Below are 57671 nucleotides of genomic sequence, written 5' to 3' on the forward strand. Positions count from 1 at the left end.
GCTCTGGCACTGATGACGGTCATGCCAGACGTTCATTTGAACCGCCTGCTCCTGACGTTCAGCAGAAACTCGGAATTTCTCCGCCAGCACGGCTATTCACTGCGCTATGCGAGGTGCAACTCCTGAGTACAATACATATTGGCGGAACATACGACCAGATTGCCCAGGCAGAGTGGGACACGTCCCAAGGCAGACATCCCGAACGACCGTTTGTCCTAGCAGCGCAGCCCAGTCTGTTTGATGATAGTCGCGCCCCGAAGGGGCAGCACACGTTCTGGGCCTACTGCCATGTGCCTCATGGTTCAACCCAGAATATGCAGCACCAAATTGAGGCGCAGATCGAACGCTTTGCACCCGGATTTCGGGACGTCATCCTCGCTCGCCGCGTAACGACATCCCAGGACCTCATGAGTTTCAATCCAAATTTTGTGGGCGGAGATGTAAACGGCGGGCGCAACAATTTACTTCAATTGTTGCGCCGTCCCGTGTTGTCCACAACTCCGTACCGGCTCCCCCTGAGAGGGTACTATCAGTGCTCTGCCGCGACACCACCAGGGGGAGGAATTCACGGCATGGGTGGGTATCATGCCGCACAGACAGCTCTACGCGACCATTTTTCCCAACTCTAACAGGATTTTGTCATTCGCCTGCGGGCTCATGGGGGCGCCTCCCTGGTCGTGTCAGGCTCGGCACACGCCGTCCTGGCCGCTCCGTGGCCCCGAAGAGATGACAGCGGGCCTGCACTGGCTGCCGCCCGGGCTGGGGCACGCTCCCCTCATCGCGCACATCGCGAGCTGCATGGGCTGGAGGCTCGCCTCCCAACGCCTGCACGTCACCCAGTCCCCCGAGACCCCCAGGTCCCAAATGTGCTGGGGGCGGCGCTCTTCCTCCGCTCCTGATGACCAGGCCTTGATGGCAAAAAAGGACCGTCAACACGGGGGAGGGAGCCCTGCCCGGTAGTTGGGCTCGCGCTGGCAGGCTTGTTCCTAGGTGAGGGTATGCGCGGGCGCGACCGTCACGCCCCTGCGCTTGACTGCGGTCCAACTGGGCATCCCTCTTCCCCCGTGTTCATGCCCTTCCCCTTATGGCTCCAGAGGCTCCGGGGCACGGCCCCAGGTGCGGCCTGGGCGCGTTTACGTCTGCTCCATACTGGCAGCGTGCACCCTTCTGAATTCGCCGCCAAGTGGCGGGAGCTGGCCCCCAGGTTGAGTGAGCGCGCAACCTATCAGGAGCACTGGCGTGACGTGTGCGCCCTGCTGGGTGAGCCGACTCCCAGCAGCGACCTGACGGGGGACAACTACGCCTTCGAGAAACACGTCAAGAAGGCAGGCACGGGGGAGACGGGCTTTGCCGACGTGTTCCTGCGCGACCACCTCGTCGCGGAGTACAAAGCACAGGGCCGGAGCTTGGGCAAGGCCCTCCAGCAGGCCCTCCTGTACGCCCGCGAGCTAGGTAACCCGCCCCTCCTGGTGGTCAGCGACCTCAGCACCATCGAGATCCACACCAACTTCACCGCGAGCAGCCCCAGGACCATCCGCATCACCCTGGACGACATCGAGCGGGACGCGCCGGTCGGCGGGGACCTCACCGCGCTCTCCGCCCTGCACGCCCTGTTCCGCGATCCCGGCAAGCTGGACCCCCGCCAACTCCGCGAGCGCGTCACCCAGGATGCCACCGCCCGCATTGGGCAGGTCGCCCAGGCGCTCACCGCGCGAGGCACCTCGCAAGTTGATGCCGCGCACTTCCTGATGCGGCTGGTCTTTGCCATGTTCTCCGAGGACGTGGGCCTGCTGCCACGTGGGCTGCTGACCCGGGTCCTCAAGCGCGCCCGCGAGCACCCGGAGCGCAGCCAGGGGTACTTCCAGGAGCTGTTCACCGCCATGCGGCAAGGCGGGGAGTTCTGGGGAGAGGACGTGCGCCACTTCAACGGCGGGCTGTTCGACAGCGGCTTTGCCCTCCCCATCACCCGTGAGGACGCCGATGCCCTGCTGGCCGCCTCCACCCTGGACTGGGCGCAGGTGGAGCCCGCCATCTTTGGCACCCTGTTTGAGAACAGCCTGGACGCGGTCACGCGCAGCAAGCGGGGCGCGCACTACACCGCCGTCCGGGACATCGTGCGGGTGACGGACCCGGTGATCATGCAGCCCCTCCGGCGGGAGTGGGAAGCCGTGAAGGCGCAGGCGGAGGCCCTGAGCAAGAAACTCGGGGGCAAGCAGGCCGCCCTGGAGGTGGTGCAAGCCTTCCACGCCCGGCTGGGGCGCGTGACGGTGCTCGACCCGGCCTGCGGCAGCGGCAACTTCCTGGTCGTGGCCCTGGGGCAGCTCCTGGACCTGGAGCAGGAAGTCCGCTCGTTGGGGTGGGAGCTGGGCGCGGGACCCTTTGCCATGCCCCCGCAGGTCCACCCCCGGCAGCTCCAGGGCATCGAGGTGGAAGCCTTCGCGCACGAGCTGGCCAGCGTGTCCGTGTGGATCGCCTTCTTTCAGTGGAAGGCTGCCCACGGCGGGGAGTGGGAGACGCCCGTGCTCCAGCGGCTGGACAACATCCGGCACGGCGACGCCCTGCTGAACCTGGACGGCACCAAAGCCCCCTGGCCGGACGCCGAGTTCATCATCGGCAACCCCCCTTTCCTGGGGGGCAAGCTGTTGCGGACCAACCTGGGGGATGAGTACGTCGACCGCCTGTTCCGGGCCTACAGCGGGGAGGTGGCGCGGGAATCCGATCTCGTCTGCTACTGGTTTGAGCGGGCGCGGCAGGCGCTTCACGGCGGCGTGACCCGCCGGGTGGGCCTCGTCACCACCAACAGCATCCGGGGCGGGGCCAACCGCCAGGTGCTCGGGCGGATTCAGGAGACGGGGGCGCTGTTCAACGCCTGGAACGATGAGCCCTGGCTGCAAGACGGGGCCGCTGTCCGCGTGAGCCTCGTGTGCTTCGACGGCGGGGAGGAGACGGTCAGGGCGCTGAACGGCCAGCCGGTCGCCCACATCAACCCGGACCTCACGGCGTCCACGGACGTGACCGCCGCCCAGCCTCTGCCGGAGAACGCGGGGCTGTCCTTCATGGGCACCACCAAGGGGGGACCCTTCGACATTCCCGGCGACGTGGCGCGGCGCTGGCTGGCCCTGCCCAACCCGGACGGGGTGAACAACGCGGACGTGGTGAAGCCGTGGGTGAACGGCCTGGACCTGACCCGCCGCCCCCGTAACATGTGGGTGGTGGACTTCGGGCTGATGCCGGAGGCCCAGGCCAGTCAGTACTTCGCCCCCTTCGAGTACGTCCGGGAGCACGTCCTCCCCGCGCGCCAGGACAACAAGCGGGAGAGCTATCGCAGGCTGTGGTGGCTCCACGCGGAGCCGCGCCCAGCCATGCGGCAGGCGTTCACGGGCCTCTCCCGCTACATCGGCACCCCGCGTGTGGCCAAGCACCGCCTATTTGTCTGGCTCCCGGTGGAGACGGTGCCGGATAGCCAGGTGATCGTCTTTGCCCGCGACGACGACTTCACCTTTGGTGTGCTGCACTCCCGCGCGCATGAGGTCTGGTCCCTGCGGCAGGGGACGGCCCTGGGGGTGGGGAACGATCCCCGCTACACGCCCTCCACCTGTTTTGAAACCTTCCCTTTCCCGGCCCCCACGGCGGAGCAGCAGGCCGAGGTGGAGAAGTGGGCGCGCTACGTGGTGCAGATGCGGGAGCACCTGCTGGCCCAGGACGGCAGGGCCACGCTCACGAGCCTCTACAACGCGGTGGCGGAGCTGCGCCGCACCCCAGACACCACCCACCCCGCCCACAGCCTCCTGACCGCCCACAACCACCTCGACGCGGCGGTGGCCGCCGCGTCGAGGTGGTTGTGGCCGCTGGAGGAGGACGAGGTGCTCGCGCGCCTGCTGGCGCTCAATGAGGAGCGGGTCAAGCCCCGGGAGGTGGTGACGGCGTGAAGGCGCAAGACCTCCGGTTGATCATCGCCACCCTTCCTACCCGGCAGCCCATTACCGACGAGTTTGAGGGCCGCCACCCTCTCCGGCAGCGGCCCTGGTACTCCTCGCAGAAGCAGCACCTCATTGGCTGGTTGGGGGAATACGGCACTGCCGGGGCCTACAACCGTCAGAAGCCCGGCCAGGACGCCCAGCACTTCTACACCCACTTTCAGTGCGCTCCCGGCTTGCTGTGGCTGGCGGAGGCGTTAGGGGAGCAGCAAGACAAACTTCGTGCTGCTGTTGCGGCTATTGAGGCGGCGGGGACCAAGAGCGCGGCCCAGTGCGGTGCGTTCCGCCGGATCATCCCCTGGGCACGCATTGAGGAGCTGCTGGCCCAGAGGACTTCACCGCCCGGAGTTTGATGAAGCAAAGTTGGAGCTGACGGCTGGGCAAGGCGTTTTGCCCCTCTTCCTGCCCCATTCAACGTATGCGGAGGTCGGGTACACGGAGGGCTATTACAACCTCGGCCGCTTGGTGGTGGGCTGCACCCGGACGTGCTGCAATTCGACACGGAAGACAACAACTTGGTGGAGAACGTGCGCGACCTCCGTGAGGAGGTTGAGCTGGCGGCCATGTGCGACGGCAAGAAGTTCTGCATCCACGACGAGGCGTACATCATGAGCCGCGCGCCTTCAACGCCCTGCGCAAGATGCGGGGAAAGCGGCTGCGGGAGAAACCGCCCAGTCACGTCTGCTTCATCCTGGTGACGACCGAGCCGGAAAAGATCATCCCCTCCATCCTCGTGCACCACCAGCACTTCTACTTCCCGTGCTGGACGCTCTGAGGACCGTTAGGCAAAGGTGGAGAACGTGGGCTACACGACCACCGTCCACTTCTTGAAAGGGCAATGCACCTTTGAGCACGCGCATGGGCGGCCCCAGATCAGACTTCTGCCTGATCGCCTGGGTTCCAGGAGCGAGTCCGTCCAGCACGAGGAAACTTAGGCGCACCCCGCACGGTCGTGGCCGCTCACACTCTGACGGTGGCTTGCGCCTGCCTCACCGCGCGCCCTGAGCCCCCCCCGTACAATGAGTTCAGGTGCAGGAGGCGGCGTGAGCGCCGACCCTCTACCCCCTAGGCGACGGCCTCGGGAACGTCACTCTCATGCGGCACGAGGACCGCGACAAGATCGACAGGTATGAAAAAAGGCGACCAAGATTCCTAGGCCCAGGTCGCCCCATGCGTCTACAACAGTCTTTTCGCACACGCACTCCCTGCCAGGAGTGCAGCCCATGACTGCTGCTGTCTGAGTTTACCCCTCTTGCACCCCCTCAGACAGCGGCCCGGAGAACCCTAGATGAACAACCCCTCCGTGCTGGCCTACTGCGCGCTGGTCGCGTTCGCCCTCTTCCTGATGGCCCTGGGGGCGGACCTCCCCTTCAAAGACCTCCTCAAGACCATCGACGCCAACGGCAAGGACGCCGCCATGCTGGCAGCCCTGGCCCTGGTCCTGGGGTTCCTGCTGACCCTGTTCAAGAAGTAGCTCCAAGGCGTTCACGACCTCACCGCAGGGGCAGGCAGGCTGCTGGTGGGGAACACAAAAAAGAGGGCGGCCCTTGGTGGCCGCTCCTCTTTGATGTTGGGCAATATAGCGCGGGATGCAGTCTGGGTCAACGATATGCACCTTTCCGCCCTGGCTGTCCAGCCCACTCACCCTCAAGTCAACGCCTCTATACGGTCGAGGTAGACCTGGATCAGGCGGTATTGGGGCAGCAGGGCCTCCACGCGCGGCCACTACGCCTCCAGAAACTCCCGCATGGGCCGGGCGCGCAGGTTCCCGCAGTGCAAGCGCACCAGCCACGGCGGAGGCGCGTCCAGGGCCAGCATCCGGTCGATGAAGTCCGCGTCCTTGGTGACGATCACCAGGGCGTGCTCGGTGGCGTAGGTCCACAGCTCCAGGTCGGTGGGTTTTTCCCCAGCTCCTTCAGCAGGTAGCCGCCGGGCTTCAAGCCGTCTTCTCAACGGTGAACTGATGGGCCAGCAGCCGGGAGGAGAAGGCGAGGCACGCCAGCACGTCCTCCCGCGTCAGGGTCGGGTATTCGTCCAGCACGTCCTCGATGCTGTCCCCGGCGGCGAGGAACTCGATGACCGTCTGCGCCGTGATGCGGGTGCCCTTCACGGTGGGCCTGCCGTTGCAGATGGCCGGGTCGATGACGATCCGCTCGTTCATGGCCTCAGGCTACGACCTGAAGGGCCGACAGGAGGGCCGCAAATGCGGCAGCGCGGTTCCTCCCGGGCACTTACCCTGCCTCCATGCGTCCCCTGCCCTTCCTGGCCCTCCTGTGGGCCTCCGTCGCTGCCGCCGAGGTGCCCGCCAGCATCACAGGCGTCCCGACCATCACGGACGGCGACACCCTGCAAATCCGGGGCACCAAGATCAGGCTCCACGGCGTCGACGCCCCGGAGTCCTCCCAGACCTACCTGCGCGCCGGGAAGGTCTACGGCTGTGGCCGCGAGGCCGCCTTCGCCCTGGCGGACCTCGTGCGGGGCAAGAACGTCACCTGCACCCGCCAGGACGTGGACCGCTACGGGCGCATGGTCGCGGTCTGCACGGTGGGCTGCGTGGAGGTCAACCGCTGGCTGGTGCAACAGGGGCACGCCCTGCCCTCCCTGCAATACGGCGGGGCGATCTACCGGGACGCGGAGGCCACCGCCAGGGCGGCCAAAAGGGGCCTCTACGCGGAGAGTTTCCAGAACCCCTGGGACTATAGGCGCAATCCGCAGAACCCGGTCACGGCGGGCACCCCCAGGGCGGCCTCGCCTGCCCCGGCGGCCACTCCGTCGAGCAGCGCGGGCGGCGTGTACTACCGCAACTGCGCGGCGGCCAGGGCGGCGGGCGCGGCCCCCGTGCGGGCGGGGCAGCCGGGGTACGGCACCCACCTGGACCGGGACCGCGACGGCGTGGGGTGTGAGTGATTGAGCACGAGGGGCACGCGGCGGCCAACGAGGAGCAGGTCAGGCTCCTGCGGGAGGCCCTGGCGCAGACAGCAACCCCAGCGTTGCGGGAGGAGGCGGTCCCCCTGGACGCTCTGCCGCGTGGGACAGAGCCGGACTCGCCCGGCCTGGAGTGAACCCGCAGGAGCAAATGGCGGTCTTCGCAAGTTGCCCTCCTCCCTGCTCAAGGGTTTTGCCGTCCTGCACACGCCATCACGCCTATCCCATCCCGACCGCCTCAGGGCTAAATTGCGAAAATCGCCATTGGGGGGCGGGTGACGCCCGGAAGACGCGTGTGGGCTGCGGCCCTAGGAGAGAAACATGGCTCAGACGTACCTATGCGTGGTGGAGCAGGGAGATGAGGGCTCAAGCTGGGGTGCCTACGCCCTAGACCTGCCCGTGAGCGCTACGGGGGCGAGCCGCGACAAGGTCGTCCGGCTGCTCCGGGAAAGGCTGGCACTACACATCGACTGGCTCCGGGCGGACGGGGAGGAGGTGCCCCCGCCCACCACCACGGAGGCGCAGCACCGCGCCGAGTTGGAAGCCGACGAGGCCCCGGAGATCAGCGACCTCAGCCGCACCGAGTTTCTGCTCCTGGAGCCAGTTTCCTTCCACGCGGCAGTGATGGTCCTGGAGCGGTTGCGCTGGAAGGCGGGGCTGAGCCAGCGGCAGGTGGCGGAGCGCCTGCTCAACCCGTTCAAGCTCGATCAGGACCGCGCCCGCCTGCGCGCCGTCGCGGCGGCCCTGGGCCAGGAGCCGGGGAGCGAGCCGGTCGACCGCCCCGCCTGAAGGGGCACCCCTTGCCTACCGGACCTGCCCCCACCCTGGAGGAGCCATGACCGCACCCACTGTCGATCCTGAAGCCCTGTTCCTGGCCTGGAAGGCTGCCTCCGTCCACGCGGGCGGCCCGCTTGCCAGATACATTGAGACAGAGGGGCAGCACGCAGCAGCGTTGGACCTCCCGGAGGCGGTGTGGGAGGCCAAGGCCCGCAGCCCGGAGCTGGGGAGCCTGCTGGGCCTGCTCGCCGGGCACATCGCCGCCTACGAGGAGCGGGCCTTCCCTATGCCCGCCTCTCCCCCACACCGCCTGCTCGCCTTCCTGATGGAGCAGCAGGGCGTGACGGTGGCCGCCCTCGCGCAGGCCACGGGCATCGGGCAGGAGGAGCTGGACGACCTGCTTTCCGGTCAGCAGGACTTGACGCGGAGGCAGATGCACACGCTGGCCCAGGCCCTCCACGTCAGCCCGCAAGTCTTGCTCTGAGGTCGGGGCGGTCAGGGGAGCTGACAGTACCGGGAGGTCACTTCCCCCACGACCATATTGACGAAGGCGGGCAGCGTGGGGGCCTTCAGGACTACCCAGGCCGCGTCCTGGGAGAGCGTCAGGAGGAGCCGCTCGCTGTCCACGTCGAGGATGTTGATGCGGGCGTTGCCCACCCGGCTGGTCTGCGTCCCGTTGCTGCTGGTCCAGGCATCCACCCGGCCCTTGAGGACCACTGTGGCCTTCTCGATGAGCTGGTACTCGAAGTGCGGGTAGACCCGGTAGCCCCGGCTCTCCAGGGTCTCCTCCAGCGCGTTGCTGAAGTCGATGCCGTACTCCCCGTCAAAGAAGTGCTCGACCGCGATCCCCAGCACGGGGGTGGCATTGGGAGCGCACTGGGCGGTGGGCTGCTCCACCTTGAGCTGGGCGTGCGCGGTGGCGGTGAGCGCGAGGAGGGCCAGGGGGGTCAGGTGACGCACGCGGGCAGGCTAGCCGCCGGACTCTGACACGGTTGCTGCACCTGCCGGGGCGGCCCTACCGCTGCCGCAGATACCCGCCCCGGAGCAGGGCCTCGAAGTCCATCCCTTTGAAGGGCCTGCCGTTCAGGTAGCAGCGCCCGAAGGGGGCGCGCCGGAGGCGGTCGTGTCGCCCGATCACCCGGGTCGTCAGGCCGGGGAAGGGCTCCAGCCCCTCCGCCAGTCCCCACTCGTCCACCCACCGCCGGGCCTCCCCAGGGCGGCGAGGAAGCAGGGGGTACGGCTGGAACTCCTCCAGCAGCAGCATCCGGCCCACGAGGCTCCCGGTGACGTGCAGGGTGGGCCACTCCGGCGGGATCGCCTTGAGCAGGCGGTGAGTGCCCCGCAGCCGCACGGAGAAGTGCTTGCCCCCCAGCCGTTCCTGAAGACGTGCAAGATGACGAGCTGCTCGGAGAGGTCGACGCGGCGCAGCTTCCCCAACACGCTGAACCGCGTGCCGTTAGGGACGTAGGGCGGGGCCGCCCGCAGGTGCAGCACCCGGCTGGCGTCAATGAGGTGGCCCCACATGTCTGTCCGGGGGACGGCGATCAGCGACACCCGTGTGCCCAGGGAAGCGCGGTCCTCCTCACGGAGCCCGATGGGGAGGCCCCCGATGAAAGTCTGCCCTTTCACCCCGGCACGCCGCCCCTCACCCAGCCACCCGGTGACGTGGAGCGCGGCGTGGTGGGTGACGAGCTGGGAACGTTGGGCAGGCTCCGGCAGGGGCATAAGCGGTGTGACAGTATCCCGCTCCCGTAAGAGCAAGAGCGCGTTGCCCTGTGGACCTGATGGAAGCTGCTTACAGCAAGTGCATGCCAGAGCGGTCATTGACGAGGCCACTTATCCCACCACAGCTCTAGCAGCAACAGTGCTACAGCCGCAGGAGGATCAATCCGCAATACTGCCCCCGCGATACCCAGGACGAGCTTTTTATACACTTCGTGCACAGCAGCGTCCTTTGTTACCATGTGCACAAGTGCCTCGCGCATTGCCGCGTGTGTTGCTTGTTGACCATCGACAAGACCATTGCGCGCACGCTTGGTGGCTGCTGGACCTCCGACGAGCAGGATGAGTGGTGGAACTGCTATCAATAGCATTTCTAAAAATTCAAAGGCGGGTATGTGACCGTCAGTCAGACGGTAAGTGGCCAACATGCCAATCAAACCCAGGCCCGAAAACACCCAAAACCCGCGTTGTTGCTCCAGGTCCGACATCGGTGCAGTCCACCACGCGCGGCTCAACATACCCCCCCTACGCTGGGGATGATCTTAAGGTTCCCGGATATAAAAGGCGCTTTCTGGTGGGGTCAGGCGGCAGGGCGGCTCCCCACACTCCGCCACTCCCACGATCTGAGCCGGTCGAGCAACCTGGCTCGCCCCAGCGCCGCGTTCACCACGGCGGCAGGCTCCCTAGGCGGGGTGCCGCCCGTGGAGAGGTCGTGCTCCACGTCCTTCAGCACACGGGCCAGCACGACGGCCACGTCATCCACCAGGGACTCCCCGGCGTCGAGGCCCGCGTCAGGTTCCAGAGCAGCTTCCTCCAAAAGCCCAGGGCGTCCGCCCCGTCCCCAAAGGCCGCTGCCAACCTGCGCGCCTGCCTGTCCACGATGGCCCCCCGCTCATGGCGCTTGACCCGCGCCGCGTCGCCCAGCTCCCAGACGACCTCCAACCCCTGGCTGGGGGCGGCCCGGACAGTCAGTGTCTCGGTACTACCTTGCGGCAAAAACAGGGTTTTCGCCCAGGCAACCAGCTCGTTCAGCGTGACGGCGGGGCGCGGGCTTTTCTGCGTGGCTCCCCTCCTCGTCAGGATTTCTCAACTGTCAGGCAGTCTCTTTCTTGCTCTTCCGGCCCTTTAGGAAACGCTGCACGGGCCACCCGGGCAGTGTCTCTGGGAATCCCACTGAGGAATTCAAGTCTTAAGCTCATAGCCCAGTGTGCGTTCCGCCGCCCAATTCGTCACCAGTATCGAATCTTGTCCGCTCCCTAACTTCCGCTACCCTAAGACCGACGAGGTGTGGGCCGTGCCGAACGCAGAACCACAGGTCCCAAATCCGTTGTACCTGCTCGACTGCGACCTGAAGCCGGAGGAGGTACGCCGTGAGTATCTAGCGCTCTGGACTTATCTCCAGCAGGGCGTGGCCTGGACGTCAGCGCCCGGTATCTGCGCGCCAGCCGCTCCCTCTAATACGGTCAGGAGCGCCGCCCGCCGTCTTTCTGCTGCTCTGCTCGAAGGAGCGGTTGAGACGAGCGCTGATGGGACTGCCCGAGCTGCGGCGCGTGGTGTGGTAGGCCCTGAACACCCTCGGGCCTGCGCTGCTCAAGGGCGAGGGCCGGGTGTACGGGGGAGGCCTGCACAAGCTGGAGCCCCGCGAACTGGCGAATGCGCCAGTGGCCGCCCTCCAGGCGTTGCTGGAGGCTGCCCCGGAGATGGCCCCGCTGCCCTAGGAGCGAGAGGACGTCCGGCAACGGCACGAACGGGCCAGGAGAACAGGTGAAGCGGCGCAAGACGTACAGGAAGGTGCGGGACAGGGCGACCGGACGGTCGGTCCTCCTCCACCGCAGGCTCGCGGCCGAGATGCTGGGCCGCCCCCTGTTGTCTGGAGAGATCGTCCACCACCGCGACGGAAACAGCACCAACAACGCCCGGGAGAACCTGCTGGTGCTGCCCAGCCAGCGCTACCACGCCCACGTGGAGTACCACCTGCGCTGCGAAAAGCGGGGGATGTCCAGCCTCTTCCCCGAGCTGCTCAGCAGCGTGAAGGAGGAAAGGCCGGGCACCCTGTTCGAGGGTGTGCTGCCGCATCAGGAGGGAGCTTCGCGTCTCGCTCGGCGCGAACATCAGCAAAGGACGCACTCTCCCCTCCGTGATGACCCCCGGCAGCGCTCATGGGGCTGAGACAAGATGCAGAGATTTTAGTACGCCAAGGAAAAAGCACGTGCGTGACGCGCTTTCTTGGAGCAGGACGTTACAGACATGTCCCCCAGCCGATGTTCGGGCATGATGCAGGCGACCCGTCGAGATACGCGTCAGGACTGGAAATAATGCCCCTCGTCTAGGTCGGCGATCAGGCCAGGGTGAGTCGGCTGCCAGCCGAGTCCCTCGCGCGTCCAGGTGCTGCTGGTGGGCAGGTCCCGCCCGAAGAACGCGCCGAGCCAGCCGAAGTGCGCTTGCGCCTCCTCCGGGCTCTTCGAGACCACGGGCAGGTTGAGCTGTCGCCCGATGGCCGAAGCGATCTCGCGGGTCGGCACGCCTTCCTCGGCCACGGCGTGGTAGCGCGCCCCGGCCTGCCCGCCCTCCAACGCCAATCGGACCGCGCGGGCCGCGTCCAGGCGGTGCACGGCGGGCCAGCGGCCCTGTCCATCCCCGATGTAGGCCGACACGCCCTGCTGCTGGGCAATGGTGATGAGCTGGGCGACGAGGCCGTGGTCGCCCGGGCCGTGGACGGTCGGCGGATACCGCATCACCACCCCGCGCACGCCCCGCTCTGCTGCCGCAAGCGCTGCCACCTCCGACTGGAGGCGTGGCATCGCACCCGGGTCACCCGCATCATGCTCGGTACGACCGGCCATCCCCGACGAGATGATGAGCGGGTGCCCAGTGCCCTCCAGGGCTGAAACCAGCGCCCGGACGGCGGTGAGGTCCGTTGCGGCGGCCCCGACCATGTCCGAGAAGTCGTGGGTGTAGGCGGTGTGCACCACGCCCTCGCTCTGTCGGGCGCCCGCCGCGAGGCTCTCCGGGTCCGCCAGGTCACCGCGCTGCACCTCCACGCCCTGTTGGCGGAGCCGGTCGGCGCTGGCGTCGCCGCGGGCCAGGCCCAACACCTCATGTCCCGCTCCCAGCAGTTCCTGCACGACCGCTGACCCGATCCATCCTGTAGCCCCTGTCACGAAAACTCGCATGTTCTGTGCTCCTCTCAACGTGGGGACGGCGTTCCCCGTCCTGCCGGGTCAGGATAGGCGGCGGCTTTCGGACGGTCCATGCGTTAGAGTCCGCATTATGTTTGTGATCGTCCGGGAGCAGTGTGGACCCGCTGTCTGAGGTCTTGGCCCTGCTGAAGCCAGAGCAGTATCTGGCCCGGGGCTTCGAGGTCCGCGGTGACTGGTGTATCCAGTTTCCCGCGCACGGAGGCATCAAGTGTTACGCCGTCCTGCGCGGGAGCTGCTGGCTGGCGGTGGACGGGGTGCCGGAGGCGGTGCGGTTGGGGGCGGGCGACTGCTTCCTGCTGCCGGGCGGGCGGCCCTTTCGGCTGGCGAGCGACTTGGCGTTGCCCGCCGTGGAGGTCGAGGTCCACAAGGCGCGGAAGGCGGAGCGCGGCTCGGTTATGTCGGGGAGCAATGAGGTAGCGATGGTCGGCAGTTATTTCGCCCTGTCAGGGCCGCAGGGGCGTCTGCTGCTGGACGCGCTGCCCCCCATCGTGTATCTGGAGCAGGCGTCCGAACAGGCCGCGCTCCGCTGGTGTATCGAACGGATGGAGCAGGAACTGCGCGAGGGGCTACCCGGTGGCTCCCTGCTGGCCGAACACCTCGCACATATGATGCTGCTCCAGGCGCTGCGGCTGCACCTCAGCCGGGCTGGGCCGGGCGGGGTCGGCTGGCTCTCTGCCCTGGCGGACCGCAAGATGAGTGCCGCCATCGGGGTCATGCACGCCGACCCCGCCCACCGCTGGACAGTGGGGGAACTGGCCGGACGGGTGGGCCTCTCGCGCTCGACCTTTGCCGAGCGCTTCAAGACCACGGTGGGCGAGGCGCCGCTCTCGTACCTGACGCGCTGGCGGATGCTGCTGGCCGCCGACCGACTCACCACGGGTGGTGAGCCAGTCTCGCGGATTGCGCTGTCGCTCGGCTACGATTCAGAGGGTGCGTTCAGCACGGCCTTCAAGCGGGTGATGGGGTGCGCACCGCGCCGGTACGGGCGCGAGCAGGAACCGCAGGACAGGGGCGGAGGGCACGCCGCCGTGCGGCACGTTGCTCGGTCCGGGGCATGACCAGGGGTGTCAAATTAAGGCAAAGCTGTTGTGAGATCAACAAGACGGGGTGAGGAGTGGGAAAAGCGCGGCTGGGCCGCGCTTTTCTCCTTAACGTACTAAAATTTCTGCATCTTGTCCTCTCCCCCTCATGGTCAACCCAGAAGGAGCAGACGTTCTCAACTTCTGCCTTTAAGATGACGGCTATGCCTTACACGACGCTGAGCGAACAGATGAAGAACCTTTCGAACCCGCAACGGAGCGACGCTTTTGTCAAGCAACTGCGGGAAGCAGTACGAAACGGCGAGTTCGAGGCGGCACAATTGCCCCAGCGGGTGACGCTTCCCAAGACGTTTCGCAAGCGTGGAAGCGATGAAACCGCGACCCGGGAGACGCGGGAGATGGTCATTGAGCTGACGCCTGAGTACGAGGCTTGGTTCGAACGGGTCAATGGCGAACTGGCGGCCAGTCCGGCGCGCGGCGCGAAGGTGAGGCCCAGCGTGGAGGCCATCGAGTCGGGGCAACTGGATTTCAGGGCCCTGGCTGAGGAAACCCGCCGCCGGATGCAGTCGAGTTTCGAGAAGGGGCAGACGCTCGGGAAGTCGCGGGCCCAGAGCCGGGGCACTGCCCAGGCCAAACCCAGACGCGGACGTACCTCCAAGAAGTGAGTGATCGATGGGGGAACCGGCGCCTGCTGGTTTCCCCTTGCAGGGCCAGGTGCAGATGCGGCGAAAAGCCTCTGGCGGTCCTTGCGGCGCCAGGGGCGACCCTCCGACTTCACCTGATCGGTTGTTGTGGGACAGCCCCACCGTACTTGGGAAAGATCAAGACGGTGTGCAGGTGAGTTCAAGGTGGAACTTACGGGCTTGCGTCCTCCCTGCGCCCGCCTACCCCGTCAAACTCGTTTCCGTCGAGCCCTGGACGGAGGCCTAGGCACAAGGACGCGAGGCGCTCGAAAAGCGCCTCGCGTCCAGTGGTCGGCGGGGCCCCGTCTGCCGGAACCTCTGGTGACCCGGTGCCAGTTCTTCCCTTTCGCTATTCCAGCGTCTGCCGCAGGAGGCGCGCGTCTCCGCCGACGAAGAGCAGACCGTCCAGTCCCCTGACCCCGTACTGGGCCTCCGGCTGCCAGCACACCGGCCGTCCCCCCGTCTCCCGCGCCTGGTGGTGGAGCTGCTTCTGGACCCCCGCCTTCTCGTCCCGCCCCAGGTACAGCACCCCGTCGTGCAGGCTCGGCTCCCCCCGGTGGCTTTTGACGTCCACGCTGAAGAGCTGCCCGTCCGGTCGAGTGAGCAAGGCGTCCACGTCCCCCCCCGTACGCATCATCAACCCCTTGCGAATCCGCCAGCCCGCGAACACCCCGTCGAGCTGTCCCAACGCCTGCGCTTCCACCTGCCGTCCCCGCTGCCTCGCGGCGTTCTCCCCGGCCAGCGCCTCATCCCAGAAAGCCACCTGCTCGGCGAGCTGTGGCAGCCCCCCGGAGAACACCACCTCGTCCTCCTGCATGAGGGGCGCGCCGCCGCCCTGCCCCACGTGCAGGACCCGGGCGTCCTCGTGACGGGCGGCTTGAAGCTGCTCTGGCATCGAGACCCACTGCCCTGGTGTGACGGTCTGCCCCGGCGCGAGGGGATACAGGTGATAGGTGGCTCCCTGGGGACTGCCCAGCCGCACGCCGCCAGTCGGCAGGGAGGTGTAGGTGTACCCACCGCCGAGGCGGGGACCCAACCCACTCTGGAAAGTCCGCAGGCGGTCCTGAGCCAGCAACACCGGGCCAACGGTGCGGCGGTGACGTTGCCAGCCCTGCCAGCCGCGCCAGGCAATCCATAGCCAGAGCAACAGCCACATGAACTGCCCCAGGCGATAGCCGAGGAAGTCAGCCGTGTCGCTGGGCGGCGAGCGGAACAGCCCGATGGGGAAGAACAGGATCAGCAGCGCGATCACCACGAGGTCGCGGAAGCGCAACAGGCGAGGGGTGGGCATCGGGAACCTCGGGGAGGACGGGAGGGGTCGCACAGGGGGGGGGAGCTTTCCCCATGACGTTTTGGGGCGGGCCGAACCAGGCGCGCTGTGATCTAGAGGCGCTGGACTTCCTGGGTCAGGACGTAATCCCGGTTGAAGGCCAGGAAAGTGCCGTCCTTGTCGAGGGGCAGGCGGGTGAGCATCAGGGCCTGGATCTGGGCCACCAGCTTGACCAGGCGCAGATGGCGCCAGGACTCGGGCTCGCGTCGGGAGGTGAGTTGCCCGGCGAGGGTCCGGAACGAGGGGTCGTGGGTGGCGAGGTAGATCACGACGTTGCTCAGCTCCTGGACCAGGACGATGCCGCCGGGGCCATGGGGGGAGTACAGCAGCCCGATCAGCGGGTGCGGACCGGTGTGCAGCAGGAAGGTCGGCGTCTGGCCCCGGTCGAGCTGGGCCTGGGTGTCGGCCAGGAGGTGCCCGACGAGCACGGGGACGAGGCGTGCGTAGGTGGGACGGTCCTCCGGATAGATGAACGCCGGGAGTTCTTGAAGGAGGGTGGCGGCCGTGAAGTCGATCTGGCGTTGGAGGTCAGCCAGGGTGAGCGTCGAGGCCGGGCTCACAGGAGCAGGCCCTTCGAGGTCCGAATGGCTGCAACGAGGTGATCGGAGTCATGCGCGGAGAGAGGGTATGGGACGGTGAACACGCACGAACCTCCTGGCCTCTCACGAGACGGAGCAAGCTCAGCCTGTGCAAACGCGGTCACGGGGCGTTGCCCGGGAAACGAAGTGGGGTGGAGGGGCCCGGCGGGCAGCATCCAGACCTACCAGCTCAAATGCCCGCGAGCCTCGGCCCTCCTGACTGCGGCCTCCAGCGCCCGTTTTCGCCGGAGCATCGCGGCCGTGCGCGGGAACGTCGGCTGTTCCTGGGCCATCCACGTGAGCTGCCCGGGCAGTTCTCCCAAGACGAGAGAGACAGTCGCCCGGATCTTCTGTTGCCTGGGGTCCGTGTGGGTCAGGGGCATGGCGGGAGGCCCTTCCTGCGCGCGCGGCACTCACGCGGGCGGTGAGGTCCGGGCACGCGGCCTAATGGACACGCTGGAACTGGCGGTCGAGCACTTCGAATACTTCGGCGACGGTGGCCCGAGAGGCGGGGGTGGCGCTGTACGTCACGGTCGTGATGCCACTACTGGTGACGGTGTTGAACAGCAGCTCGACGGGCAGACTGCGCCCGCCGCCGAGCACGCCGAGCGGGCTGTAGGCGCGCAGGACGATGCTGGAGTTGCTGGCCTCCTCTGGACGCCACGGCTGACGGAGGGAGGGGGCCTTGAGGGTCGGGGCGGCCCGGGCGATGGCGGTGATGATCGCCGGGCCCGTCGCCCGGTACTGGGCGGGGGGCAACGGCGCCGTGGTGGTTGTCGGCGCGCAGGCGGGGAGGAGGGCCAGGAGAGCGAGGGGAAGAGCACGTACGGAAGTCATAGAAATTCCTTCTGAGCGGTCAGGAGCAATTTGGTCCTCGTCGGGCGGCGGCAGTCGGTGGCAGCAGCGCTTACCCACCACAACACCAGTTTATACCTATGGTTATTATCGCCATCGTGACTGTACGTCAAGCGCTCGGGCGTTCGACGCTTGAGGGATGCCTCTATCGAACAAGCCGCCGAGTGCTTCGCGGAAGCTATTTGCGGAGCGACTGAGGGCGGAGCGGAAGGCGAGGCGCCTGTCCCTGGAAGACCTAGGGGAGCTGTCGGGCCTGTCCTGGAATTACATTGGTCAGGTCGAACGCAGCCAGCGTAACGTCAGCGTGGACCACATGGATGCCCTGGCAAGAGCACTGGGTGTCCAGCTCTATGAGCTCTTGATGGCAGATGCAGCGCCGATGGGGGCGAGAGGGTCGCTCGATGCCACGTCGTAAGAAATCCTCGGAAGTGTTGATTCCAGGCATGCAGGGTCGCAATATGATTGGTAGCACCCTCCGACGGTTACGTAAGGAGGCGTCTCCTCCTCTTTCACTCCAGGAATTCTGCGCCCTCGTGAAAGATCGCTGTGGCTTAGGCATCTCACCAGAGGTCGTCAGCCTCATCGAACGAGGCAAGCGAGCGGCTTTCGATTACGAGGTGTTTGCATTCGCCAAGGCTTTACAAACTAAAATAGACTACTTGTTTGATGATTGGTAAAAGCGAGTCTCCAATTATGAACCAGACATGGATGTAGTCATGAGAACATCCATGTCGTTCGTGTTAGAGACCTACAGATCGCATCGTCATAGTAGACAATTCGCGTCTTAACTTCTGATTTATATCGTCATGAACGTAATGCTGTCTGATAACATCCTCACTGTCGAGGAGGAGCAATGCAGCCTTAGCCACATCGCCTACCTTGCAGTAGTGGGTGGCAACAATGGAACGCATGAGGTGTGCTCTAAATGGCAGTGTATCTTCAATTTTTGAAGGGGAGCTCGAAAACATAGACATATATTTCTCAGACCACTCATATACCATGTCGCTGATTTGTTCAGGACGCATTGAGTGACCCCGGCCACCCACGAAGAGGTCGCTCGAATGCGTAAGCAGGGGACGATAATCTCGGAGATAGGTTTCGATCATCTCGGAATGCTCTTGGAAGAGCTCAGAGTCACCGATAGGCATGACCACCTCGTCAATTCTCATAAGTTGTTTGCTGGAGTAACCATTCTTCAAGTCCTTCACAGGGACAACGATGTTCCAAACGCCGGACTTATCCTTATACAAGCGGCTTGCATTCATATCAATGTTGCCATATTTCATTAAAGACCAATTTTTGGCTCGAAGAGGGAAACACGATATTAAAACCATCAAAACGTATTCTTGGAATTCCAAAGCGAAACGAGGTGTCTTTTCATATCTAGATGACAGGTCTCTCTTACACTGATCGAGAGCTATAAAAATATATTTTAAAGGCAGATCTGAATCAAGAATACTCTTAATTCTACTTTCTGATTTAACAGACTTTTCTATCCTGCTCTGTATGGTTCTATAAAAGTTATGAAGCTTCTGCTTGACTTGTAAACAATACGTTTTCCAGCCTCCCTGGACCTCAATTTCTTTCTGAAGATGAATAGGAAGTCTGGTGACAAGAAAGTCTCTTCTCCACAACCAACCTGACTCCTCTGCAAGCATGCATTTAACTGTCTTAACTAATTTTTCAACTCCATGATTATATTTCCCTGCCGCCATATAGCTATCATTAATGAACCCTTGTAGATATTCGAAGCTTGCGTAGTAGGCAATAGAAAGCTTATTTTCAAGTGGACCATTTGGACCGTCAATATCTCTGATGTGATACGTGGCGACATAAGACATGTATCCCTTTAGTAGGGTGCGATGGATCTGAGCGGTCTCTTTCCCCCAGACTTTAATATGGACACCCTCACTGACTCCTCCCACAGTTTTGTAGCGGACAAGATCATCAAATTCCTCGGCAATCCGACCAGCTATCTGTACAGGGACTCTGGGGTGTTGCGCCCTGTAGTCACGGCGACGCTTATAATCGGGAGTCAGGTGTTCCTCATTTCTAACGGATTCTACGGCCCTCAGAAAATCAATTCGCGCCTTCTCCAGCGGCCTCTTCTCTGAGCCAATCATCCAAATTTTCCTTACCCACGCTCGCGCCTCCGCTTTAGAGCTACCTCTAAAGTTCTCAGGCCACCACTCGTCTGGAATACTCGCCAGCAAAATAATATTAACGTCGGGTTTAAGAGACATGGGTGGTATATACAGCAGCTCTTCTATTCCAGCCGAAGAAATCTGTCCAGTGTCTACCATAGTGATAATTTCAAGTACATTTTTATTATTCAGTATATCGTAGTTATATTTTGCGTTTTTATTAAAAATACGGTTCTTAAGACAATATTCCAGCAGCTCAAATCTCCCCACTCCCAAGTTTTCTTGAAGAATAGCAAGATATGCTTTATAGAAAAGAACTAGGATTGAACGCATAGACGGATCGCAGTTGTAGCTAATTTGATCATGATCGGAGATAGGAGCGAAGATGAGAGCATCGACCTCTTCATCTAAGGTGCGGCCTTGCTTCAAGACATGATTCCTGAACCTCGATATATAAACCCGAGAGGTTCCGCGCCCAATTTTAAAGCTTTGGCCGACTTTTTCGGACGCGAGATACATGATGATGCCAGCGTATGTTACAGTAGACACAGACATAGTTCCTCCGTAAAATCATGAGTGGGCTGAGACAAGAGTTTTTCCTCTAGCGTGCCTCCTACACGCTAAAATTCGTCTTTTACACTTTTGTATCCTGAGTGTACAATGGGAAGCCGTCTTAAGGCCACAAAACGGCTGTCTCGACACCGAAAAACCGTTTAATGCTCCATGACGATGGTATATACCCCCGGTGCGGGACATCTCCCGGTATCTGGAGGAGGCCCAGGCCCAGAAGCTGCGCGTCACCCACGTCACCGAGACGCACATCCACGCCGATTACCTCTCGGGAAGCCGCGAATTAGCAAAGGCCACGGGTGCGAGGCTCCTGCTCTCCGACGAGGGCGGCGAGGGCTGGCGGTACACCTACGACGACGGCAACCAGACGCGGCTGCGCGACGGCGATACCTTCATGGTCGGCAACGTCCGCATACAGGCTGTTCATACGCCCGGCCATACCCCCGAGCACCTGAGCTTCCTCGTCACGGATACGCCCCGTGGCGATGCCCCTTCCATGATCCTGACGGGTGACTTCGTGTTCGTGGGCGATCTGGGCCGACCCGACCTGCTCGACGAGGCCGCGGGGGGGCAAGACACCCGGTTCGAGGGCGCGCGGCAGATGTTCGTTTCTGTGCGGAACAAGTTCCTGACCCTGCCCGACTACGTGCAGGTCTGGCCCGGCCACGGTTCGGGCAGCGCGTGTGGCAAGGCGCTGGGTGCCGTCCCAACGACGACCGTCGGCTACGAGCGGGCGCTGAGCTGGTGGGGCCATATGGTCGAGAAGGGTGACGAGGCGGAGTTCACGAAGGAACTGCTGTCCGGCCAGCCCGACGCGCCGCTGTACTACGGGCGGATGAAGCTGGAAAACCGGGACGGCCCCGCCCTGCTGGGTGAGGTCAGGCCGCTGGTTGAGCTGAGCGTGGAGGAGGTCAAGGTCAGGCTCACCGCCGGGGCCCGCCTGATCGACACCCGAAAGAAGGAGGAGCACCAGGCCGCCGTCCCGGTGGGGAGCGTGAACCTCCCTGACGGCAAGACCTTTGAGACCTGGGCCGGGTGGTTGCTGACCCCGGACCGTGAACTGATCCTGCTGGCCCCCGGGGGCCGCGCCGAGGCCCTGCGCCGCCGCCTGTGGATGGTGGGCCTCGACCGGGTGATCGGCTTCGTCCCCAGCGCCGAGGGTCTGGAGACGGCCCCCGCGCGGCCCGTTCCCGTTCCGGAGCTGGACGCGCACGAAGGCGCCCTGATCCTCGACGTGCGGGCCAGCACCGAGTACGGGGAGGGGCACATCCCCGGTGCCCGGCAACTCCACGCCGGACGCCTGCCCTGGCGACTCGACACCCTGCCGCGTGACCGTGAGATCGTGGTGCATTGCCAGGGCGGGGCCCGCAGCGCCGCCGCCGCGAGCCTGCTGCGCGCCGAGGGCTTTCAGGTTTTGGAACTCGCCGGGGGCTACGACGCCTGGGCGAAAGCTCAGAAACAGGAACCACCCGTTTAAGGCCCCCTTCCCGGAGGCGGCGCGAGTCATGCCGTCTGCGCTCCCATGAAAGCGAATGGTCCCATGACCTCCCAGGACATCTTCACAGCAGAGCTGGGGGGCCGACGGCGCGAGGGCAGACCTTCAACGCGTACTACGACCCCACGGGCGGTCACGGCAACCACGTCCACTGCGCCTGGAACTGAGGGCCCCCGGACGGATTCCAGCGGAGTCCGCCGCCCAGCGCCCGGTGAACACGCTGGACACCCTCGCCGTGACGGCCCCGACCGTCGCGGCCACGAGCGCCTGGAAGGCTCAGGCTCCGAGGGAAGGTGCCGTGAGCCGTGCAGCGCCTGGCGCCCGCGGCCTGACCCATCTCACGCGGCGGGCAGGGTGAAGAAAAAGGTCGAGCCCTGTCCCGGCGTGCTCTCGACCCACAACTGGCCGCCGTGGCGCTCGACGATCTTTTTGCACACGGCGAGGCCGATGCCCGTCCCCTCGAACTCCTCCCGGCCATGCAGCCGCTGGAAGATCACGAAGATGCGGTCAAAATACTGCCGCTCAATGCCGATCCCGTTGTCCCGCACCGCGAATCTCCACACCCGGCCCTCCCGCTGGGCCGAAACGTGGACCTCGGGGGGTATTCTCTCCCGGCGGTACTTCAGCCCGTTGGAAATCAGGTTTTGCAGCAGTTGGTCGAGTTGCTGGGTGTCCGCGATCACGCGGGGCAACTCGCCGCGCGTCACGCTCGCCCCCGTCCGCTCGATCTCGGGGTGCAGTCGCCGCAGCACCGCGTCGAACACGGCCCCGGCGTGGGTGAAGCGCAATGGACGCTGTTCGGTGTGTACCCGGGAAAACGTCAGCAGGTCGTCCACCAGCCGCTTCATGTGCTCGCCGCTCTCCACGATCTGCCGCAGGTACAGCCGTCCGCGCTCGTCGAGCTGCGCGCTGTAGCGCTTGTCGATGAGACCGGCAAAACTCGTCACCGCCCGGATCGGCGCTTGCAGGTCGTGCGAGGCGATGTAGGCGAACTGCTCCAGCTCGGCGTTGCTGCGGCGCAGTTCCTCGTTGCGGCGCGTCAGGCTCTCCTCGGCCCGCTGGCGCTCGGTCACGTCGGTGGACACGCCCACGACTTCCGTCACGGTGCCCGCCACGTCCGTCACAGGAATGGTCCAGCTCTCGAACACCCGCTCGCCGACAGGGCGCGTCTGGTGCACCTCCTGCCCGCTCAAGGCCAGCCGCAGGTCGTCCAGGAGGTCGGGCACATGGGCATAGAGGTCGGAGGCGGAGCGTCCCACCGCCTGCCCAGGGGTCAGCCCCAACCCCGCCAGGCCCCGCCCCTCGGAGAGGGTGAAGGTGCCGTGGGCATCGAGGGCAAACAGCACCACCGGCGCGTTGTCCACCACCGCCCGCAGGCGCGCCTGGGCAGTCAGGAGGTCACGGGAGGCCTCGGCCCGGTCGAGGGCCAGTTCCAGGCTGCGGCGCACCGTCTCGATGATCGTGCGCTCGGTCTCCGTCCAGTTCGATTGCCCGAACCGTCCCAGCCCGATCAGCCCCCGGGTGCCCCGCCCCGTTCTGAGCGGCACGATGGCCGTCGCCGACACGTGCGCCATGTGGTCGGCCAGCCCGTCCGTCGCCGGGTTGTACGCGTCCTGGTAGTACGTCTCCCCCGTCTGGAAGGGAAGACGCAGGTTGTCCGTCGTGTCGTGGGGCAACCCGGCCTCGTGGGCGAGGCGCAGCCCCTCGCTGCCGTACTCGCCCCGCATGCTGCGCACGTACCACCGCTCGCCGTCCCGCTCGTAGTGCAGGGCCGCCTGCACGGGCAGCAGGTCGAGCAGCAACTCCTCCGCCCGCTCGATCAGGGCCCCCGGCTCGGCGTCCAGGGTCAGGTCGCGGCTCCACTCCTCGAAGGCTTCCAGGGCCCGGGTGCGCGCGTCGAGTTCCAGGTTCTGGGCTTGCAGTCGCCGGGCCTGTTCGGCCCGCTCCAGCGCGAGGGTCAGACCACGCGCCACCGCGCGGAACAGGGCTTGGTCGGGCCCGCTCCACTGCCGGGTGTCCTTGAGGCCGATGGACAGCACGCCCCGCACCTCGCCGCCCACCACCAGGGGCGCGTTGGCGACCGTGCCGTACTGCTCGGTGGGCTCCAGCCGCTCGCGCGCCGGGTCCCAGGCGTCGGTGAAGACCACCTGCCGGGCCTGGAGGACCTCCCGGAACATCGGCGTGTCAGCCGGCACCCCGGCCCGCATCAGAGCCAGCACGTCCGCACGCACGTCCTCGCTCCACACCCGGGCTTTCCACAGCTCGCCCTCGGGTTCGTAGTACCCGACACTGGCGTCCGCGAAGCGGGCACGCAGCACCAGGGTGGCTTGCCGGGCGAGGGCCGGCAGATCCGTTTCGGTGCCCACGGCCTCGGTGAAGGCGACAAAGGCCTCCTGGGCGCGGGCGCCTTCCTCGATGTGCCGGGTGTGGGCGACGAGTTCGGCGTTGTTCTCCGCGAGTTGCCGGGCGCTCTCGGTGCGTTCCAGCGTGACCCCCAGGCCCCGGGCGACCGCGCGCACCAACCCTTTCTCGCGCTCGGTCCAGGCGCGGGCCTGCTGGGTGCCCACCGAGAACAGGCCGCGCGGCTCCCCGCGGATCACCAGGGGCAGGAAGGCGGCGGCGCCGTAGGACTCGGCGTTCATCACCCCGTTGGCCGCCGCGTCCCAGCCGTCCGCGAACACTGGCTGTCCCGACCCCGCCTGGGCGTAGTGCGGTGCGTCCGAGGGAATCCCCGCCCGAATCTGCGCGACGATCTCCGGCGGGATGTCGTCGGACCACGCCCGCGCCTTCCATCGCCCGTCTTCGAGTTCGTAGTACGCGGCGCTGACGTGCGCCAAGTTCGCGCGCACGACCTGCACCGCTTGCCGGGCGAGGGCGGCCACGTCGCTCTCGCCCCCCACCGCCTCCGTGTAGGCGACGAAGGCGTCGAGGGCCGCACGCTTGGCCTCCAGTTCGGCGGTGCGGGCCGCGACCCGTGCTTCGAGGTCCTGGCTGAGCTGGGCACGGCCCAGGGCGAGGGCACACTGGGCGGCGAGCGTGCGCAGGAAACGCACCTCGTCCGGCGTGAAGTGGTGGGGCTCCTCGAAGGCGAGGATGATCGCGCCGAGGGGCCGCTCATCGAGGGACATCGGCAGCACGGCGGTGGCGACCGCAGCCACGCCTCCAGTGCGGGCCTCCAACTCCGGGTAGGCGCGGGTCAGGTCGCCGGCACGCCCGAAGAACAGGGCCTCGCGCCGTTTCAGGGCGTCCCCGGCCACGACGTGGCCGCCCAATGGGCCGTCCTGCCAGAGGGTCCGGGCGTCCTCCCCGTCCCCCTGCTGGGCGGCGATCTCCAGGTGTCCTCCGGTCTCGTCCACGAGCAGGACGGCCCCGGCCACGGCGCCCAGGGCCCCCAGGGCCGGCGTGAGCACGGTCCCGAACACGTCTTGCGGGGTGCGGGCGGCAGCGAGGCGTTCGGTGATGGCGTGCAGGTGTTCGCTCAGGGAGGCAGACCCGGTGAGGGGCGTCTTGAACGGGCTGGGCACGCGGGTCAGGATACCGCCCACCGCCGTGGGACCCGTTCATCTTTTCTCGCAGTTCACCCGGGTTGGGCAGCCCTTACGCCTCACGGCGGACACCCAGACACCGGGCCCTGGAGGGCGTGGAGGACCGCAGGCTCTCCTCGAACACGCCGGGCGGGCGGTGGCCCTGGCCGGGCGTGACCTGGGGCGCAGGGCGGGCACCTGTGCCCCCAGGTCGTCGGCGTCGGCGAGCACGACGGAGGACCGGCCCCGGTTGCACAACTCCACGCAGACGTGGCCGGGGCCAGTGTCGCTCGCCTGCACGCTCCTGACCTGGCAGGTCCGCACCTGCACGCGGCGACCGTCCACCGCGCGCCGGGCCGGCAGGTCGCGCGGGGGCTTGGCGGACGAGTTGGGGGTCACGACGCGGCCCGCAGGTTGAACAGCCCAGCCTGCCCGTTGCTGCCCTACATCCAGCGCCCGACGTCGCGCAGCCCCGCATCCAGCGGGCCAAGAGGACGCGAAAAATCTTGAGACGTCGCATCGCATGTTCGATCCCTTGCCGGGTCTGCGCCAGGACAACCGTGTCCCGGCGCGGCTCGTCGGTGAGCGGCATGGTGCGGGTGGCCTTGTGGGGAGTGAGTGCGTGAGGGTGATCCTTCCAGACGCCCTGATCCCCGCATCACCGATCAGCGCGGTTTCGAAAGGGAGCCAGACCTGAGAGTGACGAATCGTGCCAGTCCCCAAGCTGCCGGTCGAAGAAGGCCAGGTGACGCTCCAGCTCATCCGCTCGGACTTTCTTGGTCTCCCCGGGATCACCGGGCCACCCGGGGCTCGCCCGGCCAGGTCATCTCTGTTTTCCTCTGATCCTTCACGCGCGCCCGGTCAGAAAGTCGAGGACCTGCGCCGTGAAGACCCCGGAGGCCTCCAGGTTGAGCATGTGGCCGACCCCCCCGAACACCGAGAGCCGGGCGTGGGGCAGGCGCCGGGCCAGCGTCCGGGCGATCTCCCGGTTCTGGGGCACGTCGCGCTCGCCCACCAGGATGAGGGTGGGGGCGGCGATGTCCTCCAGGCGGCGGTACACTTCCGCGTCCAGCCACTGTGAGGGCGAGACGTTCTTTTGCCAGTGCCAGCCCGAGTAGTCCCGGGTCAGGCGGGCCAGGTGCCCGGCCACCTCCGGACGCGAGCGGGCCGCCGCGAAGAGCGGGTGGGCCAGCCAGCGCTCGCGCCCCGCCACCACGCCGTCCGAGCGCGCGACCTCGCCCACCTCCGCGAGCGACAAGGCCACCTCCGGGTGGGGGGGGAAGCCCCTCAGGCTCGTCGCGGCGAGGACGAGGTGGTCCGTCATCCCCGGGTGCCGAAGCGCGAACTCCAGCGCCACGTTGCCGCCGAGCGACAGGCCCAGGACGTGCGCGCGGTCCACGCCCAGATGGGTCAGGACGGCGTGCAGGTCGTCCGAGTAGCGGAAGTCGGCGGTCGGGGGGCCCGAGCGTCCGTACCCGCGCAGGTCCACCCGGATCACCGTGAAGTGCCGCGCAAACGCCCCGAGCTGCCCCTCCCACATCCGGCGGTCGAGCGTGTGGCCGTGCAGCAGGACCAGGGGCGGGCCGCTGCCCTCGACCTCGGCGTGCAGGCCCGTCCCCCCCACCTCGACCCGGTGGACGGCGCTCACCGTGCCCCCGCCGGTCCCGGTTGGACGGGAGGGAGCACGGAGGGACCGGCCAGCTTGACAAGCTCTTCCGCTTCCATTTAACTATTATGCATACGCTTGCACAACTGAGAGGGGAGGTTGAACGTATGTCTCACCCCCACGTCTCCAACGAGGAGATGCAGGCCCGCATCTCCCGGTTCGCCGATCTCAGGACCCAGGGCGTGCCGCTGATGTTCATCGACTCGGTGCTTCCGGGGCACCAGCGGATGAACTACGCATTGATCGGCGACACCGCCTCCGAGAACGCGGAGTTCAAGCCCGCTATCCGCGAGCCTCACAAGTTCCAGATCGGGATGGGCTTCGCCGAGCCGGGGAACGGGCCTGCCCTGCACACGCACACCTACGTCGAGAGTTTCCTGGTGTTGCAGGGGCGCTGGCGTTTCTACTGGGGCAACGAACCGGGGCGCATCGACGGCGAGGCCACGCTGGAGAAGTGGGATTTCATCTCGTTGCCGCCGGGGCTGTACCGCGGCTTCGAGGTCGTGGGGGACGAGCTGGGGTGGTTCTTCGCGGTCCTCGACCCGCACGATGTCTTCGCTTCCAAGGACCCGGTGTGGGACCCGGAGGTCGAGCGCCGCGCCGCCGAGTACGGCTTCCGCTCGGACGAGCAGGGACGGATGGTCAGGCCGGACAACTACGACGAACTGCGCGAGGGGATGTTCCGCCGCCTGATGGCCGCCGAGGCCGCCTCGCGGGAGGGGCGCGGGACGTGACGCCGCCGGGGGGACGCTCCAGCCTGCGCGACCGGCTCGCACGGGGCGAGGCGCTCCTGAACGGCTGGTTGCACGTGCCGTCCCCCTTCAGCGCGGAGGTCATGGCCCACGCGGGCTGGGATGCGCTGACGCTCGACACCCAGCACGGCCCCTTCGACTTCACGGGCGCCGTGCCCATGATCCAGGCCATCCAGACGACGGGCACCCACGTCCTCGCCCGGGTGCCCGGCCTCGACGCGGGGCTGATCGGCAAGTTCCTCGACGCGGGGGCCGAAGGCGTGATCTGCCCGGTGATCGAGACGCGCGCCGAGTGCGAGGCGTTCGTGGCCGCGTGCCGCTACCCGCCGCACGGCTCGCGCAGCTTCGGCCCCACCCGCGCCGCGCTGCACTTCGGGGCGGACTACGGGACGCGGGCCGACGCGCTCGTCGTGCCGATGCCGATGATCGAGACGGCGCGCGGATTGGAGAACGTGGACGAGATCGCGGGCGTGCCCGGTGTGGGCGCCCTCTTCGTGGGACCGGGCGACCTCAGCCTCAGCCTCGACGGCGAGGCGCGGCTCGACCGGGAGGACAAGGGATTTTTAGAGGTGCTGGCCCGGGTCGTCCGGGCGGCTCAGGCTCACCGAGTCGCCGCAGGCATCTTCACCGCCTCCCCCGGGTACGCGCGGCGGATGCTGAGCCTGGGGTACACCTTCGTGACCGTCTCCAGCGACGCGCGGCTCCTCGCGGCGGCGGCGGGGGCGGCGATCCGGGAGGTCCGCGCGTGACCCGTTCCGCCCGGCCCCGGCGCGCGACGGCGGCGGATGTGGCGCAGGAGGCGGGCGTCTCGCAGAGCACCGTGTCGCGGGTCTTCTCGGACGACGGGCGGCTCACCCGGGAGACGAAGGACCGGGTGCGGGCGGTGGCGCGCGAGCTGGGCTACCGGCCCCACGCGGTCGCGCGCAGCCTGATCACCCGGCGCACGAACATCGTCGGCCTTGTCACCAGCGACCTCAGCAATCCCTTCTACCCGCGACTGGTGGAGACGTTCACGACCCGGCTGCACGCGCTGGGCCGCCGGGTGCTCCTCCTCACGGCGGGGGTGGGCGAGGATCTCGACGACCTGCTGCCCGAGGTGCTGTCCTCGCAGGTGGACGGCTACGTCGTCGCGTCGGCGAGCGTGTCGAGCGGCGTGGTGCGCGAGTGCGTGCGGATCGGTACGCCCGTCGTGCTCGTCAACCGCCACGCGCCGGGCTCGGGGGCGAGCGCCGTGAGCTGCGACAACGTGGCGGGCGGGCGCACGGTCGCCGACGCGCTGCTCGCCGCAGGGTGCGTCCGCCCCGCCTACGTCGCCGGGCGCGAGGACGCCAGCACGAACATCGAACGCGAGCGCGGCTTCTTTACGCGGCTGCGCGAGCGCGGGGTGACGGACGTGCGGCGCGAGCGCGGCCACTACACCTACGCCTCCGGGCGGGAGGCGGCGCGGCGGCTGCTCGCCCTGCCGGAGCGCGAGCGGCCCGACGGCCTCTTCTGCGCGAACGACATCACCGCGATGGGCGCCCTCGACGCCGCCCGCGAACTCGGGGTGCGGGTGCCGCAGGACCTCGCGGTGGTCGGCTTCGACGACATCCCCGCCGCCGCGTGGAGCGCCTACGACCTCACGACCGTTCGGCAGCCGGTGGAGGACATGATCGGGCGCAGCCTCGACCTGCTCCTCGCGCACGTCGAGCGGCCCGACCTCGCCCCCGAGCTGGAGGTGCTGCCCGGCACCCTGGTCGAGCGCGGCTCGTCGCGCCGGAAAGGACAAGCATGAGTGACGACCCCGCCGCCCCGTTCGACTTCGGCGACCACCCCGACCTCACCGCCTTCATGGCCGCGGCGGACACGGGCAGGCGCCAGGACCTGACGGGCTTCGACCCCGACTACGTGGACATCGTGGACTACATCGTGCGCTGCACGCACAAGATCTGGGAGGAGCGCGCGGTGGGATTGATCTACACCCACTACGCCCACAACGCCACGATGCATTCCTCGCAGGGCGACCTCTACGGGGCCGAGGCCGTGGTGCGCGCCACCCTGCGGCGGCAGGCGGCCTTTTCCGACTACCGCTCCTACGCGGACGACGTGATCTGGACCGGGAACGCGCGGGACGGCTTCTACACCTCGCACCGGATCATGACCCTGGGCGTGAACACCGGGCACACCGACTTCGGCCCGCCGACCGGGCGGCGCATCGGGCGCTGGGTGGTGGCCGACTGCCGCATCCGGGACAACCGCATCTTCGAGGAGTGGATCGTCTCCGACCTCGGCGCGGAGCTGCGCCAGCTCGGGTACGACCCGCTGGAACTGGCGAGGAGGAGCGCCCCCCTGCGCCCCCGCCCCGCCGCCGAGTCCGCCCAGGGGCTCGGTCAGCTCGCGCCCCAGGTGCTGCCCCTGCCCGACCCCGGCGAGCCCGAGCCCTACGTCCGCGCCCTGCTCCACAACCTGTGGAACGCCCGGATGGTCAACCTCGTGCGCGAGCGGTACGCGCCGGGCCTACTCGCGTGGGTGCCGGGGGGGCGGCAGCTCTACGGCCCGAACGACTACGCGGCCTTCGTGCTCGGCCTGATGGCGCAGTTCCCCGACCTCGCGCTGACCGTGGACCACGTGTGCGCCCTGGGGGACGCGGAGCGGGGGCAGCGGGTCGCCGTGCGCTGGACGCTTCAGGGCACGCACGACGGCCCCGGCCCCTACGGGGCTCCCACCGGGCGGCGCGTCTTCCTGATCGGCGTGTCGCACCTGTGGCTGCGCGGCGGGCGGGTCGAGCGCGAGTGGACGCTGTTCGACGAGTACGCCCTGCTGCGGCAACTTCACGCGCCCGCGTTGGAGGACGTGTGACCGGAAGCCTCGCGGGACGGCGGGCGGTCGTGACCGGCGCGGGCCGGGGCATCGGGCGCGGGGTGGCGCTGGGCCTGGCGCGGGCGGGGGCGGACGTGGCCCTGCTGGGGCGCTCGCCGGGCGAGCTGGGAGCGGTGGCGCGCGAGGTCGAGGCCCTGGGGCGCCGGGCCACCCCGGTCCCCTGCGACGTGACGGACCTCGCGGCGCTGGAGGCGGCCTTTGAGGGATTGCACGACCTGGACCTTCTGGTGAACAACGCGGGCACGAATGTCCCCGAGCCCTTTGTGGACGTGACGCCGGAGCACTTCGACACCATCTTCGGGCTCAACGTGCGGGCGGCCTTTTTCGCCGCGCAGCTCGCGGTGCGGGCGATGCTCGCGCGGGGCGGGGGCGGCGTGATCGTCAACCTCTCGTCGCAGATGGGCTTCGTGGGGGCCGCCAACCGCAGCGTCTACTGCGCGAGCAAGCACGCGCTGGAGGGGCTGACGAAGGCGCTCGCGGTGGAACTCGCCCCGCGGGGCATCCGGGTGGTGAGCGTGGCGCCCACCTTCATCGAGACGCCGCTGACGGCCCCCATGTTCGCCGACCCCGCCTTCCGGGCCTGGGTGGAGGAGAGCATCCCGCTGGGGCACCCCGGCACGGTGGAGGACGTGGTGGGCGCGGTCGTGTTCCTCGCCAGCGACGCGGCGAGGATGGTGACGGGAACGAGCCTGCGGGTGGACGGCGGCTGGACGGCCCGCTGAGCGGGCGGGAAGGGAGGGGCAGGGCATGGAGTACCTCAAGCGGGCCGAACCACAGTCACAGGCGGCGACCCAGGCCATCCGGGACACCGTGTCGCGCGTCCTCCTCGACGTGGAGCGTGAGAGGCTGGCGGCGGTGCGGCGCTACTCCGAGCAGTTCGACGGCTGGAACCCGGAGTCGTTTCACCTCTCCAGCACGCAGATCGAGGAGGGGCTGGCGAGCGTCCCCGAGGAGGTCGCGCGCTCCATCGACTTCGCGGTCGAGGAGGTCCGCAAGTTCGCCCGCCTGCAACGGGAGAGCCTGCATGACTTCGAGGTCCAGACCCTGCCCGGCGTGACGCTGGGGCAGCGGCACATCCCGGTCAACGCCGTGGGCGCCTACGTGCCCGGCGGGCGCTACCCGCTGATCGCCTCCGCGATCATGACCATCGCCGTGCCGCGGGTCGCGGGCGTGGGCCGGGTCGTGGCGACCACGCCGCCGCAGCGGGGAACCGGAAAGGTCAACCCCGCCCAGCTCTACGCGATGGCGCGCTCGGGGGTGGACGCGATCTACGCCCTCGGCGGCGTGCAGGCGATGGCGGCGATGGCCTACGGACTGGACGACGCGCCGCCCCTGGAGCCGGTGGACATGATCGTCGGCGCGGGCAACGCCTACGTCGCGGAGGCCAAGCGCCAACTGTTCGGCACCGTGGGCATCGACCTCCTCGCGGGGCCGACCGAAATCTGCATCCTGGCGGACGACTCCGCCGACCCCCGCCTCGTCGCCGCCGACCTGCTGGGGCAGGCGGAACACGGGACGAACTCGCCCGCCGTCCTCGTCACCACCTCGCGCGAGGTGGGGGAGGCGACGCTGCGCGAGATCGACCGCTGGCTGCCCACCTGGCCCACCGCCGAGGTTGCGGGCGAGGCGTGGCGCACGCTCGGCGAGGTCATCGTGGTCGAGGGCGACGAGGAGATGGTGCGTGTGTCAGACCAGATCGCCAGCGAGCATCTGGAGGTCCAGACGCGCGATCCGCGCTGGTTCCTGACGCGGCTCACGAACTACGGCTCGCTCTTTCTGGGCCAGAGCGCCACCGTCGTGTACGGGGACAAGGGCATCGGCACGAATCACGTGCTGCCCACGGGCCGCGCCGCGCGCTACACGGGCGGGCTGTGGGTGGGCAAGTTCATCAAGACCGTGACCTGGCAGCACGTGACCCCCGAGGGCGACGCCCTGGTGGCCCCCCACATCGCCGCCGTCGCCGACGCCGAGGGGATGGCCGGGCACGCGCTGACCGCCCGGTTGCGGCTCGAAGCCCTCGAACGGGCCCAGCCGTGACCCTCTCCGGCCCCAGCCGCGCTCCTCCCACACCCGCGCCGCCCCCGGACGCGCCGCTCCCCCCCGCACGCCCCACCCCTTCCAAGGAGGAAGTTATGCCGCGATTCACGACCGTCCGCCCCACCCTGCTCGCCGCCCTGACGCTCGCCTCCGCCGCCCTCGTGGCGCGGGTCGGCGCCCAGACCCAGACTCCGAGGTACGGCAACTGCACCGTCACCGGGCAGCGGGGGAGCGTGCCCCTGAGACCCGCCATTCCCGGGCAGCTCACGGTGCAGACCACCCTGCCGGGGCCGGGCTGGTTCAACGGCAACACGCCGGCCTCCATCCAGGACGGCTTCGAGTACTGCATGGCGGCGAACATCGCCCACCGCGCGGGGCTCGACCGGGTGGTGGTCCGCAACGTGCCCTTCGACGCGCTCGTGGCGGGGCGCACGGGCAACAACTACGACATCGGGCTCGTGCAGGTCACGATCACCCCGGCGCGGGCGCGGGTGGTGGACTTCACCGTGCCGTATTTCTCCAGCGACCAGGGGGTCCTCGCGCGCAAGGCGAGCAACGTGACCCAGGCGAACCTCGCCTCCAAGCGCATCGGCGTACCGTCGGGAACGACGACCTACACCTTTGTCAACAACACGATCAAGCCCAGCGTGGCGGTCAAGGTCTACCCCGACTCGGCCACCATGCTCGCGGCCCTGCGCGCCAACCAGATCGACGTGGCGATGCTCGACACCGTGGTGCTGCTGGGCCGGGTGCGCGACCTCGGCGGGCAGGCCGAGCTGATCGGGCAGTTCAGGACCGGGGAGAACTACGGAGGCGTCCTGCCCAAGGGCAGCGTCAACAAGGCGGGCATCAACCGGATCATCACCGCCCTGGAACAGGACGGCACCCTGAAGAAGCTGTCACAGACGTACCTCACCCCGGTGTACGGCGGCGACCCCTCCAGCGTCCCGTACTTCCGGTGAGCCCCCGTGTCCGGCTCCCTGCTGGGTGACACCGCCCCGCGCGGGCGGGCGCCCACGCCGCCGCCGCGCACCGCCACGCTGGGGCTCGTCGCGCTGCTCGCCGCCATTGCGGTGATCCTGGTGAGCGCGTGGGTCCTCGCGGAGGTGCGCGCGGCCCTCGTCGCCGGGCGGGCGCACGCCGATTGGATGGACGCGGCGCTCGTGCTCGCCGGGGTGGGCACGCTGGGGCTGCTCGTCCCGGCCCTGGGCGGCCTGCGCGACTCGGGGCGCGCGGCGGCCTCACTGCGGGCGGGCGACGTGGTGGGGGCGCGGGTGCACGCCTCCGAGAGCCGCACCTCCGCCTGGAGCGCCCTGGGGTGGTCGGGGGCGGTCCTCATCGTCGCGCTGCTGGCCTTTTTCGTGGTGACGAACGGGGTGGCGGTCGGGCGGACCTTTTTCAACCTGGGGCTGATCTGGTCGTCGTTCGGGCTGGTCCTGCGCGCCTTTTGGGTCAACGTCTCGATCTTCGTGATCGCGGAACTGCTCGTCTTGGTCTGGGGATTGATCGTGGCGGTCGCGCGCCTGGTGCCGGGCCGGGCGGGGCGCCCCATCCGCCTGCTCGCCACCCTCTACACCGACATCTTCCGGGGGCTGCCCGCGATCATCACGATCTACCTCGTGGGGTTCGGGCTGCCGCTCACCGGGCTCACCGACGGGCTCCAGAACACGCTCCAGACGCGCTTCGGGGTGCAAGACCTCTCCATCCTGTGGGCGATCATCGCGCTCACGCTGACCTACGGCGCCTACGTGGCGGAGGTGTACCGGGCGGGGCTGGAGAGCATCCACCCCTCGCAGGTGGCCGCGGCGCGCTCGCTGGGGCTGGGCTTCGGGCAGACGCTGCGCTTCGTGGTCGTGCCGCAGGCGGTCAGGCGGATCGTGCCGCCCCTGCTGAACAACTTCATCGGGCTGCAAAAGGACACCGCCCTGGTGAACGTGATCGGCGCCGTGGACGCCTTCAACCAGGCCAAGATCATCGCCACCAACAACTTCAACCTCTCGGCGGTGACCACCGTGGCGATCCTCTTCGTCCTGATCACCATTCCGCAGGCACGGTTCGTGGACCGGCTGCTCGCCCGTGACCAGGCGCGGCTGCGCAGCGGGGGAACCCCGTGACCTTCCTCGACATCCGCGACGTGCACAAGAGTTACGGCGCCGTCCGCATCCTCAGCGGCCTGAACCTGCGGGTGGACGAACACCAGGTCGTCACGTTGATCGGCCCCTCGGGCTGCGGGAAAAGCACCCTCCTGAGGTGCATCAACGGGCTGGAGCCCATCTCGGGCGGCGAGATCCGCATCGAGGGCGACCGGGTGACCGGCCCCGGCGTGGACGTGAACGCGTTGCGGCGCGAGGTGGGAATCGTCTTCCAGAGCTACAACCTCTTCCCGCACATGACGGTGCTGCACAACGTGACGCTCGCGCCCCTGCGGGTCCTCGGGGTGGGGCGCCCCCAGGCCGAGGAGGAGGCGCTAGCGCTGCTGCGCCGCATCGGCCTGGAGGCCAAGGCGAACGCCTATCCCGACGCGCTCTCGGGCGGTCAGCAGCAGCGGGTCGCCATCGTGCGGGCGCTCGCCATGCGGCCCAAACTCCTGCTGCTCGACGAGATCACCTCCGCCCTCGACCCCGAGCTCGTCTCGGAGGTGCTCAACATCGTGCGCGACCTCGCCTCGGAGGGCATGACGATGCTCCTCGCCACCCACGAGATGGGCTTCGCCCGCGAGGTGTCGAGCAAGGTGTGCTTCCTGCACGGCGGCCAGGTGTTCGAGGAAGGCCCGCCCGAGCAGATCTTCACCGCCCCCCGCGAGGAGCGCACCCAGGCCTTCCTGCGGCGCATCATCGAGGCCGGACGGCTGTGACGGGGGTGGGGCGGGGCCGACCGGTCGCCGCACCGGCGGTCGCCGCGTCGGGTGCCCAGCCGTTGAGAGCGCCTTTTCGCCGGCTCTCCCGTTCGGCGAACCCGTTGCAAGAAGGAACTGGGCGTCCGGCCAGCTTGCCCGGGTCGACCTCGAGGTGACGAGGGCGCGCGTGGTGGAACGCGGGTGCGTGCGCTCCACCCTGGACCTCGAACGGGCCGTTCGCGCGGCTGCGCGTGACCCTCGATTGGCGTGAGGCGCGCCGCGCCGCGAAACTGTGCCTGGTCACGCCCCTCGTCACGCCCGAGGCGACCTTCGAGGTGCCGTTCGGCACGGTCACCCGGCCCGCGGACGGCACCGAGCAGCCCGGCCAGAGTTGGGTGAGCGTCACGGGCCGGCGGCCCGGCGCGGCGTGCTTGCAGGGCGTCATGGTCCTGTGCGACGCCAAGTCGAGCGTGAGCGTGCGCGGCTCCACGCTCGAGGTGACGATCGCGCGCAGCCCGGCGTTCGCCCACCACGACCCCTTCGTGCTCGGCACGGTCGCGCCCGAGGACCGGCAGGATCAAGGCGAGCCTCGTTCCCCACGAGGAGGACTGGCGGAGCGCAAATATCCCGCGTCTCGCCGCGTCCACCTTCACCCCGGCGCCCGTGACGCTGGAATCACCCTACGCCGGCCCCCTGCCGCCCCGCGCGTCGCACGGGAGGCTCTCACCGGACGGCGTTCTCCTGGCCGCCAGGAAACGCGCCGAGGCGGGCGATGGCCTACATCAGCCCGGCCCCGCTGAAGTCGAGCGCACTGGGCCAGCGGGTCTTGTGGCAGGCCGTCTCGATCCGCCGCCAGGGCTTCCCCGCGGTCGAGCCAGTCCACCGTGCCACCGTGCCACCGTGCCACCGTGCGCCCGCGTTCCCTGGGAGCGGCGAGTCCCACGGCTCGCCCGGCGGCCTCAACGACAGGCTAGGTCTGGTCGTCACTCGGGTGCCTCCGCCGCAGCTTGACGGCCCTCCCGCACGACCTCGCACGGGGAGTTGCGTTCCCCGTTCGACCGCGAGCTTCCGTTCTCGGGAACCGGCGCGAACCGGCAGCGGCGAGCTGCGGGATGTGGCATTGTGACGGTGTTCCCCCACGCCACAGGAGTCCCCGGGTGCACGACACGACCGCTGCCTTCGTTCAAGTGCTGGGACGCCCCCGAGTCACCCTCGGCGGGGTGGTCCACCCCTTCGTCCCCGACAAGCGCCACCAGCTCCTGGCCTACCTCGCCTGTCAGGGGAGCTGGGTCGAGCGCGAGCGGCTCGCGGGCCTGTTCTGGCCGGACCATTCCCCGGGGTCGGCGCGGGCCAACCTGCGCCAGCTCCTCACGCTCGTGCGCGGGCTGGCCTGGGTCCCCGGCCTGGAGGTGGACGGTCCCCGCCTGCGCTGGGCCTTGGGCACGGACTTGGGCGCTTTCCAGCGCGCCGTGGCCGAGCAGGACTGGGCCGCGGCCCTCGCCTGTTACGGCGGCTCGCTGCTCGACGGGCTGGACGGGGACGGCACGGGCGAGTTTGCGGCCTGGCTGGAACTGACGCGGCGGCGGGTGCACGACGCCTGGCGCGCGGCCCGGCTGAGGCAGGCTGAGGCGCTGTCGCGCCAGGGCGCCCACCTGGAGGCCGCCGAGCTCCTCTCGCCCCTGCTGGAAGGGGACGAACTCGATGAGGAGGCCCTGCACGCCCGGGTGGGGGCGCTGTGGCGGGCCGGGGGACACGGGCAGGCCCGGCAGACCCACGCGGCCTTTGTGACGCGGCTGCGCGAGGAGTTGGGGCTGGGACCCACCGCCGAACTCGACGCGCTGGGCGAGGCGCTGCGGAGCGGACGGGGGCCGGAGGCGACACCACCAGCCCCCGCCCCGGCGCCTGCCGGACCCGTCCTGCCCGCCGCCACGACCTCCTTTGTGGGCCGCGACCTCGAACTCGCCGAGATCACCCGGCGGCTGGCGGACCCCGCCTCCCGCCTGCTCACCCTGGTCGGCCCCGGCGGCGTCGGCAAGACCCGCCTCGCCCTGGAGGCCGCCCGCGGGCTGGCGGGCGGCTTCCCGGGCGGCGTGTTCTTCGTGCCGCTCGAAGCCCTGGGGGAGGGCGCCCTCCTCGCCCAGAGCGTGGCGGCGGCCCTGGGGCTGGCCCTTCAGGGTCACGCCGACCCCCTCGCGCAGGTGGCCCGCTTTATCGGTGACAGGCGGCTGCTCCTCGTCCTCGACAACTTCGAGCACCTGCTGGACGGGGCGCCCCTGGTCCCCGAGCTCCTGCGGCGGTGCCCGGGCCTGCGGCTGCTCGTCACGTCCCGCGAGCGGCTGGGGGTGGAGGGCGAGTGGCTGCTGCCGCTGGAGGGCCTGGACTACCCGCGAGACGGCAAGCCGGGCCCCGTGGAGGGCGCCGCCTTCGACGCCGTGGCGCTCTTCTTGGAGCGGGCCCGGCGGGTGAAACCGGACTTCCACCTCACCGCCGAGAACTTCCCCCACCTCCTGCGAGTGTGCCGCCTGGTGGAGGGCTCGCCGCTGGGCCTGGAACTCGCGGCGGTCTGGGTGCGGCTGCTCCCCATCGCCGAGATCGCCCACGAACTCGGCGAGAACCTCGACTTCCTCTCCGGCGAGCGGAACCGCTCGAAGCGGCATCAGAACCTGCGGGCGGCCTTTGAGCACTCCTGGCGCCTGCTGACCCCGGGAGAGCAGGAGGTGCTGCGCCGGCTCGCGGTGTTCCAGGGTGGCTTCCGGCTAGAGGCGGCCAGGCAGGTGGCGGGGGCCAGCCTCGCGGTCCTCGCGGCCCTGACCGACAAGTCGCTGCTGCGCCGAACGCCGGACGGACGGTACGACCGGCACGCGCTGATCTCGCAGTACACCCGGGAACGTCTCGCCGAGCACCCGGGGGAGGAGGCCGGCGTCCTGGCCCTGCACGGGCGGTACTCCCTCGCCTTCCTCGTCGAGCAGGGCGGGCTGGTCCGGGGGCCGCGGGGGGAAGCCGCCCTGGCCGCCCTGGACGAGGAGCTGGAAAACATCCGCCTCGCCTGGACCTGGGCCGCGGGGGGCGAGGGACTCGCGGAACTGCGGCGGGCGGCGGGACCCATCGCGCTCTATTTCGACAGTCATGAGCGCTACCGGGAGGCCCTCGCGCTCTACGCCCAGGCCGCCGCCGCTTTCGAGGGCCGGCCCGAGGACCAACTCGCCCGGGGAGAGATGCTGGGCCGTCAGGGCTGGTTCGCCATGCGGCTGGGGCGCCATGAGGAGGCGAGGCGACTGGGCGAGCGCGGGCTGGCGCTGATGCCGCCGGGGAGCCGCTCGGCCATGCCCGTCACCCGGACCCTGGGGGCGGTCGCCTTCCTGACCGGGGACTACCCGGAGGCCGCGCGGCGCTACCGGGAGACGCTCGCCCTGGCCGAGCGGCACGGGGACCCCGACATCCGGGCCCGCGTACTGAACAACCTCGCGTCGCTCGAAACCAGCCTGGGCCACCTGAACGAGGCTGAGGAGGCGGTGGGGGCGCTCCTGGCCCTCGGCCAGCCCTATTACACCGTCCTGGGGCTGGGGAGCCGGGGCTACCTCGCCCTCACCGCGGGCCGGCTCGCGGAGGCCAGAGCCGCCCTGGAGCGGAGCCTGACCCTGGCCGGGAAGCACGACTGGCAAGATCACATCCCCGATCTGACCAGGATTTTGGCGACGGTCGCCCACGAGCAGGGCGCCCACGAGGAGGCGCGCGAGCGGGGCGAGGGGCTGCTCGCCCTCACCCGGGCGAACGACGATCCCCTGATGCTCATCTCCGCCCTACACATCGTGGGCCGGGCGAGCGCCGCCCTGGGCGATCACCGGGCGGCTTTCCGTCACCTCGGGGAGGGCCTGCGCGTGGCCCTGTCGGTCGGGGAGACCCCGCAATTGCTGGAGGGCCTGATGTACCTGGCCGAGGCACGCGTGGGGCAGGGCCAGAACCGGGAGGCCGCGCCCCTGCTCCTCCTCGTCCTGTGCCACCCGAGCGCCTACCACCGCCTGAAGGTGCTGGCCGCGCGCCTCCTGGAGACCCTGCGGCCCCAGCTCACGCCCGGGGAACTGGAGCGGGCCGAGACGCAGGGCGACCCCGCCCGGCTCGGCGCACTCGCCTGGGAGGCGCTGGCTGGGCTCGACCTGGCCGGGCACCGGCCCCCCTGACTCCACCCCGAGGGTGCCTGTGGGCCGCGGGCCTCCCCAGTGCACGGTGGGGCGTCCTGCCGGGCGCCGCGGGGAGTTCCCCTCTTTGTCTAGACAGGACGCCGAAAAGTCAAGGTAAGCCGAAGGCGTCTGGACGCGTCTTTTTCACACCGCCGGGGCGACCGTGAAATGACCCCCGGAGAAACGTGAAGTGAGGCCACGTTTTCCCGGGCTTCACATCACGCCCCTTTTTCCACTCTTAAGACCACATTCATCAACTCGGGTGGTGGGCCGGGAGGGGAGCAGAGGGTGATGCGAACAGGACGGGTCTGGAGGGTCCCGGTGCGGGGGGAGGAGCGATGCACGCGCGGGTCGTGACGGTGCAGATTCGCCCCGCCAAGATGCGCGGCGCGGTCCTGATCTACCGGGAGGTGGTGTTGCCCCTGCTGCAAGCCCAGCCGGGGTTGTGCGAGGCGCGGCTGCTGACCGACGAGCACACGGGGCGGGGCCTGCTGGTGACGCTCTGGGCGAACGAGGCGGCGATGCAGGCGGTGGAGGCGCGGGGGGTGTTTCACGAGGAGATCGCGCACTTCCAGCCGGTGCTGGGATCGCCGCCCAGCCGCGAGTGTTACGAGGTCAGCGTGTCGGCGGGAGGGCACGGGGGAGGAAGCCACTGAGCGGAATCACGAGGCAGACCCGGAGGCCCGAGACCATGCGCCGACACTCAAGAGAAGAGGGATGACATGAAAAAGCAAACCCTGCTGTGCACCGGACTCCTCGCCCTGCTGGCCGCCTGTGGGCAACAGACCGCCTCCACGCCCCAGACCGGAAGTACCCCGGCGGCGCAGGCGCCCACGAAGAGCCAGCTCAAAGCCCAGGATTTGACCCTGACGGTGACGAACACCAACGACAACGGCGACGGTTCGCTGCGTCAGGCGATTCTGAACGCCAACACCAACCTCGGCGCCGACACCATTACCTTCAGCCTGACCGGCCCCGGCACGATCAACCTCCTGAGCCCACTGCCGACCGTGGCCGACGCGCTGACGATCAACGGGCCGGGCGCGGCCAAGCTGAGCATCAGCGGGGGTGGCAAGGTGCGCGTGTTGGAGGTGGGCGCGACCACGGTCGCCGTGAGCGGCGTGACGATTACCGGTGGATACGCAAAAAACGAAAATGGCGGCGGCATCAATGTCCTCACCGGCGGGACGCTCACCCTAACCAACAGTGTCCTGAGCACGAACCTGGCCTCAAACGGCGGCGGACTCTACAACGGCGGCACGGCGACGGTGACGGGCAGCACGCTGAGCGGCAACGGCCGCTTCAGCAATGGCGCCAGCTATGGCGAGGGCGGCGGCATCGCCAACGCGGGCACGTTGACGGTCACGAACAGCACCTTGAGCGGCAATCAGGGCTACAACGGCGCCGGCATCGACAATCGGGGCGGCGCGGTGACGGTCACGAACAGCACCCTGAACGGCAACGTGGCCTATAGTGACGGCAGCGCCATCCGCAGCAACAACGGCACGACCACGCTCCAGAACACGATCATCGCCGGCAGCGTTTCGCCGTCGTGTTCGGGATCGTTCAAGGACGGCGGCGGCAACCTCCACTACAACATCAAATACGGCGGCGCCCCCGACCCCAGTTGCCCCGGCGTCCGGGCCGACCCCAAGCTCGGTCCGCTCCAGGACAACGGTGGTGCGACATGGACGCACGCGCTGCTGGCGGGCAGCGCGGCCATCGACGCCATCCCCGCCGCCAGTTGCGCCGTGACCACCGATCAGCGCGGCGTGACCCGTCCGCAGGGCGCGGCGTGTGACATCGGCGCCTTCGAGGTGAACCGCCCGCCGAGCGTCACCGTGGAGCAGGGCAGCACCCAGGCCGACCCGACCAACACCCTACCGCTGGTGTTCACCGCGACCTTCAGCCAGGACGTGAGCGGCTTCGATGCTGGCGACGTGTCCCTGACCGGCACGGCCAACCTCAGCGGCGCGAGGGTCACCGTCAGCGGCGGGCCGCGCGTGTACACGCTCAGCGTGAGCGGGGTGACGGGCAGCGGCACGGTCAGCGCCTCGGTCGCCGCGAACGGGGCGACGGACGCAACGGGCAACCCCAACACCGCCTCGACGAGCACCGACAACACCGTCACCTACGACGGTACCGCCCCCACCATCACCCTGACCTCCCCGACCGAGGGGGCAATCTCTACCCTGGGGCAGACGGTGAACGCTGCCTACACCTGCACCGACGCGGGTTCGGGGCTGGCCTCCTGCGTGGGGACCGTGGCGAACGGCACGCCCATCGACACCGCCTCGGTCGGCTCCAAAACCTTCACCGTGACCGCCACCGACAGGGCCGGAAATACGACGAATCAGACGGCGACGTACAACGTCATCTACCCCTTCCGGGGCTTCCTCCAGCCGGTGGACAACCTGCCGACGGTCAACACGGTCAAGGCAGGAAGCAGCGTGCCGGTGAAGTTCAGCCTGAGTGGCAACCGGGGCCTGAACATCCTGGCGCAGGGCTCGCCCAAGGTCAGTGTCATCCCGTGTGACGGCAGTGCGCCCGCCGACGAGATCGAGCAGACGCTGGCGACGAGTAGCAGCGGTCTGAGCTACGACGCGGGCACGGACACCTACAGCTACACGTGGAAGACGGACAAGAGCTGGGCGGGGACCTGCCGCCAGTTGAACGTCCTGCTCGTGGACGGCACCTCGCACCCCGCCACCTTCAAGTTCCGCTGATGACGGGTTGACCCTGCCGGAGCCCGAACGTGAACGGGCACCCGGGCGCGGCCAAGACAGGACCGCAGCGGGGAGCGAGCGCCAGCACGCCGGACCGGGAACAGGCGGAGGGGCTGTCGCGTCAGGGGGAACGCCCGGGGTGCCGCGCACCTCCAGCCGGGGTCCGGCACCCCACCCGCCCGCGAGGACGGTGACATGAGCGTGACGGCATGAACGCGCGCCAGGCGTGCGCAGACAGAAAGGAACTCCCGACCATGAGCCACAACGCCAGCACCCCGTCCCATTCCCCCGCCCTCCGGGCCGCACTTCCGGTGGCCCTCACGGCAGCGCTCACGGGCCTCGCCCTCCTCAGCCTGGCCGCCTGTGCCCCGAGGGCCATGAGCCCGACGACGCAAACCGCCCCGACCTCCCACCCCACCGCGATCATCGTGGCCTCGACGAACGACCCGCTGCGGGTGCCTGGCAGCGACGGCCTGGAGCACCTGGAATACGACCTGCTCTTCACCAACGTCTTCACCGCGCCGGTCACGCTCACCTCGGTCGAGGTGTTGGATGGGCCGGGGGGCCGCTCGTTGCTGAAGCTCGAAGGTCCGGCTCTGGGTGCCGTCACCCGGCAGGGCACCGGCCTGAGTAACGCCCTTCCCGCCGGGCAGGCCGCCCCGGGGGAGGCGATGAACCCCATCCCCGAGCGGAGTACAGCGAGCGCCATCCTCGGTGTCGTGGTGCCCAGGGGGCAGGTGCCCGCCCGGCTCACGCACCGCATCACCTACAGCTTCCCCCCGGACGCGCGCGGCACCTCGGCCATCGGCAGCCTCACCGTGGACGGCCCCGACCTCACGGTGCAGCGTCGCGCCGCCGTCGTGATCGCCCCGCCACTGCGCGGCCCGGGGTGGTTCAACCTCGTGGGCTGCTGCGCCGCTTCCGCCCTGCACCGCTACCTCCAGCTCGTGGAGGGCGGCCACCGCTACCTCAAGCCCGAGTCCTTCGCCATCGACTGGGTGCTGATGAAGGACGGCGGGCTCTTCAGCGGCGACGGGAGCAAGAACGAGCAGTGGTACGGCTTCGGCGCCGAGGTGGTCGCGGCGGCAGACGGCACGGTCGTGTACACCCGCAACGACATGCCCGAGACCGACATCGGCGACCGCAGCCCGGCCAGCGTCAAGGCGCCGAAGGACTACATCGGCAACAGCGTGGTCGTGCAGATGCGGCAGGGCGTGTGGGCGACCTACGCGCACCTCCAGACCGGCAGCGTAACCGTGAAGGTGGGCGACCGGGTGAGGACCGGGCAGCCGCTCGGGAAACTGGGCAGCAGCGGCAACTCGACCGCCCCGCACCTGCACTTCCAGCTTGGCGACGGGCCCGACAACACGACCGCCAACAGCGTGCCCTTCGTGATCGACCGCTACACCCTGGTGGGCACGGTGGACCCGGCGGCCGTGGCGGCGCAGGAGGGCGGCGACGCCCCGCCGCGCTTCACGGTGATCGGCCCGGCCCGGCCCGGGGACGGCACGCTGCCGCTCTTCTTCACCGTCGCCGACTTCCGGTGATGGCCGGCGTGAGCCCGGTGGGAGGGCGTCCCCCCACGACCGGCCACTGGACAGACCACCCGCAGCCGAGCCCCGGCAGGCTCCAGAAGGAGAAGACGTGAGGAACCTCATTGCCCCCCAGCAGGCGGCAAGGTCGCTGCCAAAGTCCCGGTCGGCGCGCCGGGCGTGGCGCATCCCCGGCGTACTCACGGCGGTCACACTCGCATTGATCGCGCTCTCGCCGGGCACTTCCGCTCGCTCGGAGGTCCCGGGAGTCATCACCGAGTTCGCCCTCTCGTACCCCAACCCTTCCCCGTCCAGCCACGCGCACGGCGGGTCCACCCACGAGATCACCTTCGACCCGCGGGGCGACGGCACGTTCTGGGTGACGGCACCGGAACACGATGCGGTCGTCCACCTGACCCGGGACGGGAAGGCCACCTCCTTCCAGATGCCCCCGGGCAGCGCCCCACACGGCATCGTCTTCGACGCGGCGGGTCAGCTCTGGGTGAGCCTGGAGGACGCCGGGGTGGTCGTGCGCCTCGACCCCAGCGGCAAGATCGTGTCCCGGTACGACGTGCGCCTGGCCTGCGCCTCCTGCCCCGAGAAGATCAACACGCACCCGCACGGGCTGACCGTGGGCGCCGACGGCAAGACGCTCTGGTTCACCGGCAAGGCGACCGGCACGGTGGGCCGGATCACGCCGGACGGCCAGGTGCGGACCTTTCCCCTGGCGACGGTCGGCAGCGTGCCCATCTACATCGAGGCCGGTCCCGACGGCAATATGTGGGTGACGGAACTCGTCGGGAACGCGATTGCGCGCGTGACCCCGCAGGGGGTGGTCACGGAGTTTCCCATCCCCACCCCGAACAGCCGCCCCATCGCGCTCGTGCCGGACCCGGGGGGCCGCGCCCTGTGGTTGACCGAGGAGGCCGGGAACCGGGTGGGCCGGATCGACCTCGGCGGCAAGATCACCGAGTTCGCCGTCCCGAAGACGCAGAACAACGTCATCCTCGCCGGGCTGGCGTTCGACCGCGCGCAGAACCTGTGGGTGCAGCAGTACGTCGATGAGAACAACCCCGACCCCCCCGGACCGGATCACCTCGTCAGGATCGACCGCGCCGTTCTCGCGGCAGGGACGCCCAGCTCTCCGGGAGCCGCCTTCACCTTCTTCGAGGTCCCGACCCGGCAGACGGTCATGCACCGGATCATCCGCGGCCCGCAGGGAGAGCTGTGGTTCACCGAGCTGAAGGCGGACCGGGTGGGTCGGCTGATCCCGCCTCAGACGCGCTGACGACTTTCGGCACCTTGAGGAGCCCTCACGAAGCCGCGTGCCCTGCGAACCCTGGGAGGGAACTGAATGCCCGGAAAGCACACTTCAGCCCCAGCCGTCCCCGCCGCACGCCCCGCACCTCAACGCCCCACCCCGGGAGGGAACCGTATGACCAGATCACGCACGCTGCCCCGCCTCGTCCCCGCCGCCCTGATCCTGTCCGTCGCGCTCATGGCCTGCAACCAGCAGGGCACGACCCCGCCCGCCGAACGCATGAACGCCCTGGTCCTCGGCCCGGTGCAGAGCGCCTACTTCGACGCGTTGAGGCCCAGCCTGAACCTCGTCCAGTACACCGGCAGCCAGAACGTGAAGGACTACGACGTCCTCATCTTCGACGGGGACGCCCAGAGCCCCCAGGCCCTCCAGGCCGACCCGGTGGTGGAACAGGCGGTGCGGGCGGGGAAGTGGGTGCTGGGGATGGACCTGACCGAGGCCCACAAGCAGATGGGCTTCGAGTCCCGGCTGAGCGCCGTCAACGGGGGCACCAGCCCCGGCTGGCTGGTGCGCGCGGGCAGCGACGCGAATGGCCGCCCGGCGGTGTGGATGGTGGACGCGCCCAAGGTGCAGGCGTCCGTCACGCCGCTTCCCCCGCAGATCGAGGGTGACGCCGCGTCCCAGTTGAACGCCAACACGAACGCGTTCGCGAACACGGTGATGGCACGGCTGCGCGCGCCCCTGACCGGGGTGCAAGACACCCCCGTCCCGCCCGACCTCATCACGGCGACCTACTACGTCTCAACCTCGACCAACTACTTCTTCAAGGGGACCTACCAGACGGGGGGCACCCAGACCACCAACGCCCAGTACGACTACATCTTCCACGTTTACCTGGACAACGCCAACAACCCGCAGGGCAACTTCCAGTGGGTGGTGGCGGAAACCGAAGTCGCCGGCAACCCCACGAGCGGGACCGGCAACTTCGGGAACCTGGGCGCCAACGGCACCGAGATGGCGTGGTTCCTGGACAGGCAAACGGTGTCGCTCAAGCCCTCTGCCGCCTTCGACTCGCTGTTCACGTCATTTGGCAGCTCGCCCGCCACGGCCAACGGTGTGTCGACCGTGACCACGGGCACGACCTTCACGGTGGGCTACAACGAAGCGCAGGGCTTCAGCGCCAGCTACACCTACAGCAACTCGCAAACCCGCCCGCTCCAGGACTGGAAGCTCTCCAACGAGAGTTCGGGCAACGCTTTTGCCTGGTACTACCGCTCCAATAACCCGCTGGACGCCGACTCCCCGAGCAATTATCAGTGTCCTAAAGGTAGTGACTGCTCGCCAGCCTGGATTACCGATGGTATCGGCGCAATCCCGAACCGGCCCAACCCGATTGCGATCTCCCAGCTCCAGCTCCATACCCAGGCCGTGTGGAAGACCAATTCCGTGCTGACCGACAAGGTCACTTTCGAGTTAGGGGGCAACCAGGGCACCGTCGATCTCTATGGTGGTCTCTATGGTGGCGGCGGCTCTATTCGGCAAGACATTTCTCTCAACGGCAATACCCTCACCATCAACATGGCGTGCGTCGTGCCGATTCCTCTGACCCTCACCTTTGACCCGCCGTCCGTGACGGCAGGGTTGCCCGTGACCGGCACGATCACCCTCGCCTCGCCCGCCGTCGTGGACACGACCATCCTGCTCCAGTCCAGCGACCCCGTGCACGCGCCGGTGGATTCGAAGGTGGTGATCCCGCGCAATCAGACGAGCGCCAAATTCGTGATCAGGACCGACCCGAGCGGCGCCCCGCGTGGCAGCGTCTTCAAGCCCACGATCCGGGCTTTCTACGGCGGCTTCACTGACGCTCAGCTCACCATCACGTACTGAGTGCCTGGCCGCCCGGCCCCACCCCGCTCCTCCGTGGACAGGAGCGCCCGAGGATTTCGGCCCCTGCCGGACGGGACGCCGAGACACCCGCGGACACGGAGGACCCATCAGCGGCCAGTGGCCCGCGCCGAACACGGTGCTGCCCAACTGGGTCCAGGTCAAGGCTCTCAACCGGAGGCACGACGCAGATGACCCCGAGAACCGGAGAACCCAAGGGGCGCCGGCCCCTCGCCCTGGCCGCCCTGGCGCTGGGCGCCGGAGGCACGACTACGGCCCAGACCACCACACCACCCACCGTCACGGGGGTGCAGCTCTACACCCCCTTCCAGCCGGGCGGCGGCCTCCTGATCGGCGTGGGCGTCACCGGGCAGGTCAGCGGCACCTGCTTCGCCGCCTCCGCCGCCTCGCCCACCCGGCCCGACGCCTACCGCTGCTCGGCGGGCAACCGCATCCTCGACCCCTGCTTCGCGTCCCTGAACGAACGCGACCCCCTCGCCTGCTCCCCTGACCCGTGGGGTGCGAACGCCGTCCTGCTCACCCGGAGCGGCGCCCTGCCCGGCAGAACGCGGGCGAGTGAGCCGAACTACCTGTCGGGCACCCCCTGGGCGCTGGAACTGGCAAACGGGCAGCGGTGCGTGGCGCTGACCGGGGCGACGGCGCCGATTGCCGGGCTGCGGGTGAACTACGGCTGCCCGGACGGCGGGGTGGTCGCCGGGCCCATCGACCGCACGCTGCCGCTGTGGCGGGGGTTCTACGAGACGGCCAACCGCAGCCTCTCGCTCTCGCAGGTGGGCGTGCGGACCGCGTGGTTCTGACCGCCCTCGGGCGCGAGCGCACGTCCCCGAAAGGGGAAGGAGGAACAGATGAAAACGTCTTTGCTGCTGGCCCCCGCCGTGGTGCTCGTCCTCGCGGGACTCGCGGGGTGCGCGCCCGCCGCGACCGGGTCTGTCACCCCCATCACCCCGGTCACGCCCGTTCCGCCCCTGCCCCGGGTCGTCCGGCTGGGGCAGGACGCCAGCGGGCGGGCGATCAACCTCAACGTGGGCGACACGCTGGAGATCACGCTGCCGGGCAACCCCTCCACGGGCTACACCTGGCAGCCGCTGATCGACCCCTGGCCGACGCTGCTGGCCCTGGGTCAGCCGAGCTTCCTGGCGCAGGGCACCGGGCTGGGCGCGGGCGGGCTCGTCACGCTGAGCTATCAGGCCGTCCAGCCGGGCACGGTGGACCTCTCGCTCCTGTATGGGCGCCCCTCCTCGCCGCCCGACCCGAACGCGCAGGAGTTCGACCTGACCGTGAGCGTCCAGTAACGCGCCCCGCCTTGCCCCGGAGGTCCGTCCATGCCCGTCCGCCTGAACTGCGCCGCCCTCTGCCTGCTGGTCACGTCGTCGGGGCTGGCCCTCGCCGGGGGTGGGCCTCCCCCGCCCCGTCTCGCCTTCCTGCCCCTCGACCGGACCTACCTGGGCGCGGGCTTCACGCTGCGCTACCCGGGGGACTACTCCGCGCGGCCCTTCGTGGGGGGCGTGGCTCTGAGACGGCCCGGGCAGGAGGACGCCCTCACCGCCACGGTCCTGCCGCGTCCCGGGGGCGCCCGCCGCCTGACTCCCGAGGCCTACGCGCGGCAGTTCGCGCCGCTGAACATCCAGGGGGCCGGAGCCCCGCTGAGCCTCGCCCGCCTCACGCTCTCCGGGGGAGGGTCCGCCTGGGTCGGCACCTGGCGGGGGTCGAGGGGCACGCTGGGGCCGCTCTACCTCGTGCCGCTGGACTCGGGCACCCAGAACTGGCTCGTGCTGAGCGCCACCACCCCGGCGGATGTGCCCCTCCTCGACGCCGTGGCGCGCGGCGTGCAGGTCAGGCGTTGAAAGGAAGGTGACTGGGATGGTCCTGAACATCGACGGACTGAGACAAAGCCCGCCGCTCCACGTACGGCCAGGAGGTGACCCCTGACCCAGCCCCGCCGCCCCGTTCGCCCGCCCCTCGACCCCTTCAGGAGACGACCATGAACCGACTGCCCCTGGGCGCCCTCGCCGGACTCGCCCTCACCTTCACTGCCTGCGGCCAGGTCGAGACGACCACCAGCTACGGAGCGAACCTCTCCGGCGCCAACCAGCGTCCCGTCGTCACCACCTCCGCGACCGGGCAGACCAACCTGACCCTCAGGGGCCGCACCCTGACCGTCCTGGGCACCTTCGAGGGCCTGAGTTCGGCGGTCACGGTGGCGCACATCCACGGCCCGGCGGACGAGAACACCAACGCCCCGGTGCTGCTGCCGCTGGTGATCGACCAGGTGACGAACGGGTCGCGCAGCGGGCGGATCAGCGGGACCTTCACCCTCACCGATCAGCAGGTGCAGTGGCTGGATGGCCGCCAGCTCTACGTCAACGTGCACTCGCAGACCTACCCGAACGGCGAGATTCGCGGCCAGATCGGCAAGTTCGTGCAGTAAGCCCGGTGGGGGCCGGGAGAGAACGCCCGGCCCCCTCCCAGGAAACGAGGTCTCCATGAATGCCGTCCGGCTTACCGCCCCCCTGACCGTCCTCGCCCTGCTGGGCGCGGGAACCCTCGCCCGCGCGCAGGGCGTGCCCAGCGTGCCCGTGCCCGGCACCGACATCTCGTACCTCTGCAACGGTGGGGTGGCCCTGGATGTCGCGTACCGCAGCCCGTCCGTCGCCCAGCTCAACTTCGGCGGCGTCACCTACACCCTGACCCGGCGCAACCAGGGTCCGGTGCAGTACGGCGGCGTCGTGCGCTACTCCGATCCCGTGACCAGTTGGAACATCGGCGGCGGCGGGGCCTTCCTCAACCAGAACGGCTATACGGTCGCCTCCGGGTGTCAGCCCAACGACGGGGGCGGCTCCTCGACCATCATTCCGGTCGGCCCCGGCGGTGGGGGGTCCACCATCATCCCCGTGCCGCCCCCAGGCTTCGGTCCCACCCCTCCCGTGAACCCTCCCAGCGTCAACACGGTGAACTACACCTGCGACGGCGGGCGGCCCCTCGCGGTGGCCTACCTCGGCCCCGGCGCGGCGCAGCTCTTCTGGCAGGGGGGCACCGACACCCTCTACCAGACCGAATCGGGCTCGGGGGTGCGGTACACGAACGGCTTTTACACCTGGGTCACCCAGGGCAACCAGGGCTTCTTGCAGCAGCGCGGTCTCAACCAGCCCCAGATCGTCGTGGCGAACAACTGCGTCGCCCTCTCCCCGTAGGAGGAGACCCCATGTTCCCTTCCCTGAAGTCGGCCCGCCCGCTCCTGGCCCTTCCCCTGCTCGGCCTCCTCGCCGCCTGCGGGGGGACGACGCCGGGCGACGACCTCTACATCACCGATCCGGTCCTGACCAGCGGGTACAGGGACAACCTGGACCGGCCCCTGATCTGCGACAACCTGCCCACGCCGATGGAGTTCGGCTTCCTGTACGGCGGCGACCTGCAAAGCGTCCAGGTCTCGCTGGTGGGCGTCACCAGCGGGGAGCGCCAGGCCATCAACGTGACGAGCACGAACTTCTCGGGCGGCGTGGGCAAGGTGACGTTCGACCTGCCCGCGGGGACGGCGCCGCTGAGCGTGGGGCCGGGCACGCTGGAGCACCAGAGCATCGTGGTGTCCCCGAACGTGATCGGGTACTCGGAGCTGGAGATGCAGGGGCTCAGCGCCGACGGCGTGACGCGGGTGCTCACCAGCAACGCCGTGCCCGTCGTCAGCAACTGCGGCTGACCCGTTTCGAGGCGGGGCGAGGCGGGAAAGGAGGGCTGGACGCCCGCCGGTCCTCCGCCCACCCCCGCTCAGGAGAGCAGCCATGGAGAACAGATTCCGGGTCGCGGCGTCACCCCGCAGGCCTGCGGCCCCGGGAGGGCGCTGATGGGGTGGCTCTGGGCGCTGCTGTTCGTGCTGGCCTCCGTCCTGGCGTCGCTGGGTGGGATGCTGCTGGTGCGCCGCTCGGTGCGGCTCTCCACGCTGGAGGAGCACCGCGAGGTGGCGGGCTTCGTCTACGCCGTCATCGGGGTGGTCTACGCCGTGCTCCTCGCCTTCGTGGTGATCGTCGCCTGGGAGGAGCAGGGGGAGGCCCGCGCCCGCACCGAGCAGGAGGCCAACGCCCTCGCCGACCTCTACCGCGGCGCCCGCGCCTTTCCCCCCGAGGCCCGCACGGCGCTGCGGGAGGACCTGCGCGGCTACGCCGAGACGGTGGTGGGCCGCGAGTGGCCCGCCCTGAGCCGGGGGGAGGCGAGCCCCGAGACCCAGCGCGCCTACGACCGGCTGTGGGAGGGGTACCTGCGGCTCTCGCCCCGGACCGCCTACGAGAGCGTGTGGTACACCCAGGCGCTCGAGCGGCTGAACGACCTGGGAGACGAGCGGCGGCTGCGGCTGCTGAGCGGGCAGTCGCGGCTTCCCGGGCTGATGTGGGCGGTGCTGTGGGTCGGCGCGCTGGTGACGGTGACCTTCTCGTACTTCTTCGGGGTGCGCAGCGTGTGGTCGCAGGGATTGATCGTGCTGTCGCTGTCGGGGACCATCGCCCTGATCCTCTTTCTGGTGCTGGCGCTCGACCGGCCCTTTTCCGGGGTGATCCGGGTGGGCCCCGAAGCCTTCGAGCAGGTCGTCACCATCTTCGACCGGGTGGCGAGGGCCGAGACCGCGCCCTGACGCCCCCGCCCCCGTCCCTGGAGTCCCCTCTCCCGGAGGTCCGATGAACAAGCGTCTCTCCGTGCTGCTCGCCGCCGTGTCCCTGGGCCTCTCGGGCTGCGTCGTCCTGCTGGACAATCCCGGCGCCTGGGCCTACCGGGTCGCCAACCCCAGATTCACCCCCCTCCCCGGGGCCCGCGCCCTCTACGGGACGAGGAGCGGCTACGGCTACCAGATCGAGATTCCCGCGAACTGGAACGGGGGGCTGGTGATGTACGCCCACGGCTTCGAGGGCTTCGGCCTCCGGCTCGAAGAACTCTTCCCGCCCATCCGCGCCCACCTCCTGAGGCGCGGCTACGCCTGGGCCGCCTCCAGCTACAGCGTCAACGGCTGGGCCGTCCGGCAGGGCGCCGACGACCTGAACGACCTGCGCCAGTTCTTCGCCCGGCAGGTCGGGACCCCCACCCGCACCCTGCTCTATGGCCGCTCGATGGGCGGCAACATCGTCACCGACTCGCTCGAAACCTACCCGAACGTCTATCAGGGGGCGCTGGCGGAATGCGGCGCCCTGGTGGGGCTGGAGCTGTTCGACTACTTCCTGTCCTACCGGCTGGTGGGGGAGTACCTCACCGGGCAGAACTTCGGCCCCATGCTGCTCCCGGTGCTCGACCCGCGCTTCCTGGCGACGACCTACCGCGAGGTCGTGCGGCCCCGCCTGGGCGAGCCGGGGAACTACACCGCCCGGGGTCGGCAGTTCGACTCGGTGCAAAAGCTCCTCACGGGCGGGCCGCGCCCCTTCCGGCAGGAGGGGTTGAAGCTGGTCTTCGAATTGGGGACCAGGTACTACGAGGCGGGCTTCAGCACCCGGTACAGGGGCGTCGCCAACCTCGTCCCCGGGACGCAGGTGACGACCAACGTGGGCACCGTGTACCACATCGACCCGGGGCTGGGGCTGGACGAGGCGACCCTGAACCGGGGCATTCAAAGAATCGCCGCTGCGCCGGGCGTCCGCGACCTGCCGAGGCCGGCGATCTACGGGATTCCGACCGGGAATATCGGAGTGCCGCTGCTGACCCTGCACACGACGGGCGACCCCTTCGTGCCGATCTTCGTGGAGGCGAACTACCGCCGCCGGGTGGAGGCCGCCGGGAAGGGCGACCTGCTGGTGCAGCGCGCGATCCGGCGCCCCGGTCACTGCCAGTTCAGCCCGGCGGAACAGGAGCGGGCGTTCGACGACCTCACCGCCTGGGTGGGAGGAGGACCCAGGCCGGAGGGGGAGGACCTGACGGGCGACCTGGTGGACGTGGGCCGGGCCTTCACCACCCCGCTCCTGCCGGACGACCCGGGGGGGCTGTAGCGCGGTGAAGGGCACATCGTCCACCGCCGGGCTGCACCGAACTCCCCCGCGGCTTCGACCGTGGGTTCTCCCCGGGAGATTTCCTATGAAGAGCCTCGCCGCCTTGCTGACCCTGCTCGGCCTCGCTTCCCCTGCCTCGGCGGGCGGGGGGGGCGGCCCCACCGTGCGCTACATCTGCGCGGGGAACATCCGCATCCAGGCCACCTACACCGGCCCGCACGCCCGGGTGGTGGTCGGCCATCAGGTGCTGAGGCTGACCCAGGCTCTCTCCGGCTCGGGCGCCCGCTACATGGGGGGTGGGTATACCTGGTGGATCAACGGCGGGGTGGCCGAACTCTACCGGGGCGAGACCCTGGGGACGCTGACGTCCCTCCGTCAGTGCCAGGAGGGCTGAGCCGTTGCCGGGGAGCCGGGGCTGCGAAACGTGACCGAAGGCGAGGACCCGGGTCGGGAGGGGACGGCGGCCTGCTCACGGCGGGGGCCGGGTCAATTCCGCGACCGCCAGCGTCAGGGCCGAGTCGGGATCGGCCAGCGCGGCCCCCTCGCCGTCCAGCTCCGCGCGCAGCCGCCGGGCGGGGCCGCGGTCCACCCCCTTGGTCTTGGGGTGCGCCGCGACGAGGGCGAGCAACTCGGCGGCCCGCCCCGGCTGCGCGGCGGCGAGGTGCCACTCCGCCCAGCGGGCCAGCGTGCGCAGAACCTGCGGAAGTTCGCCCAGGCTCCAAAGGAGGTGGAGGCCCTCCCGGAGGTGCCGCTCTCCCCGCTCCAGCTCCCCCGCGGCGGTGGCCGTGCGGCCCAGGTCCATCAGCAAGATGCCCTCCAGCCGACGGTCCCCGCTCTGCCGCGCCAGGTCCAGCGCCTCGCGGGCGGTGGCGGCGGCGCAGGCGAAGTCCCCCTGCTCGTGCTCCGTCTCGGCCAGGCTCGACAGGAGCTGGGCCGTCAGGCGCGGCAGGCCCACGTCGCGCGCCAGCCGCAGGCCCTCCTGTAGCCGGTCCACCGACTCCCCCAGGTGCCCCTGGTAGGCGGCCAGGCATCCCAGGTTGTTGTGCAGCCGCACGACCTCGGCCTGGTGCCCCAGCGTGCGGTGCAGGGCGAGGGCCGCCGCGTAGTGCCGCTCGGCCCCGGGAAGGTCCCCGCCGTCCAGCGTGACGTTTCCCAGCAGGTTGAGGCTGTCGGCCAGGTGGAACGCGTCCCCCCGCGCCCGGGCCAGGGCGACGGCCTCCTCCAGGAGGATTCGGGCCTGGCGGTAGTCGCCCCGCCGCCAGGTCAGGGTGCCCAACAGGGTCAGGGCGGGCAGCGCGGCCTCGTCCTGCCCCAGTTCCCGGGCCGCGCCGAGGCCACGCTCGGCCCACCGCTCGGCCTCGGCGTGGCGCCCCAGGCGGTGGAGCAACGGCGCGCCCGCGACCCAGAGCTGGCACAGGGCCGCGCGGTGGGCGGGTTCGCCGTCCCCCAGGGCGGCCTCGGCTCCCGCCAGCCACTCCACCCCCTCCCGGTAGCGGGCGCGCGCGGTGCAGTAGTCGGCCAGGGGAGCGGCGCTTCTCCCCAGGTCCCCCGCCCGACGTTCCTCCACCGCCCAGCCCCAGGCGAGCCGGACGTTTTCCAGGTCGGCGTCCACCGCCGCGAGGGCGGCCTTCTGGTCGGGGCCCCGCAGCGCACCCCCCAGGTCCTGGAGGAAGCGCAGGAAGTACGCCCCGTGCCGGGCCCGCAACTCGGCCTCGCGCACGGGGTCCCCGGCCAGCTTCTCGCGGGCGTACTGGACGAGCAGCGCGTGGCGGCCATACCGCCCGGTGGGGTGGGTCCGCAGCAGGGACTGGTCCACCAGCGAGGCCAGGACGGGCAGCGGCGCCCCCACCACCCCCCGGGCCGCCTCCAGCCGGAAGCCGCCCCGGAAGACGGCGAGCCCCGCCAGCACCTCCTGCTCGGCGGGGCTCAGCCGCCGCCAGGAGTGCTCGAACACCGCCCGCAGGCTGCGGTGCCGCTCGGGCCGACCCCGCTCCCCCGGACCCAGGAAGTCCAGGTTCTCCCCGAGTTCCCGGGCGATCTCCTCCAGGGACAGCGCGCGCACCCAGACCGCGGCGAGTTCCAGCGCCAGCGGCGCCCCCTCGACGAGGAGGCACAGGCGGAGCAGGTGGGGCAGGCTCTCCCCCGTGGGCGTGAAGTCCGGGTGCACCCGGCGGGCCCGCTCGACGAAAAGCTCCACCGCGTCGAACTGCCCCGCTCGGACCGGACCGCAGCTCCCCCCCTCGGGATACGCCAGCCCCTGCACGGGCAGCAGCCACTCGGCCTCCACGCCCAGCCGCTCGCGCGAGGTCACGATCAGGCGCAACCCCGGGCAGCGCCCCAGCAGGTCCTGCACCCCGGGCGCGCCCTCCAGCAGATGCTCGAAATTGTCGAGCACCACCAGCATCCGGCCTTCCCCTATGGCCCCCACCACCCCTTCCAGAGGGTCGCCCTGACCCGGAAGCTGGACGCCCAGGACCCGGGCGATCTGGGTGGGAATCAGGGCCGCCGAGGTCAGGGCGTCGAGGGAGACGAAGAAGACGCCCGCCGGGAAGGTGGGGGAGAGGGCCCGGGCCGCCTCCAGGGCGAGGCGGGTCTTGCCGATGCCGCCGGGGCCGGTCAGGGTCAGCAGGCGGCAGTCCGGCCCGCTCAGGAGCCGCCCCACCTCGGCGAGTTCGAGGTCGCGCCCCACGAAGGAGGTCGTCGGGGTGGGCAGGGACGGGCGCGGCGTGGGGGCCGGCTCGCCCCTGGGCCGGCCCGGCGGGGGCGACCCGGTGGGCGGCTCCCCCGCGGGCGCCCTCAGGGTGCGGCCAAGCCCCTCAAGGGAGGCGGTCGGCTCCAACCCGTACTCACCGCGCAGCCGCGCCACGAACGTCTCGTAGGCCCGCCGCGCCCGCCCGCGTCCTCCGGCCCGCAGCAGGGCGCCGACGTGCGCGTGCAAGACCTCCTCGTCGAGGTCTCCCTCCAGCAGAGGCCCCAGCAGCTCGGCGGCCTGGAGGTGGGCCCCCGCCGTCCCCAGTTCCGCCGCACGGCACAGCAGCGCCGTTCGCCACAGCCCGCGCAGCCGTTCGCGCTCGCGTTCCAGCCAGGCCGCGAACTCCCCGGTTCCCGCCGTGTCCAGTCCCTCAAGCAGCGGCTCGCGGGAGCGCCCCAGCGCCTCCTCCCACCGCTCCTCCTCCACGGCGCGGGTGAAGTCGGCGAGGTCGGTCGGCACCGCCCAGCGCAGCCGTCCCCGCTCCACCTCCAGCCCGGGGGCGAGGCCCAGCGCCCTCGTGCGGCCCAGCAGGTGCCGGAGGTTGCCCCGCGCCGTGTCCGGGGCGCTCTCCGGCCAGAACAGGTGCGACAGGAAGTCGCGCTCCACCCACTCCCCCCGCCAGGCGAGGTAGGCCAGAAGCTGATACCGCTGGTCCACCCCGAAGGGCTGAAGGTCCGCGCCCAGGACGACGCGGGCCTGGCCCAGCAGGTGAACGAAGGAAGTCGTCGCATCAGGCATGGGTGGGCTCCTCCGGTGGTGGGTGAAGGCCCCCCCCGTGTTACGCCCCATCCCACCCCGTCCAATGTGTCCCAAACAAGCAACTCGGACGATTGCCCTCCCGGCAAACCGCTCAAGTCTAGACAACGAGTGAGATTGGTCGCGGCATGAGTTGACGTCCAGCACGCTATTTCCCCCTGAATCTAAAAAAAGCGTGATGTGGGAACTCATTTTGAGGGCCACCGGTACACGGGCGTTACACGGTCCTTTTCGCACCCTCTCATCCAAGGCGAGACGTTCGCCGGGGGAGGGAGCAACACATGTACACGGCAGCAAGTGACCCGGTTGGGCCAGGAGGCTGGGGGTGGAGATGCACGCGCGGGTCGTGACGGTGCAGATTCGCCCCGCCAAGATGCGCGGCGCGGTTTTGATTTCCCGTGCACTGGTCCTGCCGCTGCTGTGAGGGCAGCCGGGGTCGTGCGGGGCACGCCTGCTCACCGACGAGGGCACGGGGCGAGGCCTGCTGACGCTCTGGGCGAGCGAGGCGGCGATGCACGCGGTGGAGGCGCGGGGGGTGTTTCACGAGGAGATCGCGCGCTTCCAGCCGGTGCTGGGATCGCCGCCCAGCCGCGAGTGCTTCGAGGTCAGCGTGTCGGGCAAGGGGGGCCGGGCGTCCCCGACCGGGCGAGGAAAAGAAGCCCGGAACAGAAGGGAGAGTCCGCCGATGGAACCACCCCCTACCCCCTGACGGACCAAAGCGACCAGCCCACGTTCACCCACCGACTTTCCACGAGAAAGAGGGACGCCATGAAGAAGCAACAAACCCTGCTGTTTACCGGACTCCTTGCCCTGCTCGCTGCCTGCGGTCAACAGACTGCCTCCACGCCCCAGGGCAGTACCCCCGCCCAGGGGCCGTCGAAGGCCCAGGCGGTGAGCAACAGCAACTGCACCGCAAGCGTCAGCACCGTGACCTGCACCTACACCTACACGGGTGCGGCCCAAACCTGGACGGTGCCGGATGGCGTGATGGCAGCCACCTTCGATGTGTCTGGTGCTCAGGGCGGTGGGCGCGAGGGTGGCATTGGCGGTGGCACCGGCGGTCAGGGGATGGCTACGCTCGCTGTGACCAAAGGCACTACCTATCAGGTCAACGTCGGCGGGAGCGGTGGTGTAGGTGGCAGCGGTGGTACCGGCGGCTTTAACGGGGGCGGTACCGGCGCTGGTTCTGGCGGTGGCGGCGGGGGAGCGTCCGACATTCGTACTGGCAGCTTTGCCCTCGAATCACGACTGATTGTTGCTGGCGGCGGCGGCGGTGCTGGCGGTAACAACATTAGAGGCGGCGGCGGCGATGGCGGCACTGGCGGTGGCACGAGTGGGAGCAATGGCGGTAACGGTGCCAGTTCGGGGACAGGCGGCGGTGGCGGGAGCCAAGATGGAGGAGGTTCGGCCGGTCGGGGGTATCGGAGTGGCGAGCCTGGTAGCTTTGGTAGTGGTGGCACTGGCGGCGGCAATGTCGGCGGTCCCGGCGGCACTGGTGCTGGGGGTGGTGGCGGCTGGTACGGCGGCGGCGGTGGTTCTGACGGCGGACGGGACGAGGAGTTCAGCGGGCCTCTGAGTAACGGGGGTGGTGGAGGCGGCGGTGGCAGTGGCTACATCACACCGACGGCCACGAATGC

53 protein-coding genes (1 of these 53 running past the window's edge) are annotated in these 57671 nt (G+C 69.0%); 39 read left to right on the forward strand and 14 right to left on the reverse strand.

The window, feature by feature from the left end; all coding sequences use genetic code 11:
• Positions 1–1157 precede the first annotated feature (1157 nt).
• From A7B18_RS22545 to A7B18_RS09625, 4 genes are all read left to right on the forward strand, one after another.
• On the forward strand, positions 1158–3929 hold the full coding sequence (locus A7B18_RS22545; protein WP_180970089.1) for a class I SAM-dependent DNA methyltransferase: 2772 nt from the start codon (positions 1158–1160) through the stop codon (positions 3927–3929).
• Entirely contained in the window at positions 3926–4330 is a 405-nt protein-coding gene (locus A7B18_RS09620; RefSeq protein WP_102126479.1) for a hypothetical protein, read from the forward strand. Before A7B18_RS22545 ends, A7B18_RS09620 begins: the two co-directional genes overlap by 4 nt.
• 287 nt (positions 4331–4617) lie before the next feature.
• Positions 4618–4752: a hypothetical protein gene (locus A7B18_RS22975; protein WP_342747165.1), complete on the forward strand. Its 135-nt coding sequence runs from the start codon at positions 4618–4620 to the stop codon at positions 4750–4752.
• Between the two features lie 513 nt (positions 4753–5265).
• Positions 5266–5451, forward strand: coding sequence for a hypothetical protein (locus A7B18_RS09625; RefSeq protein ID WP_102126480.1), 186 nt, complete (start codon positions 5266–5268; stop codon positions 5449–5451).
• Between the two features lie 251 nt (positions 5452–5702).
• Here A7B18_RS09625 and A7B18_RS21375 read toward each other — a convergent pair whose 3' ends face one another.
• Together A7B18_RS21375 and A7B18_RS09630 are read right to left on the reverse strand one after the other, a co-directional pair.
• Positions 5703–5930, reverse strand: a complete 228-nt coding sequence (locus tag A7B18_RS21375; RefSeq protein ID WP_146009502.1) for a DUF5615 family PIN-like protein — start codon at positions 5928–5930, stop codon at positions 5703–5705.
• Complete coding sequence (locus A7B18_RS09630) at positions 5914–6138, reverse strand: DUF433 domain-containing protein (RefSeq protein WP_102126481.1); 225 nt, start codon at positions 6136–6138, stop codon at positions 5914–5916. Before A7B18_RS09630 ends, A7B18_RS21375 begins: the two co-directional genes overlap by 17 nt.
• A gap of 83 nt (positions 6139–6221) precedes the next feature.
• Between A7B18_RS09630 and A7B18_RS22555 the strand changes: the two genes are divergently transcribed.
• The 4 genes from A7B18_RS22555 to A7B18_RS09645 all read left to right on the forward strand — a co-directional run bounded on the left by A7B18_RS22555 (position 6222) and on the right by A7B18_RS09645 (position 8163).
• Positions 6222–6884, forward strand: a complete 663-nt coding sequence (locus A7B18_RS22555; RefSeq protein WP_102126482.1) for an excalibur calcium-binding domain-containing protein — start codon at positions 6222–6224, stop codon at positions 6882–6884.
• Positions 6881–7039, forward strand: coding sequence for a hypothetical protein (locus tag A7B18_RS21940; RefSeq protein ID WP_180970090.1), 159 nt, complete (start codon positions 6881–6883; stop codon positions 7037–7039). The genes A7B18_RS22555 and A7B18_RS21940 overlap by 4 nt, the downstream gene beginning before the upstream one ends.
• Before the next feature lie 184 nt (positions 7040–7223).
• Positions 7224–7691, forward strand: coding sequence for a type II toxin-antitoxin system HicB family antitoxin (locus tag A7B18_RS09640; protein WP_102126483.1), 468 nt, complete (start codon positions 7224–7226; stop codon positions 7689–7691).
• A 46-nt stretch (positions 7692–7737) separates the two neighbouring features.
• A complete protein-coding gene (locus tag A7B18_RS09645) occupies positions 7738–8163 on the forward strand; it encodes a helix-turn-helix domain-containing protein (RefSeq protein ID WP_102126484.1) in 426 nt (141 codons plus the stop codon).
• Positions 8164–8174: 11 nt separating this feature from the next.
• Here the strand turns inward: A7B18_RS09645 and A7B18_RS09650 are convergent, their stop codons facing one another.
• The 4 genes from A7B18_RS09650 to A7B18_RS21385 all read right to left on the reverse strand — a co-directional run bounded on the left by A7B18_RS09650 (position 8175) and on the right by A7B18_RS21385 (position 10218).
• Complete coding sequence (locus A7B18_RS09650; protein ID WP_102126485.1) at positions 8175–8639, reverse strand: hypothetical protein; 465 nt, start codon at positions 8637–8639, stop codon at positions 8175–8177.
• 55 nt (positions 8640–8694) lie between these two features.
• The gene (locus tag A7B18_RS09655) at positions 8695–9030 is read right to left on the reverse strand and encodes a hypothetical protein (RefSeq protein ID WP_102126486.1); all 336 of its coding nucleotides are present in this window, start codon (positions 9028–9030) and stop codon (positions 8695–8697) included.
• Between the two features lie 469 nt (positions 9031–9499).
• Entirely contained in the window at positions 9500–9889 is a 390-nt protein-coding gene (locus A7B18_RS21380) for a hypothetical protein (RefSeq protein WP_146009503.1), read from the reverse strand.
• Positions 9890–9981: 92 nt separating this feature from the next.
• Positions 9982–10218 (reverse strand): hypothetical protein, encoded by a 237-nt coding sequence (locus A7B18_RS21385; protein ID WP_180970091.1) that lies wholly within the window; start codon positions 10216–10218, stop codon positions 9982–9984.
• Between the two features lie 947 nt (positions 10219–11165).
• On the opposite strand from A7B18_RS21385, the gene A7B18_RS09665 reads away from it, so the two are divergent.
• Complete coding sequence (locus tag A7B18_RS09665; RefSeq protein WP_219722109.1) at positions 11166–11570, forward strand: HNH endonuclease; 405 nt, start codon at positions 11166–11168, stop codon at positions 11568–11570.
• Positions 11571–11701: 131 nt separating this feature from the next.
• Here the strand turns inward: A7B18_RS09665 and A7B18_RS09670 are convergent, their stop codons facing one another.
• Entirely contained in the window at positions 11702–12574 is an 873-nt protein-coding gene (locus A7B18_RS09670; RefSeq protein ID WP_102126489.1) for an SDR family oxidoreductase, read from the reverse strand.
• A gap of 122 nt (positions 12575–12696) precedes the next feature.
• Between A7B18_RS09670 and A7B18_RS09675 the strand changes: the two genes are divergently transcribed.
• Together A7B18_RS09675 and A7B18_RS09680 are read left to right on the forward strand one after the other, a co-directional pair.
• The gene (locus tag A7B18_RS09675) at positions 12697–13659 is read left to right on the forward strand and encodes an AraC family transcriptional regulator (protein ID WP_102126490.1); all 963 of its coding nucleotides are present in this window, start codon (positions 12697–12699) and stop codon (positions 13657–13659) included.
• Positions 13660–13844: 185 nt separating this feature from the next.
• Positions 13845–14306 carry a hypothetical protein gene (locus A7B18_RS09680; RefSeq protein WP_102126491.1) on the forward strand — a complete coding sequence of 154 codons (462 nt, stop codon included), beginning with the start codon at positions 13845–13847 and terminating at the stop codon, positions 14304–14306.
• A 367-nt stretch (positions 14307–14673) separates the two neighbouring features.
• On the opposite strand, the gene A7B18_RS09685 is transcribed toward A7B18_RS09680, so the two are convergent.
• The 3 genes from A7B18_RS09685 to A7B18_RS09700 form a co-directional block, all read right to left on the reverse strand.
• Positions 14674–15615: a hypothetical protein gene (locus A7B18_RS09685; RefSeq protein WP_102126492.1), complete on the reverse strand. Its 942-nt coding sequence runs from the start codon at positions 15613–15615 to the stop codon at positions 14674–14676.
• 92 nt (positions 15616–15707) lie between these two features.
• Complete coding sequence (locus A7B18_RS09690) at positions 15708–16214, reverse strand: hypothetical protein (RefSeq protein ID WP_102126493.1); 507 nt, start codon at positions 16212–16214, stop codon at positions 15708–15710.
• A 462-nt stretch (positions 16215–16676) separates the two neighbouring features.
• Positions 16677–17069 (reverse strand): hypothetical protein, encoded by a 393-nt coding sequence (locus A7B18_RS09700; protein WP_102126495.1) that lies wholly within the window; start codon positions 17067–17069, stop codon positions 16677–16679.
• A gap of 157 nt (positions 17070–17226) precedes the next feature.
• Between A7B18_RS09700 and A7B18_RS09705 the strand changes: the two genes are divergently transcribed.
• Positions 17227–17502 (forward strand): helix-turn-helix domain-containing protein, encoded by a 276-nt coding sequence (locus A7B18_RS09705; protein ID WP_102126496.1) that lies wholly within the window; start codon positions 17227–17229, stop codon positions 17500–17502.
• A gap of 325 nt (positions 17503–17827) precedes the next feature.
• On the opposite strand, the gene A7B18_RS21390 is transcribed toward A7B18_RS09705, so the two are convergent.
• On the reverse strand, positions 17828–19660 hold the full coding sequence (locus tag A7B18_RS21390; RefSeq protein ID WP_146009505.1) for a hypothetical protein: 1833 nt from the start codon (positions 19658–19660) through the stop codon (positions 17828–17830).
• A gap of 316 nt (positions 19661–19976) precedes the next feature.
• On the opposite strand from A7B18_RS21390, the gene A7B18_RS09715 reads away from it, so the two are divergent.
• Entirely contained in the window at positions 19977–21278 is a 1302-nt protein-coding gene (locus A7B18_RS09715; protein WP_342747167.1) for an MBL fold metallo-hydrolase, read from the forward strand.
• A 356-nt stretch (positions 21279–21634) separates the two neighbouring features.
• On the opposite strand, the gene A7B18_RS09720 is transcribed toward A7B18_RS09715, so the two are convergent.
• Both A7B18_RS09720 and A7B18_RS09730 read right to left on the reverse strand, forming a co-directional pair.
• A complete protein-coding gene (locus A7B18_RS09720; RefSeq protein ID WP_180970092.1) occupies positions 21635–24820 on the reverse strand; it encodes a GAF domain-containing protein in 3186 nt (1061 codons plus the stop codon).
• An 847-nt stretch (positions 24821–25667) separates the two neighbouring features.
• Positions 25668–26468 carry an alpha/beta fold hydrolase gene (locus A7B18_RS09730; RefSeq protein WP_102126501.1) on the reverse strand — a complete coding sequence of 267 codons (801 nt, stop codon included), beginning with the start codon at positions 26466–26468 and terminating at the stop codon, positions 25668–25670.
• A gap of 125 nt (positions 26469–26593) precedes the next feature.
• On the opposite strand from A7B18_RS09730, the gene A7B18_RS09735 reads away from it, so the two are divergent.
• The 25 genes from A7B18_RS09735 (at position 26594) to A7B18_RS09850 (ending at position 52920) form a co-directional block, all read left to right on the forward strand.
• Positions 26594–27220 (forward strand): cupin domain-containing protein, encoded by a 627-nt coding sequence (locus A7B18_RS09735; protein ID WP_102126502.1) that lies wholly within the window; start codon positions 26594–26596, stop codon positions 27218–27220.
• Positions 27217–27987, forward strand: coding sequence for an HpcH/HpaI aldolase family protein (locus A7B18_RS09740; protein WP_219722110.1), 771 nt, complete (start codon positions 27217–27219; stop codon positions 27985–27987). The genes A7B18_RS09735 and A7B18_RS09740 overlap by 4 nt, the downstream gene beginning before the upstream one ends.
• A complete protein-coding gene (locus A7B18_RS09745) occupies positions 27984–29012 on the forward strand; it encodes a LacI family DNA-binding transcriptional regulator (protein ID WP_102126503.1) in 1029 nt (342 codons plus the stop codon). Before A7B18_RS09740 ends, A7B18_RS09745 begins: the two co-directional genes overlap by 4 nt.
• On the forward strand, positions 29009–30076 hold the full coding sequence (locus A7B18_RS09750; protein ID WP_102126504.1) for an ester cyclase: 1068 nt from the start codon (positions 29009–29011) through the stop codon (positions 30074–30076). The genes A7B18_RS09745 and A7B18_RS09750 overlap by 4 nt, the downstream gene beginning before the upstream one ends.
• The gene (locus A7B18_RS09755; RefSeq protein ID WP_102126505.1) at positions 30073–30819 is read left to right on the forward strand and encodes an SDR family NAD(P)-dependent oxidoreductase; all 747 of its coding nucleotides are present in this window, start codon (positions 30073–30075) and stop codon (positions 30817–30819) included. The genes A7B18_RS09750 and A7B18_RS09755 overlap by 4 nt, the downstream gene beginning before the upstream one ends.
• Before the next feature lie 25 nt (positions 30820–30844).
• Positions 30845–32134: a histidinol dehydrogenase gene (gene hisD / locus A7B18_RS09760; RefSeq protein ID WP_102126506.1), complete on the forward strand. Its 1290-nt coding sequence runs from the start codon at positions 30845–30847 to the stop codon at positions 32132–32134.
• 95 nt (positions 32135–32229) lie between these two features.
• Entirely contained in the window at positions 32230–33096 is an 867-nt protein-coding gene (locus A7B18_RS09765) for an ABC transporter substrate-binding protein (RefSeq protein ID WP_102126507.1), read from the forward strand.
• 6 nt (positions 33097–33102) lie between these two features.
• Complete coding sequence (locus tag A7B18_RS09770; protein WP_219722111.1) at positions 33103–34248, forward strand: amino acid ABC transporter permease; 1146 nt, start codon at positions 33103–33105, stop codon at positions 34246–34248.
• Entirely contained in the window at positions 34245–34988 is a 744-nt protein-coding gene (locus A7B18_RS09775; RefSeq protein ID WP_102126508.1) for an amino acid ABC transporter ATP-binding protein, read from the forward strand. The genes A7B18_RS09770 and A7B18_RS09775 overlap by 4 nt, the downstream gene beginning before the upstream one ends.
• Positions 34989–35221: 233 nt before the next feature.
• On the forward strand, positions 35222–35770 hold the full coding sequence (locus tag A7B18_RS21395; RefSeq protein WP_146009506.1) for a glycoside hydrolase family 38 C-terminal domain-containing protein: 549 nt from the start codon (positions 35222–35224) through the stop codon (positions 35768–35770).
• Positions 35771–36127: 357 nt separating this feature from the next.
• A complete protein-coding gene (locus A7B18_RS09780) occupies positions 36128–39148 on the forward strand; it encodes an ATP-binding protein (RefSeq protein WP_102126509.1) in 3021 nt (1006 codons plus the stop codon).
• A 338-nt stretch (positions 39149–39486) separates the two neighbouring features.
• Positions 39487–39804 (forward strand): antibiotic biosynthesis monooxygenase family protein, encoded by a 318-nt coding sequence (locus A7B18_RS09785; RefSeq protein WP_102126510.1) that lies wholly within the window; start codon positions 39487–39489, stop codon positions 39802–39804.
• Between the two features lie 66 nt (positions 39805–39870).
• Positions 39871–41874: a PxKF domain-containing protein gene (locus A7B18_RS09790; protein ID WP_102126511.1), complete on the forward strand. Its 2004-nt coding sequence runs from the start codon at positions 39871–39873 to the stop codon at positions 41872–41874.
• A 254-nt stretch (positions 41875–42128) separates the two neighbouring features.
• Positions 42129–43421 carry a M23 family metallopeptidase gene (locus tag A7B18_RS22870; RefSeq protein ID WP_180970093.1) on the forward strand — a complete coding sequence of 431 codons (1293 nt, stop codon included), beginning with the start codon at positions 42129–42131 and terminating at the stop codon, positions 43419–43421.
• Positions 43422–43518: 97 nt separating this feature from the next.
• Positions 43519–44694, forward strand: a complete 1176-nt coding sequence (locus tag A7B18_RS09800; protein WP_146009509.1) for a Vgb family protein — start codon at positions 43519–43521, stop codon at positions 44692–44694.
• Positions 44695–44841: 147 nt separating this feature from the next.
• Positions 44842–46554, forward strand: a complete 1713-nt coding sequence (locus A7B18_RS09805) for a hypothetical protein (RefSeq protein ID WP_102126513.1) — start codon at positions 44842–44844, stop codon at positions 46552–46554.
• A 188-nt stretch (positions 46555–46742) separates the two neighbouring features.
• Positions 46743–47369, forward strand: a complete 627-nt coding sequence (locus tag A7B18_RS09810; protein ID WP_102126514.1) for a hypothetical protein — start codon at positions 46743–46745, stop codon at positions 47367–47369.
• Between the two features lie 48 nt (positions 47370–47417).
• Positions 47418–47864 (forward strand): protease inhibitor I42 family protein, encoded by a 447-nt coding sequence (locus tag A7B18_RS09815; RefSeq protein WP_102126515.1) that lies wholly within the window; start codon positions 47418–47420, stop codon positions 47862–47864.
• Positions 47865–47894: 30 nt separating this feature from the next.
• A complete protein-coding gene (locus A7B18_RS09820) occupies positions 47895–48416 on the forward strand; it encodes a hypothetical protein (protein ID WP_102126516.1) in 522 nt (173 codons plus the stop codon).
• Between the two features lie 137 nt (positions 48417–48553).
• On the forward strand, positions 48554–49000 hold the full coding sequence (locus A7B18_RS09825; RefSeq protein ID WP_102126517.1) for a CHRD domain-containing protein: 447 nt from the start codon (positions 48554–48556) through the stop codon (positions 48998–49000).
• A gap of 55 nt (positions 49001–49055) precedes the next feature.
• Complete coding sequence (locus tag A7B18_RS09830) at positions 49056–49763, forward strand: MliC family protein (protein WP_180970094.1); 708 nt, start codon at positions 49056–49058, stop codon at positions 49761–49763.
• Positions 49764–49774: 11 nt separating this feature from the next.
• Complete coding sequence (locus A7B18_RS09835) at positions 49775–50266, forward strand: hypothetical protein (protein WP_102126519.1); 492 nt, start codon at positions 49775–49777, stop codon at positions 50264–50266.
• 144 nt (positions 50267–50410) lie between these two features.
• On the forward strand, positions 50411–51190 hold the full coding sequence (locus tag A7B18_RS09840) for a bestrophin-like domain (protein ID WP_102126520.1): 780 nt from the start codon (positions 50411–50413) through the stop codon (positions 51188–51190).
• A gap of 43 nt (positions 51191–51233) precedes the next feature.
• Positions 51234–52526: an alpha/beta fold hydrolase gene (locus A7B18_RS09845; RefSeq protein ID WP_102126521.1), complete on the forward strand. Its 1293-nt coding sequence runs from the start codon at positions 51234–51236 to the stop codon at positions 52524–52526.
• A gap of 85 nt (positions 52527–52611) precedes the next feature.
• Complete coding sequence (locus A7B18_RS09850; protein ID WP_102126522.1) at positions 52612–52920, forward strand: MliC family protein; 309 nt, start codon at positions 52612–52614, stop codon at positions 52918–52920.
• 75 nt (positions 52921–52995) lie between these two features.
• Here the strand turns inward: A7B18_RS09850 and A7B18_RS09855 are convergent, their stop codons facing one another.
• Positions 52996–56016: an ATP-binding protein gene (locus tag A7B18_RS09855; RefSeq protein WP_180970095.1), complete on the reverse strand. Its 3021-nt coding sequence runs from the start codon at positions 56014–56016 to the stop codon at positions 52996–52998.
• Between the two features lie 1005 nt (positions 56017–57021).
• Here A7B18_RS09855 and A7B18_RS22875 point away from each other — a divergent pair.
• Positions 57022–57671, forward strand: partial view of a PxKF domain-containing protein gene (locus A7B18_RS22875; protein WP_102126571.1) — the 5' end (the start) only. The gene runs 862 nt beyond the window's last position; 650 of the gene's 1512 nt are visible here — the first part of the coding sequence; its start codon is at positions 57022–57024; the stop codon falls past the right edge of the window.

The organism is Deinococcus planocerae, from assembly GCF_002869765.1.
In the GTDB taxonomy this organism is placed as follows: Bacteria; Deinococcota; Deinococci; order Deinococcales; family Deinococcaceae; genus Deinococcus; species Deinococcus planocerae.

Excerpts from the sequence above, each read along its gene's own strand:
- A7B18_RS22975 (WP_342747165.1), top strand. The coding sequence starts at position 4,618 with ATGCGGGGAAAGCGGCTGCGGGAGAAACCGCCCAGTCACGTCTGCTTC.
- A7B18_RS09625 (WP_102126480.1), top strand. The coding sequence starts at position 5,266 with ATGAACAACCCCTCCGTGCTGGCCTACTGCGCGCTGGTCGCGTTCGCC.
- A7B18_RS09630 (WP_102126481.1), bottom strand. The coding sequence starts at position 6,138 with ATGAACGAGCGGATCGTCATCGACCCGGCCATCTGCAACGGCAGGCCC.
- A7B18_RS22555 (WP_102126482.1), top strand. The coding sequence starts at position 6,222 with ATGCGTCCCCTGCCCTTCCTGGCCCTCCTGTGGGCCTCCGTCGCTGCC.
- A7B18_RS09640 (WP_102126483.1), top strand. The coding sequence starts at position 7,224 with ATGGCTCAGACGTACCTATGCGTGGTGGAGCAGGGAGATGAGGGCTCA.
- A7B18_RS09645 (WP_102126484.1), top strand. The coding sequence starts at position 7,738 with ATGACCGCACCCACTGTCGATCCTGAAGCCCTGTTCCTGGCCTGGAAG.
- A7B18_RS21380 (WP_146009503.1), bottom strand. The coding sequence starts at position 9,889 with ATGTCGGACCTGGAGCAACAACGCGGGTTTTGGGTGTTTTCGGGCCTG.
- A7B18_RS09670 (WP_102126489.1), bottom strand. The coding sequence starts at position 12,574 with ATGCGAGTTTTCGTGACAGGGGCTACAGGATGGATCGGGTCAGCGGTC.
- A7B18_RS09680 (WP_102126491.1), top strand. The coding sequence starts at position 13,845 with ATGCCTTACACGACGCTGAGCGAACAGATGAAGAACCTTTCGAACCCG.
- A7B18_RS09685 (WP_102126492.1), bottom strand. The coding sequence starts at position 15,615 with ATGCCCACCCCTCGCCTGTTGCGCTTCCGCGACCTCGTGGTGATCGCG.
- A7B18_RS09700 (WP_102126495.1), bottom strand. The coding sequence starts at position 17,069 with ATGACTTCCGTACGTGCTCTTCCCCTCGCTCTCCTGGCCCTCCTCCCC.
- A7B18_RS09705 (WP_102126496.1), top strand. The coding sequence starts at position 17,227 with ATGCCTCTATCGAACAAGCCGCCGAGTGCTTCGCGGAAGCTATTTGCG.
- A7B18_RS09735 (WP_102126502.1), top strand. The coding sequence starts at position 26,594 with ATGTCTCACCCCCACGTCTCCAACGAGGAGATGCAGGCCCGCATCTCC.
- A7B18_RS09750 (WP_102126504.1), top strand. The coding sequence starts at position 29,009 with ATGAGTGACGACCCCGCCGCCCCGTTCGACTTCGGCGACCACCCCGAC.
- hisD (WP_102126506.1), top strand. The coding sequence starts at position 30,845 with ATGGAGTACCTCAAGCGGGCCGAACCACAGTCACAGGCGGCGACCCAG.
- A7B18_RS09765 (WP_102126507.1), top strand. The coding sequence starts at position 32,230 with ATGCCGCGATTCACGACCGTCCGCCCCACCCTGCTCGCCGCCCTGACG.
- A7B18_RS09785 (WP_102126510.1), top strand. The coding sequence starts at position 39,487 with ATGCACGCGCGGGTCGTGACGGTGCAGATTCGCCCCGCCAAGATGCGC.
- A7B18_RS09790 (WP_102126511.1), top strand. The coding sequence starts at position 39,871 with ATGAAAAAGCAAACCCTGCTGTGCACCGGACTCCTCGCCCTGCTGGCC.
- A7B18_RS22870 (WP_180970093.1), top strand. The coding sequence starts at position 42,129 with ATGAGCCACAACGCCAGCACCCCGTCCCATTCCCCCGCCCTCCGGGCC.
- A7B18_RS09805 (WP_102126513.1), top strand. The coding sequence starts at position 44,842 with ATGACCAGATCACGCACGCTGCCCCGCCTCGTCCCCGCCGCCCTGATC.
- A7B18_RS09810 (WP_102126514.1), top strand. The coding sequence starts at position 46,743 with ATGACCCCGAGAACCGGAGAACCCAAGGGGCGCCGGCCCCTCGCCCTG.
- A7B18_RS09815 (WP_102126515.1), top strand. The coding sequence starts at position 47,418 with ATGAAAACGTCTTTGCTGCTGGCCCCCGCCGTGGTGCTCGTCCTCGCG.
- A7B18_RS09820 (WP_102126516.1), top strand. The coding sequence starts at position 47,895 with ATGCCCGTCCGCCTGAACTGCGCCGCCCTCTGCCTGCTGGTCACGTCG.
- A7B18_RS09825 (WP_102126517.1), top strand. The coding sequence starts at position 48,554 with ATGAACCGACTGCCCCTGGGCGCCCTCGCCGGACTCGCCCTCACCTTC.
- A7B18_RS09830 (WP_180970094.1), top strand. The coding sequence starts at position 49,056 with ATGAATGCCGTCCGGCTTACCGCCCCCCTGACCGTCCTCGCCCTGCTG.
- A7B18_RS09835 (WP_102126519.1), top strand. The coding sequence starts at position 49,775 with ATGTTCCCTTCCCTGAAGTCGGCCCGCCCGCTCCTGGCCCTTCCCCTG.
- A7B18_RS09840 (WP_102126520.1), top strand. The coding sequence starts at position 50,411 with ATGGGGTGGCTCTGGGCGCTGCTGTTCGTGCTGGCCTCCGTCCTGGCG.
- A7B18_RS09845 (WP_102126521.1), top strand. The coding sequence starts at position 51,234 with ATGAACAAGCGTCTCTCCGTGCTGCTCGCCGCCGTGTCCCTGGGCCTC.
- A7B18_RS09850 (WP_102126522.1), top strand. The coding sequence starts at position 52,612 with ATGAAGAGCCTCGCCGCCTTGCTGACCCTGCTCGGCCTCGCTTCCCCT.
- A7B18_RS09855 (WP_180970095.1), bottom strand. The coding sequence starts at position 56,016 with ATGCCTGATGCGACGACTTCCTTCGTTCACCTGCTGGGCCAGGCCCGC.